Annotated in this window: 52 protein-coding genes and 1 pseudogene (2 of these 53 running past the window's edge); 39 read left to right on the forward strand and 14 right to left on the reverse strand. The window is 74.1% G+C overall.

The window, feature by feature from the left end; all coding sequences use genetic code 11:
- The 4 genes from selD to nrfD form a co-directional block, all read left to right on the forward strand.
- On the forward strand, window positions 1-924 hold the 3' portion of the coding sequence (gene selD, locus ACF0H8_RS05910) for a selenide, water dikinase SelD (protein ID WP_395288042.1). Its footprint begins 69 nt before the window's first position; only the last 924 of its 993 coding nucleotides appear in the window; the start codon falls outside the window, past its left edge; the stop codon is at window positions 922-924.
- A 153-nt stretch (window positions 925-1,077) separates the two neighbouring features.
- Entirely contained in the window at window positions 1,078-4,356 is a 3,279-nt protein-coding gene (gene fdh / locus ACF0H8_RS05915; RefSeq protein ID WP_395288043.1) for a formate dehydrogenase, read from the forward strand.
- Window positions 4,353-5,288 carry a 4Fe-4S dicluster domain-containing protein gene (locus ACF0H8_RS05920; RefSeq protein ID WP_395288044.1) on the forward strand — a complete coding sequence of 312 codons (936 nt, stop codon included), beginning with the start codon at window positions 4,353-4,355 and terminating at the stop codon, window positions 5,286-5,288. Before fdh ends, ACF0H8_RS05920 begins: the two co-directional genes overlap by 4 nt.
- Window positions 5,285-6,361, forward strand: coding sequence for an NrfD/PsrC family molybdoenzyme membrane anchor subunit (gene nrfD, locus ACF0H8_RS05925; protein ID WP_395288045.1), 1,077 nt, complete (start codon window positions 5,285-5,287; stop codon window positions 6,359-6,361). The genes ACF0H8_RS05920 and nrfD overlap by 4 nt, the downstream gene beginning before the upstream one ends.
- Window positions 6,362-6,557: 196 nt before the next feature.
- Here nrfD and fdhA read toward each other — a convergent pair whose 3' ends face one another.
- Window positions 6,558-7,778 (reverse strand): formaldehyde dehydrogenase, glutathione-independent, encoded by a 1,221-nt coding sequence (fdhA, locus tag ACF0H8_RS05930; RefSeq protein WP_395288046.1) that lies wholly within the window; start codon window positions 7,776-7,778, stop codon window positions 6,558-6,560.
- Between the two features lie 185 nt (window positions 7,779-7,963).
- Here fdhA and ACF0H8_RS05935 point away from each other — a divergent pair, with 185 nt between their 5' ends.
- Complete coding sequence (locus tag ACF0H8_RS05935; RefSeq protein WP_395288047.1) at window positions 7,964-8,857, forward strand: tRNA pseudouridine synthase A; 894 nt, start codon at window positions 7,964-7,966, stop codon at window positions 8,855-8,857.
- A 55-nt stretch (window positions 8,858-8,912) separates the two neighbouring features.
- On the opposite strand, the gene fdhD is transcribed toward ACF0H8_RS05935, so the two are convergent.
- Window positions 8,913-9,755: a formate dehydrogenase accessory sulfurtransferase FdhD gene (fdhD, locus tag ACF0H8_RS05940; RefSeq protein ID WP_395288048.1), complete on the reverse strand. Its 843-nt coding sequence runs from the start codon at window positions 9,753-9,755 to the stop codon at window positions 8,913-8,915.
- Between the two features lie 50 nt (window positions 9,756-9,805).
- On the reverse strand, window positions 9,806-10,414 hold the full coding sequence (locus tag ACF0H8_RS05945) for a DUF5709 domain-containing protein (RefSeq protein WP_395288049.1): 609 nt from the start codon (window positions 10,412-10,414) through the stop codon (window positions 9,806-9,808).
- 335 nt (window positions 10,415-10,749) lie between these two features.
- On the opposite strand from ACF0H8_RS05945, the gene rplM reads away from it, so the two are divergent.
- The 4 genes from rplM (at window position 10,750) to ACF0H8_RS05965 (ending at window position 14,200) form a co-directional block, all read left to right on the forward strand.
- A complete protein-coding gene (gene rplM, locus ACF0H8_RS05950; protein ID WP_395288050.1) occupies window positions 10,750-11,193 on the forward strand; it encodes a 50S ribosomal protein L13 in 444 nt (147 codons plus the stop codon).
- A gap of 42 nt (window positions 11,194-11,235) precedes the next feature.
- Window positions 11,236-11,727 (forward strand): 30S ribosomal protein S9, encoded by a 492-nt coding sequence (gene rpsI, locus ACF0H8_RS05955; RefSeq protein WP_395288051.1) that lies wholly within the window; start codon window positions 11,236-11,238, stop codon window positions 11,725-11,727.
- A 238-nt stretch (window positions 11,728-11,965) separates the two neighbouring features.
- Window positions 11,966-13,315 carry a phosphoglucosamine mutase gene (glmM, locus tag ACF0H8_RS05960; RefSeq protein ID WP_395288052.1) on the forward strand — a complete coding sequence of 450 codons (1,350 nt, stop codon included), beginning with the start codon at window positions 11,966-11,968 and terminating at the stop codon, window positions 13,313-13,315.
- 147 nt (window positions 13,316-13,462) lie between these two features.
- Window positions 13,463-14,200 (forward strand): DedA family protein, encoded by a 738-nt coding sequence (locus tag ACF0H8_RS05965; RefSeq protein WP_395288053.1) that lies wholly within the window; start codon window positions 13,463-13,465, stop codon window positions 14,198-14,200.
- Between the two features lie 36 nt (window positions 14,201-14,236).
- Here the strand turns inward: ACF0H8_RS05965 and coaA are convergent, their stop codons facing one another.
- Complete coding sequence (gene coaA, locus ACF0H8_RS05970; RefSeq protein ID WP_395290819.1) at window positions 14,237-15,178, reverse strand: type I pantothenate kinase; 942 nt, start codon at window positions 15,176-15,178, stop codon at window positions 14,237-14,239.
- Window positions 15,179-15,303: 125 nt separating this feature from the next.
- Here coaA and glmS point away from each other — a divergent pair, with 125 nt between their 5' ends.
- The 13 genes from glmS (at window position 15,304) to tsaD (ending at window position 28,883) form a co-directional block, all read left to right on the forward strand.
- Entirely contained in the window at window positions 15,304-17,160 is a 1,857-nt protein-coding gene (gene glmS, locus ACF0H8_RS05975) for a glutamine--fructose-6-phosphate transaminase (isomerizing) (RefSeq protein WP_395288054.1), read from the forward strand.
- A 16-nt stretch (window positions 17,161-17,176) separates the two neighbouring features.
- On the forward strand, window positions 17,177-17,527 hold the full coding sequence (locus tag ACF0H8_RS05980) for a holo-ACP synthase (RefSeq protein WP_395288055.1): 351 nt from the start codon (window positions 17,177-17,179) through the stop codon (window positions 17,525-17,527).
- Between the two features lie 145 nt (window positions 17,528-17,672).
- Entirely contained in the window at window positions 17,673-19,238 is a 1,566-nt protein-coding gene (locus ACF0H8_RS05985) for an NAD(P)H-hydrate epimerase (protein ID WP_395288056.1), read from the forward strand.
- A gap of 57 nt (window positions 19,239-19,295) precedes the next feature.
- On the forward strand, window positions 19,296-20,522 hold the full coding sequence (gene alr, locus ACF0H8_RS05990) for an alanine racemase (protein WP_395288057.1): 1,227 nt from the start codon (window positions 19,296-19,298) through the stop codon (window positions 20,520-20,522).
- Window positions 20,519-21,031: a tRNA (adenosine(37)-N6)-threonylcarbamoyltransferase complex ATPase subunit type 1 TsaE gene (gene tsaE / locus ACF0H8_RS05995; RefSeq protein ID WP_395288058.1), complete on the forward strand. Its 513-nt coding sequence runs from the start codon at window positions 20,519-20,521 to the stop codon at window positions 21,029-21,031. The genes alr and tsaE overlap by 4 nt, the downstream gene beginning before the upstream one ends.
- A complete protein-coding gene (locus ACF0H8_RS06000; RefSeq protein ID WP_395288059.1) occupies window positions 21,028-21,897 on the forward strand; it encodes a hypothetical protein in 870 nt (289 codons plus the stop codon). The genes tsaE and ACF0H8_RS06000 overlap by 4 nt, the downstream gene beginning before the upstream one ends.
- 36 nt (window positions 21,898-21,933) lie before the next feature.
- Window positions 21,934-22,614, forward strand: a complete 681-nt coding sequence (gene tsaB, locus ACF0H8_RS06005) for a tRNA (adenosine(37)-N6)-threonylcarbamoyltransferase complex dimerization subunit type 1 TsaB (protein WP_395288060.1) — start codon at window positions 21,934-21,936, stop codon at window positions 22,612-22,614.
- On the forward strand, window positions 22,614-23,117 hold the full coding sequence (gene rimI / locus ACF0H8_RS06010) for a ribosomal protein S18-alanine N-acetyltransferase (protein WP_395288061.1): 504 nt from the start codon (window positions 22,614-22,616) through the stop codon (window positions 23,115-23,117). The genes tsaB and rimI overlap by 1 nt, the downstream gene beginning before the upstream one ends.
- Window positions 23,114-23,968, forward strand: coding sequence for a sulfurtransferase (locus tag ACF0H8_RS06015; protein WP_395288062.1), 855 nt, complete (start codon window positions 23,114-23,116; stop codon window positions 23,966-23,968). The genes rimI and ACF0H8_RS06015 overlap by 4 nt, the downstream gene beginning before the upstream one ends.
- A gap of 362 nt (window positions 23,969-24,330) precedes the next feature.
- Entirely contained in the window at window positions 24,331-25,032 is a 702-nt protein-coding gene (locus tag ACF0H8_RS06020) for a succinate dehydrogenase cytochrome b subunit (RefSeq protein ID WP_395288063.1), read from the forward strand.
- A gap of 11 nt (window positions 25,033-25,043) precedes the next feature.
- Window positions 25,044-27,020, forward strand: a complete 1,977-nt coding sequence (locus ACF0H8_RS06025; RefSeq protein WP_395288064.1) for a fumarate reductase/succinate dehydrogenase flavoprotein subunit — start codon at window positions 25,044-25,046, stop codon at window positions 27,018-27,020.
- Entirely contained in the window at window positions 27,017-27,760 is a 744-nt protein-coding gene (locus tag ACF0H8_RS06030) for a succinate dehydrogenase/fumarate reductase iron-sulfur subunit (protein ID WP_395288065.1), read from the forward strand. Before ACF0H8_RS06025 ends, ACF0H8_RS06030 begins: the two co-directional genes overlap by 4 nt.
- A gap of 79 nt (window positions 27,761-27,839) precedes the next feature.
- Complete coding sequence (gene tsaD, locus ACF0H8_RS06035) at window positions 27,840-28,883, forward strand: tRNA (adenosine(37)-N6)-threonylcarbamoyltransferase complex transferase subunit TsaD (RefSeq protein ID WP_395288066.1); 1,044 nt, start codon at window positions 27,840-27,842, stop codon at window positions 28,881-28,883.
- A 154-nt stretch (window positions 28,884-29,037) separates the two neighbouring features.
- On the opposite strand, the gene ACF0H8_RS06040 is transcribed toward tsaD, so the two are convergent.
- Both ACF0H8_RS06040 and ACF0H8_RS06045 read right to left on the reverse strand, forming a co-directional pair.
- Window positions 29,038-30,162: a glutamate--cysteine ligase gene (locus ACF0H8_RS06040; RefSeq protein ID WP_395290820.1), complete on the reverse strand. Its 1,125-nt coding sequence runs from the start codon at window positions 30,160-30,162 to the stop codon at window positions 29,038-29,040.
- Window positions 30,163-30,259: 97 nt separating this feature from the next.
- A complete protein-coding gene (locus ACF0H8_RS06045) occupies window positions 30,260-31,471 on the reverse strand; it encodes a methyltransferase domain-containing protein (RefSeq protein WP_395288067.1) in 1,212 nt (403 codons plus the stop codon).
- A gap of 276 nt (window positions 31,472-31,747) precedes the next feature.
- Between ACF0H8_RS06045 and groES the strand changes: the two genes are divergently transcribed.
- Window positions 31,748-32,044, forward strand: coding sequence for a co-chaperone GroES (gene groES / locus ACF0H8_RS06050; protein ID WP_395288068.1), 297 nt, complete (start codon window positions 31,748-31,750; stop codon window positions 32,042-32,044).
- A 134-nt stretch (window positions 32,045-32,178) separates the two neighbouring features.
- Here the strand turns inward: groES and ACF0H8_RS06055 are convergent, their stop codons facing one another.
- A complete protein-coding gene (locus tag ACF0H8_RS06055; RefSeq protein ID WP_395288069.1) occupies window positions 32,179-32,469 on the reverse strand; it encodes a WhiB family transcriptional regulator in 291 nt (96 codons plus the stop codon).
- Between the two features lie 205 nt (window positions 32,470-32,674).
- Between ACF0H8_RS06055 and ACF0H8_RS06060 the strand changes: the two genes are divergently transcribed.
- Both ACF0H8_RS06060 and guaB read left to right on the forward strand, forming a co-directional pair.
- Window positions 32,675-33,688 carry a MerR family transcriptional regulator gene (locus ACF0H8_RS06060; RefSeq protein WP_395288070.1) on the forward strand — a complete coding sequence of 338 codons (1,014 nt, stop codon included), beginning with the start codon at window positions 32,675-32,677 and terminating at the stop codon, window positions 33,686-33,688.
- Between the two features lie 134 nt (window positions 33,689-33,822).
- Window positions 33,823-35,337 (forward strand): IMP dehydrogenase, encoded by a 1,515-nt coding sequence (guaB, locus tag ACF0H8_RS06065; RefSeq protein ID WP_395288071.1) that lies wholly within the window; start codon window positions 33,823-33,825, stop codon window positions 35,335-35,337.
- Window positions 35,338-35,509: 172 nt separating this feature from the next.
- Here the strand turns inward: guaB and ACF0H8_RS06070 are convergent, their stop codons facing one another.
- Window positions 35,510-36,301: an exonuclease domain-containing protein gene (locus ACF0H8_RS06070; RefSeq protein ID WP_395288072.1), complete on the reverse strand. Its 792-nt coding sequence runs from the start codon at window positions 36,299-36,301 to the stop codon at window positions 35,510-35,512.
- A 122-nt stretch (window positions 36,302-36,423) separates the two neighbouring features.
- Here ACF0H8_RS06070 and ACF0H8_RS06075 point away from each other — a divergent pair, with 122 nt between their 5' ends.
- The 5 genes from ACF0H8_RS06075 to ACF0H8_RS06095 all read left to right on the forward strand — a co-directional run bounded on the left by ACF0H8_RS06075 (window position 36,424) and on the right by ACF0H8_RS06095 (window position 41,170).
- On the forward strand, window positions 36,424-37,221 hold the full coding sequence (locus ACF0H8_RS06075) for an NUDIX hydrolase (protein ID WP_395288073.1): 798 nt from the start codon (window positions 36,424-36,426) through the stop codon (window positions 37,219-37,221).
- Window positions 37,222-37,302: 81 nt separating this feature from the next.
- The gene (locus ACF0H8_RS06080) at window positions 37,303-37,851 is read left to right on the forward strand and encodes a type 1 glutamine amidotransferase domain-containing protein (RefSeq protein ID WP_395288074.1); all 549 of its coding nucleotides are present in this window, start codon (window positions 37,303-37,305) and stop codon (window positions 37,849-37,851) included.
- A 77-nt stretch (window positions 37,852-37,928) separates the two neighbouring features.
- The gene (locus ACF0H8_RS06085) at window positions 37,929-39,053 is read left to right on the forward strand and encodes a GuaB3 family IMP dehydrogenase-related protein (RefSeq protein ID WP_395288075.1); all 1,125 of its coding nucleotides are present in this window, start codon (window positions 37,929-37,931) and stop codon (window positions 39,051-39,053) included.
- 324 nt (window positions 39,054-39,377) lie between these two features.
- Window positions 39,378-39,644, forward strand: coding sequence for an HPr family phosphocarrier protein (locus tag ACF0H8_RS06090; protein WP_395288076.1), 267 nt, complete (start codon window positions 39,378-39,380; stop codon window positions 39,642-39,644).
- A gap of 104 nt (window positions 39,645-39,748) precedes the next feature.
- Entirely contained in the window at window positions 39,749-41,170 is a 1,422-nt protein-coding gene (locus ACF0H8_RS06095; RefSeq protein WP_395288077.1) for a class II fumarate hydratase, read from the forward strand.
- Window positions 41,171-41,493: 323 nt separating this feature from the next.
- Here the strand turns inward: ACF0H8_RS06095 and ACF0H8_RS06100 are convergent, their stop codons facing one another.
- The 3 genes from ACF0H8_RS06100 to ACF0H8_RS06110 all read right to left on the reverse strand — a co-directional run bounded on the left by ACF0H8_RS06100 (window position 41,494) and on the right by ACF0H8_RS06110 (window position 47,438).
- Complete coding sequence (locus ACF0H8_RS06100) at window positions 41,494-42,675, reverse strand: acetate/propionate family kinase (protein WP_395288078.1); 1,182 nt, start codon at window positions 42,673-42,675, stop codon at window positions 41,494-41,496.
- On the reverse strand, window positions 42,672-44,783 hold the full coding sequence (pta, locus tag ACF0H8_RS06105) for a phosphate acetyltransferase (RefSeq protein WP_395288079.1): 2,112 nt from the start codon (window positions 44,781-44,783) through the stop codon (window positions 42,672-42,674). Before pta ends, ACF0H8_RS06100 begins: the two co-directional genes overlap by 4 nt.
- A 153-nt stretch (window positions 44,784-44,936) precedes the next feature.
- Entirely contained in the window at window positions 44,937-47,438 is a 2,502-nt protein-coding gene (locus ACF0H8_RS06110) for a phosphoketolase (RefSeq protein ID WP_395288080.1), read from the reverse strand.
- A 223-nt stretch (window positions 47,439-47,661) separates the two neighbouring features.
- Here ACF0H8_RS06110 and ACF0H8_RS06115 point away from each other — a divergent pair, with 223 nt between their 5' ends.
- Complete coding sequence (locus tag ACF0H8_RS06115) at window positions 47,662-48,705, forward strand: SURF1 family protein (protein ID WP_395288081.1); 1,044 nt, start codon at window positions 47,662-47,664, stop codon at window positions 48,703-48,705.
- On the opposite strand, the gene ACF0H8_RS06120 is transcribed toward ACF0H8_RS06115, so the two are convergent.
- Window positions 48,702-49,502: a LysR substrate-binding domain-containing protein gene (locus ACF0H8_RS06120; RefSeq protein ID WP_395288082.1), complete on the reverse strand. Its 801-nt coding sequence runs from the start codon at window positions 49,500-49,502 to the stop codon at window positions 48,702-48,704. The two genes, ACF0H8_RS06115 and ACF0H8_RS06120, sit on opposite strands and share 4 nt — an antisense overlap.
- 110 nt (window positions 49,503-49,612) lie before the next feature.
- On the opposite strand from ACF0H8_RS06120, the gene ACF0H8_RS06125 reads away from it, so the two are divergent.
- Window positions 49,613-50,881, forward strand: a complete 1,269-nt coding sequence (locus ACF0H8_RS06125; protein ID WP_395288083.1) for an IS1182 family transposase — start codon at window positions 49,613-49,615, stop codon at window positions 50,879-50,881.
- 202 nt (window positions 50,882-51,083) lie between these two features.
- On the opposite strand, the gene ACF0H8_RS06130 is transcribed toward ACF0H8_RS06125, so the two are convergent.
- The gene (locus ACF0H8_RS06130) at window positions 51,084-52,010 is read right to left on the reverse strand and encodes an IS3 family transposase (protein WP_395290821.1); all 927 of its coding nucleotides are present in this window, start codon (window positions 52,008-52,010) and stop codon (window positions 51,084-51,086) included.
- Window positions 51,983-52,276 carry a transposase gene (locus ACF0H8_RS06135; RefSeq protein ID WP_395288084.1) on the reverse strand — a complete coding sequence of 98 codons (294 nt, stop codon included), beginning with the start codon at window positions 52,274-52,276 and terminating at the stop codon, window positions 51,983-51,985. The genes ACF0H8_RS06130 and ACF0H8_RS06135 overlap by 28 nt, the downstream gene beginning before the upstream one ends.
- Between ACF0H8_RS06135 and ACF0H8_RS06140 the strand changes: the two are divergent.
- The 7 genes and pseudogenes from ACF0H8_RS06140 to ACF0H8_RS06170 form a co-directional block, all read left to right on the forward strand.
- Window positions 52,252-52,575 (forward strand): annotated as a pseudogene (locus ACF0H8_RS06140) (transposase); the annotation flags it as partial. The gene ACF0H8_RS06135 and the pseudogene ACF0H8_RS06140 overlap by 25 nt on opposite strands.
- 227 nt (window positions 52,576-52,802) lie before the next feature.
- A complete protein-coding gene (locus ACF0H8_RS06145) occupies window positions 52,803-53,216 on the forward strand; it encodes a DUF5997 family protein (RefSeq protein WP_395290822.1) in 414 nt (137 codons plus the stop codon).
- A gap of 210 nt (window positions 53,217-53,426) precedes the next feature.
- Complete coding sequence (locus ACF0H8_RS06150) at window positions 53,427-53,807, forward strand: DUF3817 domain-containing protein (RefSeq protein WP_395288085.1); 381 nt, start codon at window positions 53,427-53,429, stop codon at window positions 53,805-53,807.
- Window positions 53,808-54,214: 407 nt separating this feature from the next.
- The gene (locus ACF0H8_RS06155; protein ID WP_395288086.1) at window positions 54,215-55,273 is read left to right on the forward strand and encodes an OmpA family protein; all 1,059 of its coding nucleotides are present in this window, start codon (window positions 54,215-54,217) and stop codon (window positions 55,271-55,273) included.
- Window positions 55,270-55,875, forward strand: coding sequence for a hypothetical protein (locus ACF0H8_RS06160; protein WP_395288087.1), 606 nt, complete (start codon window positions 55,270-55,272; stop codon window positions 55,873-55,875). The genes ACF0H8_RS06155 and ACF0H8_RS06160 overlap by 4 nt, the downstream gene beginning before the upstream one ends.
- Window positions 55,876-55,881: 6 nt before the next feature.
- Complete coding sequence (locus ACF0H8_RS06165; RefSeq protein WP_395288088.1) at window positions 55,882-56,277, forward strand: hypothetical protein; 396 nt, start codon at window positions 55,882-55,884, stop codon at window positions 56,275-56,277.
- 74 nt (window positions 56,278-56,351) lie between these two features.
- Window positions 56,352-56,776: the 5' portion of a hypothetical protein gene (locus ACF0H8_RS06170; protein ID WP_395288089.1), read on the forward strand. The gene runs 133 nt beyond the window's last position; only the first 425 of its 558 coding nucleotides appear in the window; its start codon is at window positions 56,352-56,354; its stop codon lies beyond the right edge, outside the window.

Here is a 56,776-nt window from a genome sequence, read left to right on the forward strand (position 1 = left end):
CCACCCGGTGAGCTCGAGCGCGTGCTCGGCGGTCTGCCGCTGGCGCACGGCGAGGACCTGCTGGTGGGCCTCGAGCACGGCGACGACGCCGCCGCCGTGCGCATCGACGCCGACCGGGCCCTCATCCTCACCGCCGACTTCTTCACCCCCGTGGTCGACGACCCCTACGAGTGGGGCCGGATCGCGGCGACCAACGCGCTATCGGACGTCTACGCCATGGGCGGCACGCCCGTGGTGGCCGTCAACCTGCTGTCCTGGCCGCGGCAGAAGATCCCCTTCGACGTGGCCGCCGAGGTGCTGCGCGGCGGGGCCGACGTGTGCGCGGCCGCCGGGACGTTCCTGGCCGGCGGGCACAGCGTGGACGACCCCGAGCCCAAGTACGGCCAGGCGGTCACCGGCCTGGCCGACCCCGCGCGGCTGCTGCGCAACGACGCCGGCGAGGCCGGGCTGCCGCTGACGCTCACCAAGCCGCTCGGCCTCGGCGTGCTCAACAACCGCCACAAGGCCACGGGCGAGTGGTTCGAGCAGGCGGTCGCGCAGATGACCACCCTCAACCAGGACGCCGCCCGGGCGGCGCTCGCGGCCGGGGCGCGGTGCGCCACCGACGTCACCGGCTTCGGGCTGCTCGGCCACCTGTACAAGCTGGCCCGCGCGTCCGGCGTCAGCGCCGTCGTCGACACCGCCGCGGTGCCCTACCTCGACGGCGCCCGGGACGCCCTCGCCGCGGGCTTCGTGCCCGGCGGCAGCCGCCGCAACCTCGACTGGGTGCGCCCGCACCTGGACGCCTCCGTCGGGGAAGACGAGCTCGTCCTCCTCGCCGACGCGCAGACCTCCGGCGGGCTGCTCGTGGCGGGGGAGGTGCCCGGGTACCCGGTCGTCGGCGAGCTCGTGCCCGCCCGTGAGGCCACCGTCGTCGTGCGGTGACGTGGACCGGGAGCCCGCGGGAAAGCCGCGCGCCGGACCGGCCGCCAGCGACGGGGCGGCGGGCCGGGAAGGCCGGCGGCGTCGTCGTAACCGGGTGCGTGGCCGCGCCCGCCCGGGTAGGGTGCCGACCATTCCCGAGGAGGGGACAGCGCGATGGCTAAGACGTTCCTGTCCTGGCCGGTGGTGCGCCAGCTCACCGGCAGCGACCCGCTCGGCCGCGGGCCCGCGGTGCGCTCGCCGCGCACCGACGCCCTCACCGCCCGCACGGAGACCGCCGACCGGGTCGCGCGCAGCGTGTGCCCCTACTGCGCGGTCGGGTGCGGCCAGAAGGTCTACGTCAAGGACGAGAAGGTCATCCAGATCGAGGGCGACCCGGACAGCCCCGTCTCGCGGGGGCGCCTGTGCCCGAAGGGCTCCGCCAGCAAGAACCTGGTCACCTCCCCGCTGCGCCAGACGAAGGTGCGCTACCGGCGCCCGTACGGCTCCGAGTGGGAGGACCTCGAGCTCGACGTCGCCATGGACATGATCGCGGAGCGGGTCGTCAAGGCCCGGCAGGACGGCTGGCAGGACCTCGACGAGAACGGCCGGCGGGTCCGCCGCACCATGGGGATCGCCGGCCTGGGCGGCGCCACGCTGGACAACGAGGAGAACTACCTCATCAAGAAGCTCTTCACCGCCCTCGGCGCCATCCAGATCGAGAACCAGGCGCGCATATGACACTCCGCCACGGTCCCCGGTCTGGGGGCCAGCTTCGGGCGTGGCGGCGCCACCGGCTTCCAGCAGGACCTCGCCAACTCTGACTGCATCGTCATCCAGGGCTCGAACATGGCCGAGGCCCACCCGGTGGGCTTCCAGTGGGTGGTGGAGGCCAAGGCCCGCGGCGCGAAGGTCATCCACGTCGACCCGCGCTTCACGCGCACCAGCGCGCTCGCGGACACCTACGTGCCCATCCGGGTCGGCACCGACGTCGTCTTCCTCGGCGCGATCGTCAACCACGTGCTCAGCAACGAGCTCGACTTCCGCGAGTACGTGCTGGCGTACACCAACGCCGCGACCATCGTCAGCGAGGACTACCGGGACACCGAGGACCTCGACGGGCTCTTCTCCGGCTTCGACCCCGAGACGCGGACGTACGACACGTCCTCCTGGCAGTACGCCGGCCAGGAGGGCGGCGGCTTCGACGAGGACGAGCACGCCACCCAGCGCGCGACGGCGGCCGGCCTGCAGCACGAGGTCCACGGCACCCAGGTCGGGGGTCACCCGCCGCGGGACGAGACGCTGCAGCACCCCCGGTGCGTGTACCAGATCCTCAAGCGGCACTTCTCCCGCTACACCCCCGAGCTGGTGGAGGAGGCCTGCGGCATCTCCCGGGAGGCCTTCCTCGAGGTGGCCGAGGCGTGGACGCGGAACTCGGGCCGCGAGCGGACCACCGCGCTGGTCTACAGCGTCGGCTGGACCCAGCACAGCGTGGGCGTCCAGTACATCCGCACCGGGGCGATCCTGCAGCTGCTGCTGGGCAACATTGGCCGCCCGGGCGGCGGGATCATGGCGCTGCGCGGGCACGCAAGCATCCAGGGCTCGACCGACATCCCCACCCTGTTCAACCTGCTGCCCGGGTACCTGCCCATGCCCAACGCCGCCCAGCACCAGAGCCTGCAGGAATGGATCGACGGTTCCCGCAACCCCGGCTCGAAGGGGTTCTGGGCCAACGCCGGCGCGTACGGCGTCAACCTGCTCAAGGCCTACTGGGGCGACGCGGCGACCCCCGAGAACGACTTCTGCTTCGACTACCTGCCACGCCTGACCGGCGACCACGGCACCTACCGCACCGTGCTCGACATGATCGACGGGAAGGTCAAGGGCTACTTCCTGCTCGGGCAGAACCCGGCGGTGGGCTCCGCGCACGGCCGCGCGCAGCGCCTCGGCATGGCGAACCTCGACTGGCTCGTGGTGCGGGACCTGTTCGAGATCGAGAGCGCGACGTTCTGGAAGAACTCACCGGAGGTCGCGACCGGGGAGATCGTGGCGGCCGAGTGCCGCACCGAGGTCTTCCTGCTGCCGGCCGCCTCGCACGTGGAGAAGGAAGGCACCTTCACCCAGACCCAGCGCATGCTGCAGTGGCGGGAGAAGGCCCTGGACCCGCCGGGCGACTGCCGGTCCGAGCTGTGGTTCTTCTACCACCTGGGCCGCCTCGTCCGGGAGAGGCTGGCGGGCTCCTCCGACGAGCGCGACCGCCCCGTGCTGGACCTGGCGTGGGACTACCCGGTCCACGGCGAGCACGCCGAGCCCGACGCCGAGGCCGTCCTGAGGGAGATCAACGGCTACGAGATCGCGACCGGGCGGCCGCTGGCCTCCTTCACCGAGATGAAGGACGACGGCTCCACGCTCGGCGGGTGCTGGATCTACACCGGGGTGTTCAAGGACGGCGTGAACCAGGCCGCGCGCCGCAAGCCGCGCACCGAGCAGAGCTGGGTGGCGCCGGAGTGGGGCTGGGCGTGGCCCGCCGACCGGCGGATGCTGTACAACCGGGCCTCGGCCGACCCCGAGGGCCGTCCGTGGAGCGAGCGCAAGGCCTACGTCTGGTGGGACGAGGAGGCCGGGGAGTGGACCGGGCACGACGTGCCCGACTTCGAGAAGACCAAGCCGCCGTCCTACCGCCCGCCCGAGGGCGCCGACGGCGTGGCGGGCATCGCCGGCGACGACGCGTTCATCATGCAGGGCGACGGCAAGGGCTCGCTGTTCGTGCCGAAGGGCCTGATCGACGGGCCGCTGCCCACCCACTACGAGCCGGTGGAGTCCCCGGTGCGCAACCCGCTGTACGGGCAGCAGTCCAACCCGACCCGGGTGGAGTACCGGCACGCCGCCAACGTGCTCAACCCCAGCCCGCCCGAGGCGCACAGCGAGGTCTTCCCCTACGTCTTCACCACCAGCCGCCTCACCGAGCACCACACGGCCGGCGGCATGAGCCGGTACCTGCAGTACCTCGCCGAGCTGCAGCCGGAGATGTTCGTGGAGGTCTCCCCGGAGCTCGCGGCGGAGCGGGGCCTGGAGCACGGGGGGTGGTGCCACGTGGTCACCGCCCGCTCGGCGGTGGAGGGCCGCGTGCTCGTCACCGACCGGCTCACCCCGCTGCGGGTGGAGGGCCGCACCGTGCACCAGGTGTGGATGCCCTACCACTGGGGCAGCGGCGGCTTCGTCACGGGGGACTCCGCCAACGACCTGTTCGGCATCACGCTCGACCCCAACGTGCTCATCCAGGAGTCCAAGGTCGGCACGTGCGACGTGCGGGCCGGGCGCCGGCCCACCGGCCGGGCGCTGCTGGACTACGTCGAGGGCTACCGGCTCCGCGCCGGCGTCGGGCACGGGCACGTCAAGCCCATCGTCACCACTGCGGCGGCCGGCACGGCCGGAGAGCACGAGGAGCGGACATGACCGGCAAGCGCAGCGTGTTCCGCCCGAACAGCCTGTTCGGGCCGGTCGACCCAGCCGCGGAGGCGGGCTACGAGGACCCGCCGCCGCGGAAGGGCTTCTTCACCGACACCAGCGTGTGCATCGGGTGCAAGGCGTGCCAGGTGGCGTGCAAGGAGTGGAACGGCGTCCCCGACGACGGCTTCGACCTGCTCGGCATGTCCTACGACAACGCCGGCTCGCTCAACGCGAACCAGTGGCGGCACGTGGCCTTCATCGAGAAGACGGGGCCGCCGGCCCCCGCCCGCCCGGCCGTGGACCTGGGCATGCCGACGGTGGGGCCGCCGCCCGTCGAGGAGGCCGCCAAGCCGGACTTCCGCTGGCTGATGTCCTCCGACGTGTGCAAGCACTGCACCCACGCGGCGTGCCTGGACGTGTGCCCCACCGGTGCGCTGTTCCGCACCGAGTTCGGCACGGTCGTGGTCCAGGACGACGTCTGCAACGGCTGCGGCTACTGCGTGGCGGCCTGCCCCTACGGCGTCATCGACCGGCGCCACGGGCCCGAGGGCGCGAAGAACGTCGGCATCGCCCAGAAGTGCACGCTGTGCTACGACCGGCTGGGTGCCGGGCTCGAGCCAGCGTGCGCCAAGGCGTGCCCCACCGACTCCATCCAGTTCGGCGACCTCGACGAGCTGAGGGAGCGGGCCGCCGCCCGTGTGGAGCACCTGCACGAGGCCGGGGTGGCCGAGGCGCGGCTGTACGGCAACGACCCCGAGGACGGCGTCGGCGGCACCGGCGCGTTCTTCCTCCTGCTCGACGAGCCCGAGGTCTACGGCTTCCCGCCCGACCCGGTCGTCACGACCCGGGACCTGCCGAAGATGTTCCGCCGCGGCACCGCCGCCGCCGCCGCCATGCTGGCCGGGGCGGCGCTCGCGTTCCTGGGCGCGCGCCGATGAGCGGCACGGGCGCCGCCGGGCAGTCGGAGATCCCCGCGGGGCAGGGCCCGCAGGACGCGGCGGGGCAGGGCCGGGAGCCGGAGCGGCGCCGCAGGCGTCGCGGTGAGCGCCGCGGCGACGGCGAGCAGTCCATGGTCCCCGAGGCCACCTTCACGTCCTACTACGGCAGGCAGGTCGTCAAGCCGGCGCCGTGGGAGAACGACATCCCGGCGTACATGTTCGCGGGCGGCCTCGCCGCCGGGTCCTCGATCCTCGCCGCCGGCGGGGACCTGACCGGCCGGCCGGCGCTGCGCCGCGCCGGCCGGCTCACGGCCATGGGAGCGCTCGGGTTCTCCATGGTGGCGCTGGTGCACGACCTGGGCCGGCCCGAGCGCTTCCTCAACATGATGCGGACGGTGAAGCTCACCTCGCCCATGTCCGTGGGGACCTGGATCCTCGCCGCCTACTCCCCGCCCATGGGGCTGGCCGCCGCCTCCGAGCTCGTGGACGTCCTGCGCCCGGGCACCACCCGGGGGCCGCTGCGCCTGGCCCGTGCGGTGGGCCGGCCCGCCGGGGTGGCGGCGGCGGCCCTCGCCCCGCCGGTGGCCGCGTACACCGCCGTCCTGCTGGCCGACACCGCCACCCCGTCCTGGCACGAGGCCTACCGCGAGCTGCCGTTCGTGTTCTGCGCCTCGGCGCTCGCGGCGGCGAGCGGCGCGGCCATGGTCGCGGTGCCGGTGGCGCAGACGGGGCCGGCGCGGCGGGTGGCGCTCGGCGCCGCGCTGAGCGAGATCGCGGCCGAGTGGCAGATGGAACGGTCGATGGGCCTCGCCGCCGAGCCGCTGCACACGGGCAGCCCCGGGCGGCTCATGCGCGCGGCGCGCTACCTCACCGCCGCGGGAGCGGCCGGCAGCCTGCTCGCCGGCCGCAGCCGCGTCGCGGCGGCGCTGTCGGGCGCGGCGCTGCTCGCCGGCTCGGCCTGCACCCGCTTCGGGATCGTCAAGGCGGGCATCGCCTCGGCCAAGGACCCCAAGTACACGGTCGTCCCGCAGCGGGAGCGGGTCGACCGGGGAGAGCGCGTCCGTCACCGGTAGACGGGCCGCCCCTGGCCCGCGGGGAAGGAGCGACCACGGCTCAGCGCCCCTCTCCGCGGCGGGACAGGGGGCGCCCGGTGGGAACCGCTGGTTCGTCGTCGCCGGCGGGCCGGCGGGCGGCAGGGGCGGGCCGCCAGGGCACCGGACGCGCGGACGGGGCCCGGCGCCGCCGGCGCCGGACCCCGTCCAGCGGTCCTCAGGCGACCTTGATCATGTCGTTCGGGTTGAGGACGTACTTCTTGGCGGCGCCCTTGTCGAAATCGGCGTAGCCCTGCGGCGCCTCCTCGAGCGGGATCGCGGCGGCGTTGACGTTCTTCGCGATCTGCACCTTGTCGTGCAGGATCGCCATCATCAGCCCCCGGTGGTACTTCATCACCGGGCACTGGCCGGTGGTGAAGGCCAACGCCCTCGACCAGCCCAGGCCGAGCCGGATCACGAGGTCGCCGTGCTGCGCGGCCTCGTCCTGGGCGCCCGGGTCACCGGTGACGTACAGCCCGGGGATGCCCAGCGCCCCGCCCGCGGCGGTGAGGTCCATGAGGGAGTTGAGCACCGTCGCCGGCTGCTCCTTCTGCGCCTCCTTGCCGTGGCCGCGCGCCTCGAAGCCGACGGCGTCGACGCCGCAGTCGACCTCCGGCACGCCGAGGATCTGCTCGATCTGGTCCTTCGGTTCCCCCTTGGAGACGTCCACGGTCTCGCAGCCGAAGCTGCGGGCCTGGGCCAGCCGCTCCTCGTTGAGGTCACCCACGATGACGACGGCGGCGCCGAGCAGCTGCGCGGCCGTCGCGGCCGCCAGCCCGACCGGCCCCGCGCCGGCGATGTACACGGTGGAGCCGGTCGTCACGCCGGCGGTGATGGCGCCGTGGTACCCGGTGGGGAAGATGTCCGAGAGCATGGTCAGGTCCATGATCTTCTCCATGGCCTGGTCCCTGTCCGGGAACTTCAGCAGGTTCCAGTCGGCGTAGGGCACCAGCACGTACTGCGCCTGCCCGCCGACCCAGCCGCCCATGTCGACGTAGCCGAACGCCGAGCCGGGCCGGTCGGGGTTGACGTACAGGCAGATGTGCGTCTTGCGCTCCTTGCAGTTGCGACAGCGGCCGCAGGAGATGTTGAACGGGACCGAGACGAGGTCACCCTCCTTGATGTACTCCACGTCCCGGCCGACCTCGACCACCTCGCCGGTGATCTCATGGCCGAGCACCAGCCCCGCGGGGGCCGTGGTGCGGCCGCGGACCATGTGCTGGTCGGAGCCGCAGATGTTCGTGGCGACCGTCTTGAGGATCACCCCGTGGTCGACCTTGCGGCCGACGTTGGCCGGGTTCACGCCCGGGCCGTCCTGGAGCTCGAACGTGGGGTAGTCGGTGTCGACGACCTCGACCTTGCCCGGACCTGCGTAGCTGACTGCCTTGTTGCCGCCCACTGCGGGGCCTCCTTCGTGTCGGACGTCGTTGTACGGACTCGAAAGCGGCGGGGACCCGGTCCCCGGCCACCTCCACCCTGCCACGCCACCGCCGAAGCCGGAAGGGGCACCCACCGGACGGTTCCCGCCGCCGGCCGGGCTGCGCGGGCGCCGGCGCGGGCGCCGCCGCGCGTTAGCCTGCCCCGGTGAGCACCGGACCTGATCCCGCGGCCGTGCGGGTGCGGCTGGACCTCTCCTACGACGGGTCCGCGTTCGCCGGGTGGGCGACCCAGCCGGGCCTGCGCACCGTGCAGGGCGTGCTCGAGGACGCCCTGGCGACCGTGCTGCGCGCGCCCGCCCGCCTGACGGTGGCCGGCCGGACCGACGCCGGCGTGCACGCGCGCGGGCAGGTGGCCCACGTGGACGTCCCCCGGGAGGCGTGGGCGGCGCTGCCCGGGCGCGCCGACCGCACCCCTGGGGACGCCCTCGTGGTGCGGCTGGGCGGCGTCCTCGGCCGCGGGGGGTCGCCGCGGGGCACGGCCGACGTCGTGGTGCGCCGCGCCGCCGAGGCGCCGGGCGGCTTCGACGCCCGCTTCTCCGCGGTCTGGCGCCGGTACGCCTACCGCATCGCCGACCACCGGGACCGCTGGGACCCGCTCCGCCGGCACGACGTGCTCTGGCACGGCCGCCCCCTGGACGTGGCGGCCATGGACGACGCCGCGGCGCGGCTGGTCGGCGAGCACGACTTCGCGGCCTACTGCAGGCCCCGGGAGGGCGCGACCACGATCCGCACGCTGCTGCACCTGGGCTGGCGCCGCGTGCCGGCGGGTGAGCCCGACGCCGGCCTCGTGGTGGCGACCGTGCGGGCGGACGCCTTCTGCCACTTCATGGTGCGCGCCCTGGTCGGGGCGTCGCTGGCAGTGGGGGAGGGCCGCCGGGACGCGGGCTGGCCCGGCGCGGTCCTCGCCGCGGGCGTGCGCGACGCCGCGGTGGGCGTCGCGCCCGCCCACGCCCTGACGCTCGAGGAGGTGGCCTACCCGGCCGACCACGAGCTCGCCGCCCGGGCGCAGCAGGCCCGGGCCCGCCGCAGCCTGGACTGACCGTGGCACGGCCCGCGGCCCGCCGCCGCGGCGGCCCGGCGCGTGGGGTGCCGGATCACGCCAGGACGCGCTCCGCCCCGGCGTACACGTTCACGCGGTCGCCCCGGCTGAACCCCACCAGCGTCATGCCGGCGCTCGCGGCCAGCTCCACGGCGAGCGTGGACGGGGCGCTGACCGCCGACAGGGCCGGGACGCCGGCCATCCAGGCCTTCTGCACGAGCTCGAACGAGGCCCGCCCGGAGACCTGCAGGACCGTGCGCCGCAGCGGCAGGCGGCCCTCGCGCAGCGCCCAGCCGACGACCTTGTCGACGGCGTTGTGCCGGCCGACGTCCTCCCGCAGGCACACCAGCTCGGCGCTGCCGTCCTCCGCGACGGCGAAGAGACCGGCGGCGTGGACTCCGCCGGTGGAGTCGAAGATGCGCTGGCCGTCCCGCAGCCGGCCGGGCAGGGCGAGCAGCTCGGCGAGGGGGAGCTCGAGATCGTCGTCCGCGACGGCGAACCGCGACGCCCGGCTCACGGCCTCGATGGACGCCGTGCCGCAGATGCCGCACGAGCTCGAGGTGTACACGTGGCGCGCGAGGGAGGGGTCCGGGCCCGGCCGGCCGGGCGCCAGGCGCACCTCGACGACGTTGTAGCTGGGGGAGCCGTCCGGGTTCACGCCGGCGCCGTAGGCGAGCGAGGCGATCTGGGCCGGCTCCCACACCACCCCCTCCGAGACGAGGAACCCGGCGACGAGGTCGAAGTCGCCGCCGGGCGTGCGCATCGTGACGCTGTACGGGGCTCCCGCCACCCGGATCTCCAGCGGCTCCTCGCCGGCGAGCGTGTCGGCCCGGTCACGGCTGGAGCCGTCGGCGCGCAGCTGCACCACCGGCCGCAGCTTCGTCGCTCGCACAGGCACCTCCCTCGTGGGTGCGAGCAGTCTAGGGGCCGACGCCCGCCGGCCGGTGGCTACTGCAGGTCCTCCTCGGCCGCCTCCTCCGTGGCACCCTCCTCCGTGGCGTCCCAGTCCGCCTGCTCCGGCGTCTCCTCCGGCGCGGCGGGATCGATCGTGCTGCCCTCGTCGACGGCGAGGTCGTCGCCCTCGGTGACGTGCATCGCCGACTCCTCGGGCAGGAAGCGGGCGGCGTCGCGGCCGACGTCCTCCGCCAGCACGTCCTGCTCCTCGCCGACCTGGTCGGTGGCGTCGTCGTCGTCCGGCGCGGCCACGAGGCGGCCGACGCCGGCCTCCGCGACGTTGTCCGGGGCGGGCTCGCCGGACGGACCCGGGCCGGCGTGGGGCGAGGCCTCCGCGTCCGGCTGCTCCTCCCACGCCTCGGGCAGCTCGCGGGCCACCCGCTCGTCGAGGGTGTCGCCCTGCTGCATCTCGGCGTGGGTCAGGTGCTCGCCCACGAGCGGGTCCTCGTCGGGGGCGGTGAGGCCCTCGTCGAGCACGTCGTCGGTGGGGTTGTCGAGGAGCATGTCCTCCTCGCCGGGCTGCCAGGACTCGTCGGCAAGGAACTGGTCGCCGGCGGGGGAACCCTCGGTGCTGGGGATCTCGGTGTTGCCTTCGGTGCTCATGCCGCCAGCGTGCCACCGGCCCGGCCGGCCCGCACCGGGAGCCCCGGCCCGCCGCAGGCGGCGCGGACCCGCGGCGAGGGCTCGGGAGGACGACGGCGTGGGCGGCGGCTGACGCCACGGACGTGGCAGGTCTCACGCGAGGTCGTGCGCCGGATCTTTTGACCGTGCCGCTCCGGAGGCAGTAGCCTGGGCTGTCGTTGTGCATCCCCATGCGCTCCCGGTGCCTCCCACTCGCCGGCTGGCCGCGCGGATGCGCGCAGCGAGTACCACACCGACCAATTGGGTCCAGCGCCGCCATAGCTGCACCCGACGCTGAAGAAACGAAGGCTACGCCCGTGCGCACGTACACACCGAAGCCCGGCGACGTCACGAAGAACTGGTACGTCATCGACGCTACCGACGTCGTCCTCGGCCGACTGGCGACCCAGGTCGCCGCCCTGCTCCGTGGGAAGCACAAGCCGACCTTCGCCCCGCACGTGGACAACGGCGACTTCGTCATCGTCATCAACGCTGACAAGGTCGCCTTGACCGGGAGCAAGCGCGAGCAGAAGCTCGCGTACCGCCACTCCGGCTACCCGGGCGGGCTGAAGGCCACCACCTACGCCGAGCTCCTGGCCAAGCGGCCGGAGCGGGCCGTGGAGAAGGCCGTCCGCGGCATGCTCCCCAAGAACTCCCTGGGCCGCGCCCAGCTCAGCAAGCTGAAGGTCTACGCCGGTGCGGACCACCCGCACAGCGCGCAGAAGCCGCAGACCTTCGAGATCACCCAGGTCGCCCAGTAGCCCCGGCGCTGCAGGCACCCGCACAAGGACTGAAGGAGAACTGTGGCTGACACCACTTCGGACATCGAGCTGGACGACGAGAACGTCCCCAGCAGCTACACCACCGAGAGCGCCGCTCCCGCCGGCGGGCTGGGCGAGTCCCTGACCGCTCCCGGCAACGCCCTGGGCCGCCGCAAGGAGGCCGTCGCCCGCGTGCGCCTCGTGCCGGGCACCGGCGAGTGGAAGATCAACGGGCGCACGCTCGAGGACTACTTCCCGAACAAGCTGCACCAGCAGCTCGTCCGCTCCCCGTTCACGCTCCTCGACATCGAGGGCCGCTTCGACGTCGTCGCCCGCATCCACGGCGGCGGCATCTCCGGGCAGGCGGGCGCGCTGCGCCTCGGCATCGCCCGCGCGCTGAACGAGATCGACCGCGACTCGAACCGTCCGGCCCTGAAGAAGGCCGGGTTCCTCACCCGCGACGCCCGCGCCATCGAGCGCAAGAAGGCCGGCCTCAAGAAGGCCCGCAAGGCGCCGCAGTACTCCAAGCGCTGACCGGCGCCCCCGCGGCCCCGCCACGCAGCAGCGTGCGCGGGGCCGTGGTGCGTCCGGGGCCGGCCGTCCGCGCCAGGGCCGGGCGCCGGAGGTGGCACCATGGACCCCGGTCAGTGCCCGCGAGGCGGGCAGCTCACGGCGCCCCTGCACCGGCGCAGGCGGCCAAAGGGCCCCGCGCTGCGGGGCCCAGGCGCGGGACGGCCACGGGCCGCGCGCCGGACGAAATCGGAGGTAGGACATGGCACGACTCTTCGGGACCGACGGTGTGCGCGGGCTCGCGAACCGCGACGTGACGGCCGAGCTGGCGCTGGAGCTGGGCGCCGCGGCGGCGCGCGTGCTCGCCGCCAAGGGTGACTTCGCGGGCCGGCGGCCGCGGGCCGTGATCGGCCGCGACACCCGCATCTCCGGGGAGTTCCTCTCCTCCGCCGTCGCGGCCGGTCTCGCCAGCGCCGGGGTGGACGTGACCCAGGTCGGCGTGCTGCCCACGCCCGGCGTCGCGCACCTCACCGCGAGCACCGACGTGGACCTCGGCGTCGTCATCTCCGCCTCGCACAACCCGATGGCGGACAACGGCATCAAGTTCTTCGCCCGCGGCGGGTTCAAGCTCGACGACGCCGTCGAGGACGAGATCGAGGCGCACCTGTCCGGCGAGTGGGAGCGCCCGGTCGGCGCCGACGTCGGCCGCATCGAGACCGGGTCGGCCCTGGCCGACCGCAACTACATCGACCACCTCGTCGCCGCGGCCGGCGGCCACCTGCGGGGCATCCGCATCGCGGTGGACTGCGCCAACGGCGCCGCCAGCGACATCGCCCCGCTGGCGCTGCGGGAGGCCGGCGCGGACGTCGTCGTCCTGAACGCCTCCCCGGACGGGCGCAACATCAACAAGGACTGCGGCTCCACCCACCCCGAGCAGCTCCAGGCGGTCACCGTCGCCTCCCAGGCGGCGTTCGGCGTGGCCTACGACGGCGACGCCGACCGGTGCCTGGCGGTGGACCACACCGGCGCGCTCGTCGACGGCGACCAGATCATGGGCCTGCTGGCCACCGCCATGAAGGAGGCCGGCACCCTCGCCCAGGACACCCTCGTGGTCACGGTCATGAGCAACCTCGGGCTGCTGCTGGCCATGAAGGAGGCCGGCATCGCGACGGTCCAGACCGGCGTGGGGGACCGCTACGTCCTGGAGGCCATGCGCGCGGGCGGGTTCACCCTGGGCGGGGAGCAGTCCGGGCACATCATCAACTCCCACCACGCCACCACCGGCGACGGGATCCTCACCTCCCTGCTGCTGGCGGCGCGGGTCGTCGCCACCGGCCGCACCCTCGCGGACCTGGCCTCCGTCGTCACCCGGCTGCCGCAGGTGCTGGTCAACGTCAAGGGCGTGGACAAGGCCCGTGCCGGCACCGACGAGGCCCTGGCCGAGGCCGTGGCCGCCGTCGAGGCGGAGCTGGGGGAGACCGGCCGGGTGCTGCTGCGCCCCTCGGGCACGGAGCCCCTGGTCCGGGTCATGGTCGAGGCCGGCACGCAGGAGGAGGCCACCTCGGCGGCCAACCGCCTCGCCGTCGTCGTGCAGGAGCGCCTCGGCGCCTGACGCACCCCCGGGGCGCCGCCCGGGGTGGCCCGGGGGTATCTCAGGGGAAGACCCGATGCCGTCCGGCCGGGGGCCGTGACGTACCGTTGGGGGCACGCGCCACGAGGCGCTCGCGCCGCCGGCGCCGGCCCCAGGGAGTGACAGCCAGTGGACTTGCACGCCGTCGAGGAGCTCGTCCTGGGTCTCGCGGGCTCGCCGTGGATCCTCCTCGCGGTGGTCCTGCTGGCCACGATCGACGGCTTCTTCCCGCCGGTGCCGAGCGAGTCGGTGGTCATCGCCATCGCCGTCCTCACGGTCGCGGGGGACGGGCCCAGCCTCTGGCTGCTGGTCCTGGCGGCCGCGGTGGGCGCGTTCTGCGGTGACCTCATCGCGTACACCATCGGCACGAAGGTGCCGATCGACAGCCTGCGGGTGTTCTCCTCGCCCCGTGGGCGCTCCTCGCTGGCGCGGGCCAAGCGGGCGCTCGCCCGGCGCGGCACCGTGTTCATCCTCTCGGCGCGGTTCGTGCCCATCGGCCGGGTCGCGGTGAACATGGCCGCCGGGGCGGTCGGCTTCCCGAGGCGGCGCTTCGTGATCATCGCGGCCATCGCGGCCGTCGTGTGGGGCGGGTACTCCACGGCGATGGGGCTGAGCGCCGGGGTGTTCCTGCACGAGCACCCGCTCGTCGGGATCGTCGTGGGGGTGGCCGGCGGCGTCGGGCTCGGCATGGTCGTCGACCGGGCCCTCGGCGTGGTCCAGCGCCGCTGGTTCCCCTCCCTGCCCGACCCTGAGGAGATGCTCGAGGACTCCGGCGCCCCGGGCGCGACGCCGGAGGCGGCCCCGGCACGTCCGGAGGAGAGCTGGAAGCTGCGTGACGAGGGCGGGGAGGCGGCCCGCGGCGCCTGATCCCTCCGACGCCGGACGGGCCGCGGCCCGGCCGGGTCAGAGCTTGCGCAGCCGCATCCGGTGCATGCTGTGGTCCGCCGACTTCGTCAGCACCAGCGTGGCGCGCCCGCGCGTCGGCAGGATGTTCTGCACGAGGTTCGGGGCGTTGATCGCGTCCCAGATCGACTCCGCGCGGGCCACGGCGGCGTCGTCGTCGAGCCCGGCGTACTTGTGGAAGTACGAGCTCGGGTCCGAGAACGCCGTGCGCCGCAGCCTGAGGAACCGGTCGACGTACCAGCGCTTGACGTCCGAGGTCCGCGCGTCGACGTAGATCGAGAAGTCGAAGAAGTCGCTCACCGCGAGCGAGGAGGTGCCGTTCGCCGTCGCCCGCGCGGGCTGCAGCACGTTGAGCCCCTCGACGATGAGCACGTCGGGATGGTGCACCACCTGGTGGGCGCCGGGGACGATGTCGTAGGTGACGTGGTCGTACAGCGGCGCCGCGACCTCCGCGGCCCCCGCCTTGACCTCCGCGACGAAGCGGAGCAGCGCCCGCCGGTCGTAGGACTCCGGGAAGCCCTTGCGCTCGAGCAGGCCCCGGCGCCGCAGCTCGGCGTTGGGGTAGAGGAACCCGTCGGTCGTGATGAGCTCCACCTTCGGCGTCTGCGGCCAGCGGCGCAGCAGCTCGCGCAGCAGGCGGGCCGTGGAGGACTTGCCGACCGCCACGGAGCCGGCGACCCCGATGACGTACGGCGTCCGGGTGGCGCGCTCGCCCAGGAACGTCGAGGTCGCCTGGTGCAGCGCCCGGGTGGCGGCGGCGTAGAGCTGGAGCAGGCCGGACAGCGGCCGGTAGACGACGTCCACCTCTGCCAGGTCCAGCGGGTCGCCCAGCCCGCGGAGGTTCACCACGTCCGCGTCCGTCAGCGGCAGGGGGGTCGAGGCGGCCAGCCGGCTCCAGGACTCGCGGTCGAACTCCACGAACGGGGAGGCTGCGGCTGTCATGGCACGCGGGACGGCTGGCACGGCACCAGTGTGTCGCACGTGCGCGCCGGGCCGCGACGACGCCCCGCCGCGGCCCGGCCACCGCCCCCGGCCAGGGGACGCGGCGGGCGGTTATCCTGGCCCGCATGTGTGGAATCGTCGGGTACGTAGGCCCCGCAGCGCCGAGCAACCGCCCCCTGGACGTCGCCATGGAGGGGCTCGCCCGCCTGGAGTACCGCGGGTACGACTCCGCCGGCGTCGCCGTCGTCACCCCGGACGGCCTCGCCAGCGCCAAGCGGGCCGGCAAGCTCGGCAACCTCCGGGAGCAGCTCGAGGCCCACCCGCTGCCGGCCGGCTCCGCCGCCATCGGCCACACCCGCTGGGCCACCCACGGCGCCCCGACCGACGTCAACGCCCACCCGCACCTGAGCGAGGACGGCAGGCTCGCCGTCATCCACAACGGCATCATCGAGAACTTCTCCGCGCTCAGGGCCGAGCTCAGGGAGGCCGGGGTCGCCTTCGCCTCGGAGACCGACACCGAGGTCGTCGCCCACCTCCTCGCCCGCCAGATGGACGGCAGCACCGACCTGACGGGCGCCATGCTCGCGGTCACCCGCCGTCTCCAGGGCGCGTTCACCCTGCTCGCCGTGCACGCCGACGCCCCCGGCACGGTCGTCGGCGCCCGCCGCAACTCCCCGCTGGTCGTGGGCCTCGGCGAGGGGGAGAACTTCCTCGGCTCCGACGTCGCCGCCTTCATCTCGCACACCCGCGAGGCGCTGGAGATGGGGCAGGACCAGGTGGTCAGCATCACCGCCGACGACGTGCGCGTGGTCGACGCGGACGGCAGCCCCGCCGAGGGGCGCCGCTTCACCGTGGACTGGGACGCCAACGCCGCGGTCAAGGGCGGGTTCCCGACCTTCATGGACAAGGAGATCCACGACCAGCCCAAGGCCGTCGCGGACACGCTCCTGGGCCGCACCGACGCAGCGGGCCACCTCGTGCTCGACGAGCTGCGCATCGACGAGGCGGTGCTCCGCAGCGTCGACAAGATCATCGTCGTCGCCTGCGGCACCGCCGCCTACGCCGGCCACGTGGCCAAGTACGCCATCGAGCACTGGTGCCGCATCCCGGTGGAGGTGGAGCTCGCCCACGAGTTCCGCTACCGCGACCCGGTCGTGAGCGAGAAGACCCTGGTCGTGGCCATCTCGCAGTCCGGCGAGACGATGGACACCATCATGGCGATCCGCCACGCCCGCGAGCAGGGCGCCAAGGTGCTCGCCGTCGTCAACACCCACGGCTCGACGATCGCCCGCGAGTCCGACGCGGTGCTCTACACCCACGCCGGGCCCGAGGTGGCCGTGGCCTCGACCAAGGCGTTCCTCGCGCAGATCACCGCGACGTACCTGCTGGGCCTGTACCTCTCGGAGCTGCGGGGCAACAAGTACGTCGACGAGGTCGCCGGCTACCTGGAGGAGCTCGGCAAGCTGCCCGCGAAGATCCAGGAGATCCTCGACCGCCAGCAGGAGGTGCGCGACGTCGCCCGGGCGATGAAGGACGTCAGCTCGGTGCTGTTCCTGGGCCGGCACGTCGGCTACCCGGTGGCGCTGGAGGGCGCCCTGAAGCTCAAGGAGCTGGCGTACATCCACGCGGAGGGCTTCGCCGCCGGCGAGCTCAAGCACGGCCCGATCGCGCTGATCGAGGAGGGCCAGCCGGTCTTCATCGTGGTGCCGACCCCGCGCCGGCCCACCCTGCACGCCAAGGTCGTCTCCAACATCCAGGAGGTGCGCGCCCGCGGCGCCCGCACGCTGGTCATCGCGGAGGAGGGGGACGACGCGGTGAACGAGTTCGCCGACGTCGTCTTCCGGGTGCCCCGGACGCCGACCCTGATGATGCCGCTCGTGACCGTGGTCCCGCTGCAGATCTTCGCCTGCGAGCTGGCCACCGCCAAGGGGCTCGACGTGGACCAGCCGCGGAACCTGGCCAAGTCCGTCACCGTCGAGTGAGCGCGCGGGCCCAGCGGTGATCGTCGCGGTCGGGATCGACGTGTGCGACGTCGCCCGGTTCGTCGCCGAGCTCGACCGCGTGCCGCGCCTGCGGGAGAGGATCTTCACCCCCGAGGAGCGGCACCTGCCCGACGCCTCCCTGGCGGCGCGGTTCGCGGCCAAGGAGGCGATCGCCAAGGCGCTGGGCGCCCCGGCGGGCATGCGCTGGCACGACTGCACCGTCCACCGCGTCTCCGGCGCGGCGCCGCTGGTGGAGATCCGCGGGACCGTCGCGGCCCGTGCCGCCGAGCTGGGCATCACCCGCTGGCACCTGTCCATCTCGCACGATGCCGGGATCGCCTCGGCGATGGTGGTCGCGGAGGGCTGAGCGAGGCCGCCGGTGCGGGAGACGCGCGGTCGCCGGCTTCGGTCGACAATGCGCTGAGTCCCCGTTTCGCCGGCATCCGGGGCCCAAGCGGATTCTTGGGCGGAGCCCTGTCCCGCCCCGGGGCGTCGCGCGGCAGGATGGGCCCATGATCCGCGCCCACACCGCCGCCGCCGTCCGGGAGGCCGAGGAGCCGCTGCTCGCCGCCGGGGAGCCGCTCATGGACCGCGCCGCCTTCGCGCTCGCCACCCGCGTGACCGCCGAGCTGCGCGGCCGCGGCAACCGGGTCCCCGGCTCGACCGTGCTGCTGCTCGTGGGCGGCGGCAACAACGGCGGCGACGCCCTGCTCGCCGGGGCCCGGCTGGCGCGGCGCGGCTGCCAGGTGCACGCGGCCCTGCTCGGCGCCGCCCCGCACCCGGCGGGCCTGGCGGCGGCGCGGGCGGCCGGCGTGCGCCTGCACGAGGTGCTCGACCACCCCGACGTCGCCGCCGCCGTGGTCGCCCTCGCGCGCCGCGCGGGGGTGTGGGTCGACGCCCTGACCGGCATCGGCGCCCGCGGCCCGCTGCGCGCGCCGCTGGACGGCGTGGCGGCCGCCCTGGCCACCGAGCGGGCGGCGTCGCCCGACGAGCCGGTGGTGGTCGCCGTCGACGTGCCCAGCGGGATCGGCGTCGACGACGGCGCGGTGCCGGGGCCGGTGCTGCCCGCCGACGTGACGGTCACCATGGGCACCGCCAAGCCGGGCCTGCTGCTGCCGCCGGCGTCGGCCCTGGCCGGACGGGTCGAGGTGGTCGACCTGGGCCTGGACGGCCCCCTGGCGGCGGGGGCCGCGCCCGCGGTGTGCCGCCTGCAGGGCACCGACGTCGCGGACGTGTGGCCGGTGCCCGCCGTCGGGGAGCACAAGTACACCCGCGGGGTGCTCGGCGTCGTGGCGGGCTCGCAGGTCTACCCCGGTGCGGCCGTGCTCGCCGTCGCCGGCGCGCTGCGCACCGGCCTGGGCATGGTGCGCTACCACGGCCCCGAGGTGCCGACCGCGCTGGTGCACGCCCGGCACCCGGAGGCCGTCACAGCCCCCGGCCGGGTGCAGGCCCGCGTGATCGGCCCGGGCATCGACCCGGGGGACGTCGCCCGGGCCCGGGAGATGGAGGACCACCTGGCGGCCGGGCTGCGCGCCGGCACGCCCACGGTGCTCGACGCCGGCGCCCTGACCCTGCTGCACGACGACACCTACCCCGACCTGCCCGCCACCGTCGTCCTGACCCCGCACGCGGGCGAGCTGGCGGCGCTGCTGAGCGCCCGCGGCGAGGAGACGACCCGCGCCGCGGTGGAGGCGGCGCCGGCGCGGCACGTCCGGCTGGCTGCCGAGATCACCGGCGCCACCGTGCTGCTCAAGGGCGCCACCACCGTGGTCGCGGCCCCCGACGGGCCGCTCTACGCCCAGGCGGACGCCACACCCTGGCTGGCGACCGCCGGGGCGGGCGACGTCCTCGCCGGCGTCCTCGGCGCGCTGCTGGCCGGCTACGGCGACGCGCTGGCCGCGGACGAGATCGGCGAGTGGGCGGGGCTGCCCGCGTGCCTGGCCGCCGCGGCCGCGCTCGTCCACGGCCGCGCCGCCCGTCTCGCGGCGGGCCAGCCCGGCGCGGGGGAGCCCGGCGCGCCCATCACCGCGCTCGACGTCGCGGAGGCGCTGCCCGCGGCGGTGCGCTCGGTCCTCTGACGCGGCCCCCGGCGGCGCTGCCCGGCCCGGCGGCCCGCTGGTGCGACACTGTGGGGCGTGAGCCTGCCCGTCCCCGCCCGGTCCGCCGCGCCCTCGCCCGGCTGGTCCGCCGCGCACCCCGCGCGCGCCGTCGTGGACCTCGGCGCCATCGGCCACAACGTGGGGGTGCTGCGCGCCGCCGCACCCGGCGCCGAGCTCATGGCCGTGGTGAAGGCCGACGCGTACGGCCACGGCCTGCTGCCGGTGGCCCGCGCCGCGCTGGCCGCCGGCGCGACGTGGCTCGGCGCCGCCCAGCTGGCCGAGGCGCTGGAGCTGCGGGCCGGGCTGGACGCGGGCGCGCCCGCGGGGGCGGCCCGGCCGCGGATCCTCACCTGGATCTTCGCCCCGGGGGCGCCGCTGGAGCGCGCCCTGGCGGCGGACCTCGACCTGTCCGCCTCGGCGCCGTGGGCGGTGGCGGAGATCGCCGCGGCCGCCCGCGCCACCGGCCGCACGGCCCGCGTGCACCTGAAGGTCGACACCGGCATGGGGCGCGGCGGCGCCCGCCCCGAGGCCTTCGGGGACCTGGTGGACGCCGCGCTCGCCGCGCAGGCCGAGGGCGCGGTGCGGGTGGTGGGCGTCTGGTCGCACCTGGCGTGCGCCGACGAGCCCGAGAATCCCGCGACGGCCCGGCAGGTCGAGGTCTTCACCGCCGCCGTCGCCCAGGCCGAGCGGGCCGGCGCGCGACCGGAGGTGCGGCACCTGGCGGCGTCCTCGGGGACGCTGCTGCACCCGGCGACCCACTTCGACCTGGTCCGCCCCGGCATCGCCGTCTACGGCCTGACCCCCGCGCCGGCCGTGGCGTCCTCCCGGACCCTGGGCCTGCGGCCGGCCATGCGCCTGGAGGCCCGGCTGACGGTCGTGAAGCCCGCGCCGGCGGGCACGCCGCTGTCCTACGGGCACACCGCCGTCACCACCGCCGACACCCACCTGGGCGTGGTGCCGCTGGGCTACGGCGACGGCATCCCGCGCGCGGCCTCCGACGCCGGCCCCGTGATGGTGGCCGGCCGCCGCTACCACGTGGCCGGCCGGGTGTGCATGGACCAGGTGGTCGTGGACCTCGGTCCCGAGGGCGCCGACGTGGCGGTGGGTGACACCGCCGTGCTCTTCGGGGACGGCGCCGGCGGCGGCCCCACCGCGGACGACTGGGCCGGCGTCGTGGGCACCATCAACTACGAGATCGTCACCCGGCTGGGCTGCCGGGTGCCCCGGGTCTACGCCGGGGGGACGGGGAGCGAGGACGCATGACGAACGTGACCGTGCAGGCGGCGGACGCGGAGGCAACGCGCGAGCTCGGCGCCCGGCTGGCGGGCGTGCTCCGGGCCGGCGACCTCGTGCTGCTCAGCGGGGCGCTCGGCGCCGGCAAGACCACCCTCACGCAGGGCATCGGCTCCGGGCTGGGCGTGCGGGGCCACGTGGCGTCCCCGACCTTCATCATCGCCCGCGTGCACCCGGCGCTCGGTGCGGGGCCGGACCTGGTGCACGTGGACGCCTACCGCCTCGGGTCCCTCGAGGAGGTCGACGCCCTCGACCTGGACACCTCCCTGGAGGACTCCGTGACGGTCGTGGAGTGGGGCGAGGGCAAGGTCGAGGCGCTGGCCGAGGACCGGCTCGAGGTGGAGGTGCGACGCCCGCGCGGCGGCGACGACGCCGCGGGCGCCGAGGAGCTCGCCGAGGAGAGCCCCCGCGAGATCGTGGTGCGCCCCGTCGGCCCGCGCTGGGACGGCGTCGACCTGGCCGCCGCCCTGCGCCCGTGACGGCCCGCCCGGCGGCGGCCCTGGCGGGGCTGGCCGTGCTGGCCGGGGCCCTGCTCGGGCCCGCCCTGCCCGCGGGGGCCACGCCGACCTCGCGCGCCGCGACGTCGGGGCGGACGGCCGAGGACGCGGCGCCGGCCGGGCCGGTGCAGACCGGCCCCGGGGTCCCGGCGGACGTCGCGGAGTGGTTCACGAGCCAGGCGGGCGACGCCGTCGCCGCCCGCGGCGTGGGGGAGCTGGACGTCACCGTGGCCGAGCGCGGGGAGCTGCGCCCCGGCGTCGTCCGCACGGTGATGACCTGGTCCGAGGGGCTCGTCCAGGGCACCGACGTGACCCCGCCCACCCGGGAGACGGACCACTGGATCGCGCCGCTGCTGCTCGACGGCTCCGCCGTGGGCGCCCTGGTCGCCGCGCGGGAGGACGGCGCCGTCGACGTCGCGGACGTCAGCGGCGACACCGACCTCGCGGAGGAGCTGCAGTCGCTCCCCCTCGCCACGCACGTCGTCCACGACGTGCCGCTGGACGCCTGGTTCACCGTGGAGGAGGGCGAGGTCAGCCCGCTCGACGCCGCCGCCCGGGACTCCCTCGCCGGGGCCGTGCCGGTGGAGGTGTACCAGCGCTTCGTCGAGGAGCGCCACGCCACGGGCGACGCCGACGAGCCGGGCTCGGCGGCGCCCCAGCCGCAGGACGCGGGAGACGCGGCCAGGGCCGTGGCCTGGGTCGCCGCCGGGGCCGCGGCGCTGCTCGTGTGGGCCGGCATCCAGGTGTGGCTGCGCCGCCCGGAGGAGCCGGGCCGGGAGCGGGCGCGCCGGTCGGGCGCCGGCGGGCGGCGGTCGCCCCGCCGGCCCTCCCCCGACGACAGGCACTGACCCCGGCGCCCGGCCGGCGCGCACTACCCTGGGCTGGTGCGGATCTTGTGCATCGACACCTCCGGCGGTACCGCCGTCGCCCTCGTGGACGTCCCGGGCCCCGGGCCCACCGCGGTCCTCGGCGCGGCGCGCAGCGACGACCCGAGGCGCCACGCGGAGGTGCTGACCCCCCTGATGCGGGAGGTCCTCGGCGCGGACGGCATGGCGGGCGTCGACGCCGTCGCCGTAGGCACCGGCCCGGCGCCCTTCACCGGCCTGCGGGTGGGCCTGGTCACCGCCCGGGCCCTCGGCCGCGCCGCCGGCGTGGACGTGCTCGGGGCGTGCTCCCTCGACGTGCTGGCCCGCCAGGCGCTCGACGCCGGCGCGGAGGAGGTGCTGGTCGCCACGGACGCCCGCCGCAAGGAGGTCTACTGGGCCCGCTACCGGGCCCGCGGCCGCGACGACGTCGAGCGGCTCGACGGCCCGCAGGTCGGCCGCGCGGCCGACGTGGCGCGGCCGGAGGCGGCGGTCGTCGGCTCCGGCGCGGCCCTGTACCCCGCGGAGCTGCCGCCGACGCCCGGGCTGCCGGACCGGCTGGACCCGGCCGTGCTCGCCCGGGTCGTGCGCGACCGGCTGGCCCGGCGCGCCGCGGGGGAGGACGTCGAGCTCGGCACCGAGCCGCGGTACCTGCGCCGCCCCGACGTCCACCTCGCCGCGGCGCCCAAGCGCGCCTCCTGATGGACGGCGCCGTCGGGGTGCGGCTGCGGCCCCTGGCCCGCGAGGACCTCGGCCGGGTGCTAGAGCTCGAGCCGCAGCTGTTCGGCGCGGGCGCGTGGAGCCGCGGCGTGTACCTGGAGGAGCTGGCGACGCCGGGCCGCACCTACCTCGCGGCCGTCCTCGACGCCCCGGACGGCGGCGAGCTGCTGGTGGGGTACGCCGGCCTCGCCGCGGGCGAGGAGGCCCAGGTGATGACCGTGGGCGTCGACGCCCGGTACCGCCGGCGGGGCATCGCCACCGCCATGCTCGAGGCGCTCGTGGAGACCGCCCGCGCCGGGGGCGCGCGCAGCGTGCTGCTGGAGGTGCGCGCCGGCGACGACGGCGCCCAGCGCCTGTACGCCCGCGCCGGCTTCCGGCCGATCGGCCGACGTCGGAACTACTACGCCGCCGAGCGCGAGGACGCGATCGTCATGCGCAAGGTGCTCCGCGGCGCCGGGCCGGTCGGCAGCGAGGCCGCGCCGTGAGCCCCCGCGGGGACGTGCTGGTGGAGCCGCCGGAGCTCGCCCGCGAGCTCGCGGGCGAGCTGCCGCCCCTGGTGCTCGACGTGCGCTGGTCGCTCGCGGCGCCGGACGGGCGCCCGGCCTACCGCGCCGGGCACCTGCCGGGCGCGGTGTTCGTCGACCTCGAGCGGGAGCTGGCGGCGGCCCCCTCGCCGGCGGCCGGCCGGCACCCGCTGCCCCAGCCGGGCCGGCTGCAGGCCGCCGCCCGGCGGTGGGGCCTGCGGGACGGGCGCGCCGTCGTCGCCTACGACGACGTGGGCGGCACCTCCGCGGCCCGCGCGTGGTGGCTGCTGCGCTGGGCGGGCCTGAACGTGCGCCTGCTCGACGGCGGGCTGGCGGCCTGGCGCGAGGCCGGCCTGCCCGTGGAGACCGGGGAGGTCCGCCCGGAGCCGGGCGACGTCGTGCTGCCGCTGGCGGCCGGACGGGCCGGGCCCGGCATGCCGACGACCGACGCCGACGGCGCCGCCGCGTGGCCGCGGCACGGGGTGCTGCTGGACGCGCGCGCCGGCGAGCGGTACCGCGGCGACGTCGAGCCGGTCGACCCGCGCGCGGGGCACGTCCCCGGCGCCCGCAGCGCTCCCACGACAGAAAACCTCACCCCGGCGGGGCGGTTCCTGCCCGCGGCCGAGCTGCGCGCACGGTTCGCCGCGCTGGGCGCCGACGGCGACGCGCCCGTGGCCGTGTACTGCGGGTCCGGCGTCACGGCCGCCCACGAGGTGGCGGCGCTGGCCAGCCTCGGCGTGGCCGCGGCCCTCTATCCCGGGTCGTGGTCGCAGTGGTCGGCCGACCCGGCCCGCCCGGTGGCCACCGGCTGACCCGCCCTGCCGGCGCCTCCTCGTCCCCCGCCGCGCCCGCTGCGCGAACGCGACCGCGGGCGAGTGGTGCGGAGGCGGTGCCGCCGCCGGTTCGGACGGTCCCTCAGCGAACGCCTGACGCCACGGCGAACGCCGGAAGCCCGTGGGCGTACGCGCCCCCGGCGGCGCGCCACGCCGCGATGCCCTCGACCGGGCGACGCCGTGGTGTGGCGCTCGTCACAGGCCGTGCGGGTCAAGACGGTCCAGGTCCGCAAACCGCACACCGTCGTCGCGGGCGAGGCTGGCCACTATGCGAACATCGTTACGAAGACCGAACGGACGGTGGCGGTGCTGTGACGCGGAACTCGCTACGATGCAGGACCATGGCCACGACCACTGCGCCGACGAAGCCGCGCCGCGCACGCAACACCACCGTCGCCCTCAAGGTCGCGATGGCGGTGTCCGGGGTGCTCTTCGTCCTCTTCGTCCTCCTGCACATGTACGGCAACCTCAAGGCCTTCTCCGGCCAGGAGGCCTTCGACGGTTACGCCCACAGCCTGCGCGACCTGCTGTACCCCTACCTGCCGCACTCCGGCTTCCTGTGGATCCAGCGCGTGGTGCTGCTGGCCGCGCTGGTGGTGCACGTCTACGCCGCGGTGGCGCTGTGGTGGCGCGCGCGCAACGCCCGCCCGGACCGCTACGTGATGCACAAGCGCCAGGTGCAGTCCTACTCCTCGCGCACCGTGCGCTGGGGCGGGCTGATCCTGCTGGCGTTCATCGTCTTCCACCTGCTGCAGTTCACGACCCTGACGATCAACGTCGGCGGCACGTTCGACAGCCCCTACCAGCGCCTCGTCGCGGCGTTCCAGCCCGAGTACTGGTACGTCTACCTGGTCTACCTCGTCGCCGTCGTGATGCTGACCATGCACGTGCGCCACGGCGTGTGGAGCGCCCTGCAGACCTTCGGCGTGAGCGACCGGCGCCGCCAGCGCGGCATCAACCTCGTCGCGTACGTGGTGGCGGCCGCGCTCCTCGTGGGGTTCATGGCCCCGCCCACGGCCATCCTGCTCGGCTTCCTGAACTGAGGATCTGAACCATGACGTCGACTGTCGAGACCCTGCCCGGCGAGCTGATCAACGGCCTGTACCGCGAGGGCAGCCCCATCGCCGACACCAAGGCGCCGAAGGTGCCGCTGCGGGACCGGTGGGAGGAGCGCAAGTTCAACGCCCGTCTGGTCAACCCGGCGAACCGGCGCAAGATGCACGTGATCGTCGTCGGCACCGGCCTGGCCGGCTCCTCCGCCGCCGCGACGCTGGGGGAGGCGGGGTACAACGTCTCGGCGTTCTTCTACCAGGACTCCCCGCGCCGGGCCCACTCGATCGCGGCGCAGGGCGGCATCAACGCGGCGAAGAACTACAAGAACGACAACGACTCGGTCTTCCGGCTCTTCTACGACACCGTCAAGGGCGGCGACTACCGCGCCCGCGAGTCGAACGTGTACCGCCTGGCCGAGGTCAGCGCGAACATCATCGACCAGGCCGTGGCCCAGGGCGTGCCGTTCGCCCGCGAGTACGGCGGCCTGCTGGACAACCGCTCCTTCGGCGGCGTGCAGGTGTCCCGCACGTTCTACGCCCGCGGCCAGACGGGCCAGCAGCTCCTGATCGGTGCCTACCAGGCGCTCGAGCGGCAGGTCGCGGCTGGGACGGTGCAGACCTTCCGGCGCCACGAGATGCTCGAGCTGATCGTCGTGGACGGGCGGGCCCGCGGCATCGTGGTCCGGGACATGGTCACCGGTCAGGTCGAGACCCACCTGGCCGACGTCGTCGTGCTCGCCACCGGCGGGTACGGCAACGTCTTCTACCTCTCCACCAACGCCATGGGCTCGAACGTCACGGCCACGTGGCGGGCGCACCGCAAGGGCGCCTTCTTCGGCAACCCCTGCTACACGCAGATCCACCCCACCTGCATCCCGGTCTCCGGCGACTACCAGTCCAAGCTCACCCTGATGAGCGAGTCGCTGCGCAACGACGGGCGCATCTGGGTGCCGAAGAAGAAGGGCGACGACCGCGACCCGCGGCAGATCCCCGAGGACGAGCGCGACTACTACCTCGAGCGGCGCTACCCGGCCTTCGGCAACCTGGTGCCGCGCGACATCGCCTCCCGCGCCGCGAAGCAGGTCTGCGACGAGGGCTACGGCGTGGGCCCGAGCGGACGTGGCGTGTACCTCGACTTCGCCGAGGCCATCGGGCGCATGGGCCGCGCGGCCGTCGCCGCCAAGTACGGCAACCTGTTCGACATGTACCAGCGCATCACCGGCGAGGACCCCTACCAGGTCCCGATGCGCATCTACCCGGCCGTGCACTACACGATGGGCGGGCTGTGGGTCGACTACGACCTGCAGTCGTCCATCCCGGGCCTGTTCGTGACCGGCGAGGCGAACTTCTCCGACCACGGCGCCAACCGGCTCGGCGCCTCGGCGCTCATGCAGGGCCTGTCCGACGGGTACTTCGTGCTGCCGAACACCATCAACGACTACCTCGCGGACGCCCCCTTCGAGAAGGTGCCCGCCGACCACCCGGCGGTCGTGGACGCCGTGGAGTCGGTGCGCGCCCGCATCAACCACTTCCTCACGAACAACGGCACGCGCTCGGTGGACTCCTTCCACAAGGAGCTCGGCCAGATCATGTGGGAGTACTGCGGCATGGAGCGCACCGAGGAGGGCCTCAAGCACGCCATCGGCCGCATCCGCGAGCTTCGTGAGGAGTTCTGGCGAGACGTGAAGGTGCTGGGCACCAACGAGGAGCTCAACCAGGCCCTCGAGCGTGCCGGGCGCGTGGCGGACTTCCTGGAGCTCGGCGAGCTCATGTGCGTCGACGCCCTGCACCGCCGCGAGTCCTGCGGCGGGCACTTCCGCGCGGAGTCCCAGACCGAGGACGGCGAGGCGCTGCGTCACGACGACCAGTTCGCCTACGTCGCGGCCTGGGAGTGGACCGGCCTCGGCGAGCCGCCGGTGCTGCACAAGGAAGACCTGGTCTACGAGAACGTCGAGATGAAGCAGCGGAGCTACAAGTGAAGATCAACCTCAGGGTCATGCGCCAGGCCGGCCCGAACGCCGAGCCCCGCCTGGTCAACTACGAGCTGGTCGGCATCTCCGAGGACATGTCGTTCCTGGAGATGCTCGACGTGCTCAACGAGAACCTCACCGAGCGCGGCGAGGACCCGGTGGCCTTCGACTCAGACTGTCGCGAGGGCATCTGCGGCATGTGCGGCATCGTGATCAACGGCGTCGCGCACGGGCCGGAGCGCACCACCACCTGCCAGCTGCACATGCGCTCGTTCAAGGACGGCGACACCATCACCCTCGAGCCGTGGCGCTCCAGCGCGTTCCCGGTGATCAAGGACCTCGTGGTGGACCGCTCCGCGTTCGACCGCATCATCGACGCCGGCGGCTACATCTCCGTCAACACGGGCGCGGCCCCGGACGCCCACGCCGTCCCGGTGCCCAAGGCGAACGCCGACCGCGCGTTCGAGGCGGCCGCCTGCATCGCGTGCGGCGCCTGCGTGGCGGCGTGCCCGAACGCCTCGGCCATGCTGTTCACGGCCGCGAAGGTCACCCACCTGGGGCTGCTGCCGCAGGGCCAGCCGGAGCGTGAGGCGCGCGTGGTCAACATGCTCGCCCAGCACGACGCCGAGGGCTTCGGCGGGTGCACCAACATCGGCGAGTGCGCCGCGGTGTGCCCCAAGGAGATCCCGCTGGACGTCATCAGCACCCTCAACCACGACCTCAACCTGGCCCTGGCGCACAACCGCTGACGGCTCCGCGACGGCGCCGCTCCCTCAGCGGCGCCGTCGCGCGTCCGGGCCCCCGTCGTCGCGCGACTACCCTGGAGCGGTGAGCGAACCCCTCATCCTCGGCATCGAGTCCTCCTGCGACGAGACCGGCGCCGCCCTCGTGCGCGGCCGCGAGCTGCTCGCCGACGTGACCGCCTCGTCGATGGACGAGCACGCCAGGTACGGCGGCATCGTCCCCGAGGTCGCCTCCCGCGCCCACCTCGAGGCGTTCGTCCCCACGGTGGACGCCGCCCTGGAGAAGGCGGACGTGGACCTGGCCCAGGTCGACGCGATCGCCGTCACCGCCGGGCCGGGCCTGGTCGGCTCCCTCACCGTCGGCGCCGCGGGCGCCAAGGCGCTCGCCCTGGCGACCGGCAAGCCGCTGTACGGGGTCAACCACGTGATCGGCCACGCCGCGGTGGACGAGCTGGTCCACGGCGCCTTCCCCGAGCGGTTCGTGGCCCTGGTGGTCTCCGGCGGTCACACGTCGCTGCTGCTGGTGGACAACATCGCGACCGGCGTCACCGAGCTCGGTCAGACGCTCGACGACGCGGCAGGGGAGGCGTTTGACAAGGTCGGCCGCCTGCTCGGCCTGCCCTACCCGGGCGGGCCGCACGTCGACCGGCTGTCCCAGACCGGGGACCGGGACGCGATCCGCTTCCCGCGCGGTCTCACGAGCGGCAAGGACAAGGCCCGCCACCCCTACGACTTCTCCTTCTCGGGCCTGAAGACGGCCGTGGCCCGCTACGTCGAGGGCTGCGAGGACCGCGGCGAGGAGGTGCCGGCGGCCGACGTCGCGGCCGGCTTCTCGGAGTCCGTGGCCGACGTGCTCACGGCCAAGGCGCTGCGGGCGTGCCAGGTCAACGGCTGCGACACGCTGGTCGTCGGCGGCGGCTTCTCCGCCAACTCGCGCCTGCGGGCGCTGGCGGCGGAGCGGGCCGGGCAGTACGGCGTGACCGTGCGCATCCCGCCCATCCGGTACTGCACGGACAACGGCGCGATGATCGCGGCCCTGGGCTCGGCGCTGGTGCGCGAGGGCGCGGCGCCGTCGTCCCTGGACCTGCCGCTGGACTCCGGCATGCCGCTCGAGACCGTCCGCGTCTGACCGCCTCGCGCCCACCCGCACGCGCACCCACCCACTCCGCCGAGATGTCATCCTCTCCCGCGTGGCGCCTACCACCTCCCCGTGCGGTCTGACATCTCGGTGAGGAGATGACATCTCGCGCCTGTGCCTGTTCCGAGGGGCTGGGCCGATGGGCTCACAGCGGGTGACCGGCGCGCATCTCGCCGACGAGGGAGGCCACGACGTCCTCGAGGTCGCCGTCCGCGGCCACCCGCAGCTGGCGCTGGTAGGAGGCGCCGCCGTCGAGGATCTGCCGCACGTCGGCGAGCTCCTCGGTGCACCCCAGCCGCTCGGCCACGGGCGCCAGCTCCTGGAGCATGCGGGCGACCGTCTCGGTGACGAGCTCCTCCTCCCCGGCGTCGTCGAGGATGAGGATGGCGTCCATGCCGTAGCGGGCGGAGCGCCACTTGTTCTCGGCGACGAACCAGGGCGGGACCGTGGGCAGCGTCTCGCCGGCGTCCAGCCGGGCGGAGAAGTCCTCCACCAGGCAGTGGGTCAGTGCCGAGATCGCCAGGACCTCCTGGAGGTTGGTGGCGGCGTCGCACACACGCACCTCGATGGTGCCGAGGCGGGGGGAGGGGCGGATGTCCCACCGGATCTCGTCGAAGGTGTCGATCACGCCGGTGCGGGTCATGTCCCCGACGTAGCCCTCGAGGTCCGCCCACCGCCGGAACTGGTACGGCACGCCCGCGGTGGGGAGCTGCTGGAACATCAGCGCCCGGTTGGAGGCGTAGCCGGTCGCCTCGCCGGCCCAGAACGGCGACGACGCCCCCAGCGACTGCAGGTGCGCGAACCGGGTCATCAGCGCCCCGAGGATCGGCAGCACCTTGGCGCGGTCCTCGATGCCCACGTGCACGTGGACGCCGTAGAGCAGCATCTGGCGGCCCCACCACTGGGTGCGGTCGATGAGGGTGGCGTAGCGGTCCTTGTCGGTGACCTTCTGGTACGCCGGGCGGGCGAAGGGGTGGGTGCCGGCGCTGGCGAGCTCGATGCGCAGCGGGTCGGTCACCGGGCGCAGGTCGTCGATGGCTCGCTGCAGGTCCGCGCCAGCCTCGCCGACCGTGCGGCACACCCCCGAGACGACCTCGACGGTGTTGAGCAGCAGCTCGGGGTGGATGCCGGGGTGGGGGGCGCCGCCGGGGCCGGCCACCCGGTCCAGGACCGTCGCGGCCGCCTGCCGCAGGTCCGAGGAGTCGGCGTCGATGAGCTGGAGCTCCCACTCGATGCCGACGGAGGAGCGCGCGGAGGCCGCGAAGGGCATGGTCACCGCGCCAGTCTGCCGCCTCCGCGCGGGGCCGCGCACGCAGGCGCCGGCGCAGCTCCTGCTCGGCGGCCGTGAAGGCCTCCAGGCCGGCGGGTCAGACGGGCTCGACGACCAGCACGCTGTGTCGGCCGGCGACGCGGGAGAGCACGATCGTGGCCGGCCTGCTGCCCTTGAGCGCGAGCTGGCGGCGCAGCTGCTCCGGCTCGACGGCGGTGCCCCGCTTCTTGATCGTCACCGCACCGACGTCCCGGGCGCGCAGGTACGCCCGCAGCGGCTTGAGCGCGAAGGGGAACTGGTCGAGGACGCGGTAGGCGGTGGCGAACGGGGTGGGCACGAGGCTGTCGCCGGTGAGGTAGGCGATGTCCGGGCTGAGCAGACCGGCGCCGAGCAGCTCGGCCACCCGGGCCACCAGGCCCGCGCGGATCACCGCGCCGTCCGGCTCGTAGAGCACCTGGCCGGGCGGGCGCACCGCCCCGGCCCGGGCGGGCGCGCCGGGCTCGTGCGCTCCCTCGGCGTCGCCCCGCTCGGTGAGGACGGCGGCGCGCTCGCCGGCCAGGACGAGCGCGGACCGGCCCGGGCCCTCGGGCGCCAGGCCACCGAACCAGAGCCCCGCCTCGACGACGTCGCCCGCAACGCTGACCCACTGGGCGTGGGCGTCGGCGGGCAGGGCGGAGTAGGGGATGCCGGGCGCGACCTTCACGCCGAGGTCGGGCACCTGACGCCGGAGCGCCAGCACCGCGTCCAACGGCGGGGCGTAGGCGGTCGGGTCGAAGATCCGCCGTCCCCCGCTGCGCCGCGCGGGGTCGGCGAAGACGGCGTCGACGCCCTCGGCCGGCAGGTCGAGCGCGAGCGCGTCACCGTGCCGGACGACGGCGCTGGGGAAGGGGCGGAGGTTCTCCGCGGCGAGGGCCGCGGTCGTCGCGTCCGCCTCGACCGCCAGCACGGGGACGCCCAGCTCGGACAGCGCGAGGGCGTCACCGCCCAGGCCGCAGCCGAGGTCGGCGACCAGGCGGCTGCCCGCGGCGGCGTACCGGCGGGCGTGCACCTGCGCCACGCCGAGCCGGGTGGCCTGCTCCAGCCCGGCCGGCGTGAACAGCATGCCCGCCGCGCGGGTGCCGAGCTTCGCCGCGCCTCGCGCCCGCAGCCGCGACTGAGTGAGGGCGGCGGCGAGCAGGTCGGGGTCCACGCCTCGCGCGTGCAGCGCCGTGGACAGGGCCAGCGCGCCGGCCGCCGAGTACGGCGGCAGCTCGGCGAGCAGGGCACGGCCCTCGGGCGAGAGCAGCTTGGCGAGGGTCGCGGGATCCACCGCTCGATCCTGCCACCGCCGATCGTCGCGGCGCGGGCCCCGGCCCAGGTCCGGGGCCCGGTACCAGGCGGGGCGCACGTCGCCGGCTCCGCGCCACGCGTTGGCACTCGCCTTGACCGAGTGCTAACGCCGCCCCTAGATTTGGACCAGGCGCGGCTCTTCGGGGCCGCGGCTGCACACCGGTTCCTCCACGGCCGACCCCCGCGACGGCGGACGTGAAGAGAAGGTGCGCAAACCCTGAACCGTTATCCCACTCATGCGAAGGGGAGGTCCGTAGTGTCGGTCTCCATCAAGCCGCTCGAGGACCGGATCGTCGTGCAGACGCTCGAGGCAGAGCAGACCACGGCTTCCGGTCTGGTCATCCCGGACACCGCGAAGGAGAAGCCCCAGGAGGGCACCGTCATCGCCGTGGGCCCGGGCCGTATCGACGACAACGGCAACCGCGTGCCGCTCGACGTGGCCGTCGGCGACGTCGTCATCTACAGCAAGTACGGCGGCACGGAGGTGAAGTACTCCGGTGAGGAGTACCTGATCCTCTCCGCGCGCGACATCCTCGCGGTCGTCGAGAAGTGACGAGCTTCTAGCTGACAGGGCGGAGCCCCGGGCCCGACGGGTCCGGGGCTTCGTCGTGCCTGCCGGCGCACCCAGCCGCTGCGACACGAAGCCCCGGACCACGCGGTCCGGGGCTTCGTGCGGAATGGGGGCCGTCAGGAGGCGCGACGCTCCGGACGGGACAGGATGAGCTGGCGGTCGTCCTCACTGAGACCGCCCCAGACGCCGTAAGGCTCGCGGACCTTGAGGGCGTGCTCGCGGCACTGCTTGATCACGGGGCAGGTGGCGCAGATGGCCTTGGCGGCCTCGTCGCGCCGGCGGCGGGTGCCGCCGCGCTCGCCCTCCGGGTGGAAGAAGAGGTTCGGGTCAGCCTCTCGGCACGCGCCCTGGTACTGCCACTCCCACAGGTCCATCACGGGTCCGGGAAGCCTCGAGAGTTCTGCCATGTCACCTGTCCTTCCGTCGGTGCCGCTGGTCCGCGGCTTGTTCGCCGCGCTGCTGCACAACGTAGCAACCGATGCACAACTTGTTCAAGACCCCCGCGAAAGTTGGTCAACCGGGGAGAGTCCGTCCGCTTGCGGCGCGCCCGAGTGGCACCGGTGTCGTTAACGCGTCAGGATCGATTCATGGAACGCAGAAAGGTGCCCGGTGATGGCCGCGTCCTCGATGCGTGACCTCCACGGCGAGGGCGGCGGGACGGAGTCGTCCACCCGCCGCCGGTCGTCGGGACGCGGCGACGGGGGCGCCCCGCTGACCGTCGCGGCCGTGGCCGCGCGCCTCGGCGTGGCGGCGTCGACCCTGCGCACCTGGGACCGCCGCTACGGCCTGGGTCCCTCGTCGCACGAGGCCGGCAGCCACCGCCGGTACACGCCTGCGGACGTGGCGCGCCTCGAGCGCATGCGCCACCTGACGCTGCAGGGCGTCGCCCCCGCGGACGCCGCCCGGGCCGCCAAGACCGAGGGCGCCGATCGCGTGCGGACGTGGCCGCGGGAGGCGCCGCGGGAGGAGACCCCGCACGAGCGGCTGCTCGTCGACCCGCTCTCCCTCGCGGCCGCGGCCGTGGAGCCGGACGAGCCACGGGTGCACCGCATGCTCGAGCAGGAGGTGCGCGACGTCGGCATCGTCCGCGCGTGGACGGCCCTGGTCAGCCCGGCGCTGGCGATGCTCGCCCAGCGTGAGCGCTCCGACCGGCCGGGCGTGGACCCCGAGGAGATCCTCACCTCCGCGGTGCTCGCGGCGGTGCGCGAGACGATGGTCGCCGCCGAGCGGTCCCGCGAGGGCGCGATGCACCAGAACTGGTCGCAGGAGGGCCGTGAGCCCCGCTCGGTGCTGCTGTGCGCCGGCGCGGAGCGCCGGCTGCGCGCGCACGTCATCGGCGGTGGCCTGGCCGAGCGCGGCGTGCGCGCCCGGGTGCTGCGCGCGGAGGGCGCCGGCGACGCCCAGCAGATGGTGGGCACGCTCGCCGCCCGGGGCGCCGCCGTGCTGGCGGTCCTGGGCAACCCGCCGGGCGCGGAGGGCTTGGTCCGCGCGGCCTCCGAGCGCGGCGACGTGGAGATCTTCCTGCTCGGCTCCGACCCGCCCGACGTCTGGTTGCCCCGGGTGCGCCGCGTGCGCACGGCCACCGCCGCCGTCGAGGAGATCGCCGGGTACCTGGACGAGGGCTGACCCGTCGCCGCCCGCGCGCCGGGCGGCCCGGCCGGGCCCCCGGCGGGAGCCGTGCGCCCGCGGACGGCGGACGGTGCCCGCCGGCGTGATGGACGTCGCTGCGGCCGCCGTCGGTGCGCACGTACTATCGCGGTGTGACCGAGACGCACGCCAATGACCCGTTCGGCCTGGTCGGCCTCACCTACGACGACGTCCTGCTCCTGCCCGGCGCGACGGACGTGATCCCCTCGGAGGTGGAGACGACCTCGCGGCTCACCCGCGGGATCAGCCTCAGGGTGCCGCTGGTGTCCGCCGCGATGGACACCGTCACCGAGGCGCGCATGGCGATCGCCATGGCACGGCAGGGCGGTATCGGCATCCTGCACCGCAACCTCTCCATCGCGGACCAGGCGCAGCAGGTCACGGTCGTCAAGCGCTCGGAGTCCGGCATGGTCACCGACCCGGTCACGGTGAGCCCCGACGCCACCCTGGCCGAGCTCGACGCCCTCTGCGGCCGCTACCGCGTCTCCGGCCTGCCCGTGGTGGACGGCGACGGCGTGCTGCTCGGCATCATCACCAACCGCGACCTGCGGTTCGTACCGCCTGCCGAGTTCGACCTCCGGACCGTGCGCGACTCGATGACGCCCATGCCGCTGGTCACCGGCCCGGTGGGCATCAGCTCCGACGACGCCGCAGCGCTGCTGGCGAAGCACAAGGTCGAGAAGCTGCCGCTGGTGGACGACGCCGGCAAGCTGCGCGGCCTCATCACCGTCAAGGACTTCGTGAAGTCCGAGCAGTACCCCAACGCCACGAAGGACGCCGAGGGCCGGCTCATGGTCGGCGCGGCCATCGGCTACTGGGGCGACGCGTGGGAGCGCGCCACGGCGCTCGCCGAGGCCGGCGCCGACGTGCTCGTGGCGGACACCGCCAACGGCGAGGCCCGGCTGCTGCTCGACATGATCGCGCGGATGAAGCGCGACAAGGCGTTCTCGCACGTGCAGATCATCGGCGGGAACGTCGCCACCCGCTCCGGCGCGCAGGCGCTCGTCGACGCGGGCGTCGACGCCGTCAAGGTCGGCGTCGGCCCGGGCTCCATCTGCACCACGCGCATCGTCGCCGGCGTCGGGGTCCCCCAGGTCACCGCCGTCCACCTCGCCGCCCAGGCCTGCAAGCCGGCCGGGGTCCCGGTCATCGCCGACGGCGGCCTCCAGTACTCCGGCGACATCGCCAAGGCGCTGGTCGCCGGCGCGGACACGGTCATGCTCGGCTCGCTGCTGGCGGGCTGCGAGGAGTCCCCGGGCGACCTGGTGTTCGTCAACGGCAAGCAGTTCAAGCACTACCGCGGCATGGGCTCCCTCGGCGCCATGGCTTCCCGTGGCCGGGTCTCCTACTCCAAGGACCGCTACTTCCAGGCCGACGTCGACACCGACGACAAGATCGTCCCCGAGGGCGTAGAGGGCCAGGTGCCCTACCGCGGTCCGCTGTCGAACGTGGCCTACCAGCTGATCGGCGGCCTGCACCAGTCGATGTTCTACGTCGGGGCGCGGACCATCCCGGAGCTGCAGGAGCGCGGGAAGTTCGTCCGCATCACGCCCGCCGGCCTGAAGGAGTCGCACCCGCACGACATCCAGATGACGGTGGAGGCGCCCAACTACGCCGGGCTCCGCTGAGCCTCGGCCCGCCACGCGGGCGGGCCCCGACCGACGCCGCGGGAGCGCGGCGGAACGGGCGCGAGGACACGAGCGCGACGCGAAGAGCGCGGCGGACCGACGGCCCGCCGCGCTCTTCGCGTCATGGCGTCCGCCGCGATCTCCGCGTCGCGACATCCGCCGGATGTGCGCCTCACGGCACAGCCTGGGCCGCCGGGTCGGGCCGCGGAGGCAGGGGCGCCGCCGCCGGAGCCGCCAGCCCCGCCTGGGACGCCGCCGGCGCGGGCAGCGGCATCGGCCAGCCCGGGCCGGCGCCGGGGCCGGTGAGGCCGTTGCGGAGGCGCCAGGCGTTGAGGTCCTCCGCCCACTCGCGGTGCTTGTCCACCTGCCAGGCGTGGACCTCCTCCAGCGGCGCGGCGGCCATCTCGGGATAGCGGGCGGCCATCTGCGCCAGCACGTCCAACGTCGCGACGACGTCCACCTCGGCGGTGTGCAGGTGCTCCTGCTCCGGGACGGCGTAGTGCAGGCAGAGGTCGCCCAGCTTGCGCTTGCCGGTGCGGTCGCGGTCGAGGCCGCGGTCGAGCACCAGGGGGTCCAGCACCGGCAGGCAGTCCCGCCCCAGGCGGTCCGCGAGCCGGGGGAGCCCGTGCCGTGCCAGCTCGTTCTCCAGGATCGCCAGGTCGAAGGACGCGTTGAACGCGACCAGCGGCACGCCCTCCAGCTGCGCCTCGGTGATGAGGGCGGCGATCTCCCCCAGCGCCTGCGCCGGCGGCACGCCCTCCGCCCGGGCACGCCCGGTGGTGATGCCGTGGATCGCCGTCGCCACGGCCGGGATCTCCACACCGGGGTCGATGAGCCAGGTCCGCACGCGGCTGCCGCGTGCGTCCCGGTGCACGAGCGCGGCGGTGACGATGCGGTCCTCCGTCACCTCCACGCCGGTGGTCTCGGTGTCGAACCCGAGGAACGGCCCTGCAGCCCAGCCCATGGTGGCCTCCTTCGTCTGGGACGCACTGTGCCAGCGACCGCCCACATCGCCGCGGACCTCGCCGGGCGTGGCACGCCCGCGCCGGCACGCACCCGGCCGGCACCTCTCCTACGCTGGGGCCCGTGAACTCCGTCGTAAGTGGTCCAGGCCCGGTGGCCGGGGACGCGCGGGGCACGTCGGCCGGTCCCGCGCCGGACGGCGGCGTGCACCTCGCACCGAAGGTGGGCGCCGCCAGGGCGGCGCTCGCCCGGCTCGGTGCGCGGGCGCGCCAGGGTGACGTGGGCCTGCTCGGCGGGGTGCACGCGTACGACCCGGACGTCGCCGCGACGTACCGGGCCGCCGCGGTGCTGGTGCTGCTGTCCCCGCCGGCGGACGACGGCGCCGGGGACGGGCCCGCGACCGGCGCCGGGCCGGACCTGTTCCTGGTCCAGCGCTCACCGCACCTGCGTCACCACCCCGGTCAGATCGCGCTGCCGGGCGGGCGGGCCGAGCCCGGCGACGGGGACCTCGCCAACACGGCGCTGCGCGAGGCGCACGAGGAGATCGGCCTGCTCCCGGACCACGTGGAGGTGCTCGGAGAGCTGCCGCCGGTGCTGGTGCCGATCTCCCGCTACGTCGTCACGCCCGTGCTCGGCTGGACCACCCGGGCCGACCTGGCCACCCGCGTCGACCCGGGGGAGGTGCTGCACACCATCCGGGTGGGCGTCGGCCGGCTGCTCGACCCCTCCGCGCGCGCCGCGGTCACCGTGCGCGGCCACCGCAGCGCCGGGTTCCGCGTGCCGAGCGGCTGGGTGTGGGGCTTCACGGGCAACCTGCTCGACCACCTCTTCACCGAGCTCGGCTGGACCCGCCCGTGGGACACCTCCCGCGAGGTGGCGATGGCCTACGACGCGGTCCAGGGGCTGATCGTGCCGGAGTAGACGCCCGCTGCGGGATGCACCGCCGGGACGCCGGTGCGAGGCTCGAAGGGCCAGCCGGACCACGAGCAGAGGGAGTCATCCATGGCTGACCTGAGCGGCAAGAAGGTCGCGTTCATCACCTCGCAGAAGGGCGTCGAGGACGCCGAGCTGACCGGCCCGTGGCAGGCCCTGCGCGACGCGGGGGCCTCGACGATGCTGCTGGCGCCGGAGCAGGGCGAGGTCGCCACGGTCAACAACGACGACGAGCCCGCCGACAGCTATCCCGTCGACCAGGCCATCGGCGACGCGGACGCGGACGAGTTCGACGCCGTCGTCATCCCGGGCGGCACGATCAACGCGGACACCCTGCGCCAGGACCACGACGCCGTCGCGTTCGTCACCGAGATCGCCGGCGCCGGCAAGCCCGTCGCAGCCATCTGCCACGGCCCCTGGCTGCTCGTCGAGGCCGGCCTGGCCAAGGGCCGGCGCACCTCCTACCCGTCGCTGAGCACGGACCTGACGAACGCGGGCGCCGAGTGGGTGGACGAGGAGGTCGTCGTGGACCACACGGGCGAGACGACCGTGATCACCTCCCGCAACCCGCAGGACGTGCCCGCCTTCAGCGAGGCGGTCATCGACGCGCTCAGCTGAGCGCCCTTCGGCGCGGGCCGCGGACCGGCAGGCGACCGGTCGGCGGCCCGCCGCCGCGCAGACGGTAGCCTCGTCGGGTGACAAACGAGATCGAGATCGGCCGCGGCAAGCGCGCCCGCCGCGCGTACAGCTTCGACGACGTCGCCGTCGTCCCGTCCCGCCGCACGCGGGACCCCGAGGACGTCTCCGTCAGCTGGCAGATCGACGCCTTCCACGTGGACATGCCCGTCCTGGCCGCACCCATGGACTCCGTCATGAGCCCCGCGACGGCCATCGAGCTGGGCCAGCTCGGCGGCATCGGGGTGCTCGACCTCGAGGGCCTGTGGACCCGCTACGAGGACCCGGCCCCGCTGTTCGAGGAGATCGTCGCCCTTCCCGCGGACCGCACGACCGCGCGCATGCAGGAGATCTACTCCGAGCCGGTCAAGCCCGAGCTCGTGACGCGGCGCCTCGGCGAGGTCCGCGCGGCCGGCGTCACCGTCGCCGGCAGCCTGTCCCCGCAGCGCACCCAGGAGCACTGGCGCACCGTGGTGGAGGCCGGCGTCGACCTGTTCGTCATCCGCGGCACCACGGTCTCCGCCGAGCACGTCTCCTCGCGCGCGGAGCCGCTGAACCTCAAGCGCTTCATCTACGAGCTCGACGTGCCGGTGATCGTCGGCGGCGCGGCCACCTACACCGCGGCGCTGCACCTGATGCGCACCGGGGCCGCGGGCGTGCTGGTCGGTTTCGGCGGCGGGGCCGCGCACACCACGCGCCGCTCGCTCGGCATCCACGCCCCGATGGCCACGGCCGTCGCCGACGTCGCCGCGGCCCGCCGGGACTACATGGACGAGTCCGGCGGGCGCTACGTGCACGTGATCGCCGACGGCGGCGTCGGCCGCTCCGGCGACCTGGTGAAGGCGATCGGCTGCGGCGCCGACGCCGTCATGCTCGGCGCCGCCCTGGCGCGCGCCGAGGAGGCGCCCGGCCGCGGCTGGCACTGGGGCTCCGAGGCGCACCACCCGGAGCTGCCGCGCGGCGAGCGGGTGCACGTCGGGACCGTCGGCACGATGGCGGAGATCCTGCACGGCCCGAGCCGGACGGCGGACGGCACGCTGAACCTGATCGGCGCCCTGCGCCGCACCATGGCGACCACCGGCTACTCCGACGTGAAGGAGTTCCAGCGCGTGGAGGTCGTCGTCTCCCCGTACACGCCGTACTGACGGCCGTCGCGCCCGCCGCGCCGATCGGGCGGGGCGGGGCGGGCGACGGGGACGCGGTCGTCGAGCCGTGGCGGGCTGCGGCCCGACCCGGCCCTGGAACGACCCGCTGGCGGGCCTGGCGCGGGCCCGCTCGGGCGCGACGTCGACCGTGGCGCGCCGGGACGGGCGGGTTGTGGGGACCGGCGGCCCGGGGACTTCCGCCGCGCGCTCGGTCACGCCGAGCAGGAGTGCGTGTGTCCGCCGGTGGCTGCAGCCGGCGGGCTGTGCGTCGCTATCCTCGGTTGTGAGCCGGAAGTCGTCCGGAACATCGCAGGAAGGAACGCCATGGCCCAGCGCAGTGCCGTCGTCGCCTCCAGGGTGGGGCTCCACGCCCGCCCCGCCGCCCTCTTCGCCAGGGCGGCCGCGGAGGCCGGGATCCCGGTGACCATCGCCAAGGACGGCTCCGGCGCCGTCGACGCCGCCAGCGTCCTCGCGGTGATGACCCTCGGCGCCCAGCACGGCGACGAGGTCACCCTCACCGCCGAGGGGGAGGACGCGGAGCGGGTCCTCGAAGAGCTCGTCACCCTGCTGACGACCGACCTCGACGCCTGACCCTGCCCGCGGGAGGGGCGCCGTCGTGACATCGCTCACCACGGTGCGAGGATGGAAGCACCACGACCGAGGCGGGCTCGCGCCGTCTCAGAGAAGGAGCAGCAGTGACGCAGCAGCAGACCGGTGAGACCGCGCAGGAGTACCGCATCGAGCACGACACGATGGGGGAGGTGCGGGTGCCCAAGGAGGCCCTCTACTCCGCCCAGACGCAGCGCGCGGTGGAGAACTTCCCGATCTCGGGCCGGGGCCTGTCCTCGCACCACATCGCCGCCCTCGGCCAGGTCAAGCGCGCCGCGGCGCTGGCCAACGCCGAGCTGGGGGTCCTGCCCGACGACGTCGCGCAGGCCATCGCGGCGGCGGCGGAGGAGGTCATCGCCGGCGGGCACGACGACCACTTCCCGATCGACGTCTTCCAGACCGGCTCGGGCACGTCGTCGAACATGAACACCAACGAGGTCGTCGCCACGCTGGCCAGCCGCCGGCTCGGCCGCCCCGTGCACCCGAACGACCACGTAAACGCGTCCCAGTCGTCCAACGACGTGTTCCCCTCCTCGATCCACATCGCCGCCACGCAGGCCGTGGTGGACGAGCTGCTGCCGGCCCTCGACGTCCTCGCCACCTCCCTGGAGGCGAAGGCGGAGGAGTTCAAGGACGTGGTGAAGTCCGGGCGCACGCACCTGATGGACGCCACGCCCATCACGCTGGGCCAGGAGTTCTCCGGCTACGCCACCCAGATCCGGTACGGCATCGACCGGGTCAACGCCGCGCTGCCCCGCCTGGCCGAGCTGCCGCTGGGCGGCACCGCCGTCGGCACCGGCATCAACACCCCGCCCGGGTTCTCCCGGCGCGTGATCGAGCTGATCGCCGAGCACACCGGGCTGCCCCTGGTGGAGGCGAGGAACCACTTCGAGGCCCAGGCCGCGCAGGACTCCCTCGTGGAAACCTCCGGCGCGCTGCGCACCATCGCGGTGTCCCTGACGAAGATCGCCAACGACCTGCGCTGGATGGGGTCCGGGCCCCGCACCGGCCTCGGGGAGCTGTTCCTGCCGGACCTGCAGCCGGGCTCGTCGATCATGCCGGGCAAGGTCAACCCGGTCGTCCCGGAGGCGACCGTTCAGGTGGCCGCCCAGGTGATCGGCAACGACGCCGCGATCGCGTTCGCGGGCGCGCAGGGCAACTTCGACCTGCTGGTCATGCTGCCGGTGATGGCCCGGAACCTGCTGGAGTCCATCACCCTGGTGGGCAACGTCTCGCGGGTGCTCGCGGCCAAGACCGTCGACGGCCTGGTGGCGAACGTGGAGCGGTGCCTGGAGCTGGCCGAGTCCTCACCGTCCATCGTCACCCCGCTGAACCGGATCATCGGCTACGAGGCGGCCGCGAAGATCGCCAAGCACTCGGTGAAGCAGGGCATCACCGTGCGCGCCGCGGTGGAGGACCTCGGCTACGTCGAGCGCGGGGAGATCACCCCCGAGCAGCTCGATGCCGCCCTCGACGTGCGCAGCATGACGGGCCCGGAGCAGGTCTGAGCGTTCCGCGCTCCGCGCGGGCCGGGGCTCGCCCCCCCGCGCGAGATGTCATCTTCTCCTCGAGATGTCATCCCGGCGCACCAGCGACGACGGCGCCCTCTCCCCGACGGGAGGGGGCGCCGTCGTGCAGGCGGCGGCGTCAGTCCAGCCGCTCGACCCAGCCCCACTTTCGCCCCTGACGGGCCGCCCGCCAGGGGCGATCGTGACTCGCGGATGACAAACGTCTCGGGGAGAGCTTGACGGCTCGGGGAAGACTTGACCTCCCGGGGAAAACTTGACGTCTCGGGGAGAGGTTGACGTCTCGCCGGGGGGAGGGGCGGGGGTCAGAGCAGAGACATCGCCTGACGGGCGATGGCGAGCTCCTCGTTGGTGGGGATGACCATGACGGTCACCCGGGCCCCGTCGGGGGAGATGACCCGCGGCTCCTTCGAGCGCACCTGGTTCTTCTCGAGGTCGATCTCGACGCCGAGGAACTCGAGCCCCTTGACGGCGCCGGCCCGAACGACGTCGTCGTTCTCGCCGACGCCGGCGGTGAAGGACAGCACGTCCAGCCCGCCCATCACGGCGGCGTAGGAGCCGATGTACTTGCGCAGCCGGTGCGTGTAGACCCCGAGGCCCACGCGGGCGTTCTCGTCGCCGGCGTCGATGAGCCGGTGCACCTCCCGCAGGTCGTTCTCGCCGGTCAGGCCCTTCAGGCCCGAGCGCTTGTTGAAGAGGTTGTCGATCTCGTCGACGCTCATACCGCCGTTGCGGGCCAGGTGGAAGACCACCGCGGCGTCGATGTCGCCCGTCCGGGTGCCCATGACGAGGCCCTCGAGCGGGGTGAGCCCCATGGAGGTGTCGACCGCCCGGCCGCCCACGACCGCCGAGGCGGAGGCGCCGTTGCCGAGGTGGAGCACGATCTGCTTGAGGTCGTCCCGGCCGAGCATCTCGGCGGCCTTGGCGGAGACGTACTGGTGGGAGGTGCCGTGCGCGCCGTAGCGGCGCACCGAGAACTTCTCCGCGACCTCCCGGTCCAGCGCGTAGGTCGCCGCGTCGTCGGGCAGGTTGCGGAAGAAGGCGGTGTCGAAGACGGCGACGTGCGGGACGTCGGGCAGCAGCATCCGGCCGACCTGGATGCCGGTGAGGTTGGCTGGGTTGTGCAGCGGAGCGAGCGGCGAGAGCTCCTCGATGACGCCCAGCACGTCGTCGTCGATGCGCACCGGCCCGTCGTAGGCGCTGCCGCCCATGACCACGCGGTGGCCGACGGCGACGATGCCCGCCTCCGCGAGGTCCGGCCCGACCTCCTCGAAGAGCGCGAGCACCTGGCGCAGCCCCTCGCCGTGGTCGCTGACCCGCTCATAGCGCTCGGTGACCTGCCCGCCGGCCTTGTGCTCGATGTGCCCCTCGGCCTCGCCGATGCGCTCGACCAGCCCCGAGGCGAGCGCCTGCCCGCCCTCGGGGTCGACCAGCTGGTACTTGATCGAGGACGAGCCCGAGTTGATGACGAGGACGGTGGCGGTCATGCGGTGATCTCCTTGTTGGTCGGGGCGCCGACGCCGGCAGCGGCGGCCTTGTCGGCCTGGGCCTGCACCGCCGTGATGGCGACGGTGTTGACGATGTCCTGCACCAGCGCGCCGCGTGACAGGTCGTTGACCGGCTTGTTCAGGCCCTGCAGCACGGGGCCGACGGCGACCGCGCCGGCGGAGCGCTGCACCGCCTTGTAGGTGTTGTTGCCGGTGTTGAGGTCCGGGAAGACGAAGACGGTCGCGCGGCCGGCGACCTCGGAGTCGGGGAGCTTGGTGCGCGCGACGGAGGCGTCAACCGCGGCGTCGTACTGGATGGGGCCCTCGACGGACAGGTCAGGGCGGCGCTCCCGGACGATCCCGGTGGCGGTGCGGACCTTGTCCACGTCCGCGCCCGAGCCGGACTGCCCGGTGGAGTAGGACAGCATCGCCACGCGCGGGTCCACGCCGAACTGGGCGGCGGTGGCGGCCGAGGAGATCGCGATGTCGGCGAGCTGCTCGGCGGTGGGGTCGGGGTTGACGGCGCAGTCGCCGTAGACGAGCACCCGGTCGGCCAAACACATGAGGAAGACCGAGGACACGATCGAGGTGTCCGGCTTGGTCTTGATGATCTCGAAGGACGGCTTGATGGTGTGCGCCGTCGTGTGCGCGGCGCCGGAGACCATCCCGTCGGCCAGGCCGAGGTGGACCATCATGGTGCCGAAGTAGGACACGTCGCGGACGATCTCCCGGGCCCGCTCGATGGTCATGCCCTTGTGGGCGCGCAGCTCGGCGTACACCTCGGCGAAGCGCTCGAGGAGCTCGGAGCTCGCCGGGTCGACGACCCGCGCGCCGTCGAGGTTCAGCCCCAGCTCCGCCGCGCGGGCGCGCACCTGCGCCTCGTTGCCGAGCAGCGTCAGGTCCGCCACCTGGCGGGAGAGCAGGGTGGACGCGGCGCGCAGGATGCGGTCGTCGCCGCCCTCCGGCAGCACGATGTGCCGGCGGTCCGCGCGGGCGCGCTCGAGCAGCGTGGACTCGAACATCAGCGGCGTGACGACGTCGCTGCGCGGCACGTCGAGGATCCGCATGAGGGAGGCGGCGTCGACGTGCTGCTCGAAGGTGCCCAGCGCGACGTCCTTCTTGCGCTGGGTGCCGCGGGAGACGACGCCGCGGGTGGAGGCGACGACCTTGGCGGCGTCGTAGGTGTCCAGCGCGGTGGAGATCACGGGCAGCCGCTGCCCGAGGCCCTCTACCATCCGGGTCACCTGGGGGGAGGGGCGGTAGCCGCCGTTGAGCACGATGCCGGCGAGGGACGGGAAGGTCTCGGAGGCGTGCGCCGTGACGAGGGTGATGAGCACCTCGGGGCGGTCGCCCGCGGCGATGGCCAGCTGCCCCTCCTTGAGCCGCTCGAGGATGTGCTCGGTGTTCATGCCGGAGACGAGCATGTGCTCGGCCTCACGGTCCAGCAGGGCCTCGTCGCCCAGGATGAGCTCGCCGTCCAGGGCCCGCATGACGTCGCGCACGACCGGCGCGGAGAGCAGCGGCACCTCCGGCAGCGCCCAGGCGGGCAGCCCGAGGCGGCCGAGGGCGTCGCGGACGGCGTCGAGCTGGTGCGGGGCGCAGCGGTTGGCCAGCACCCCGACGGTGGTGGCGTGGCCCTGGGCGATCTCCCCGACCGCCAGCTCCGCGACGGCGGCGACGTCCTCGGGGGTGCGGTCCAGGGCGCTGACGACGAGAAGCACCGGAGCGCCCAGGTTGGCGGCGACGCTGGCGTTGAAGGCCAGCTCGGCCGGGCTGGCGACGTCGGTGTAGTCCGACCCGACGATGACGACCGCGTCGTTGTCCCGCTCGACGGTGCGGTACCTGTCGACGATGCGGCTCAGCGCGGCGTCGGCGTCCGTGTGGACCTCCTCGTAGGTCACGCCCAGGCCGTCCTCGTAGCTGACGTTCACGCCGCCGTGCCCGCGCAGCAGGTCCACCACTGTGTCCCGCTCGCCGCGGCCGCGGGTCACCGGCCGGAAGACCCCGACCTGACCCACGCTTCGGGTGAGGAGGTCCACCAGCCCCAGCGCGACGGTCGACTTGCCGGTGTGCCCCTCGGGGGAGGCGATGTAGATGCTGCGCGCCACGGCGGTGCTCCCTGTCTCCTCGGGCCCGCCGCCTCCGGCGGGCCGGGCCCCGCTGAGGGGCCCTGTCGTATCCAAGGCGGCGGGCGAGAACGGCCGGTGGGCCCAAGGACCCACCGGCCGCCTCACGCCGCCGCCGCGGCGGTGTGACGAGTGCTACTCGTTGTCGCCGCCGGTCATCTGCGTGGCGTTCGGACCGCCGCGCTCGGTGCCGGTCTCGCCGACGTCCGGCCACACCCAGCTCGCCACGACCGGGATGTCCTCGCCGTGCTCGCGGGCGTACATGCGGGCCTCGAGGCGGGCGTCCATCATCTTCTGGCGCAGGCCGGCGTGGCGCTTGGCCAGGCCGGGCACGCGGTCGATGACGTCCATGACCAGGTGGTACCGGTCGAGGTCGTTGAGCATGACCATGTCGAACGGCGTGGTGGTGGTGCCCTCCTCCTTGAAGCCGCGCACGTGGATGTTGCTGTGCCCGTGCCGGCGGTAGGTGAGGCGGTGGATGAGCCACGGGTACCCGTGGTAGGCGAACACGACCGGCTTGTCGGTGGTGAAGTAGGTGTCGAACGCGCGGTCGCTCAGGCCGTGCGGGTGCTCCTTCTCGTCCTGCAGGCGCATGAGGTCGACGACGTTGACCACGCGCACCTTCAGGTCCGGGACGTGCTGGCGCAGCAGGTCCGCCGCGGCCAGCGTCTCCAGGGTGGGGACGTCACCGGCGCAGCCGAGGACGACGTCGGGCTCCTCGCCCTCCACCTCGGTGCCGGCCCAGTCCCAGATGCCCAGGCCGCGGGTGCAGTGCTTGACGGCCTCGTCCACGCTGAGGAAGTTCGGCGCGGGCTGCTTGCCGGCCACGACCACGTTGACGTACTGCTTCGAGCGCAGGACGTGGTCGTAGGTGGCGAGCAGGCTGTTCGTGTCCGGCGGCAGGTACACCCGGATGATGTCGGCCTTCTTGTTGACCACGTGATCGATGAAGCCCGGGTCCTGGTGCGAGAAGCCGTTGTGGTCCTGGCGCCACACGTGCGAGGACAGCAGGTAGTTCAGCGACGCGACGGGCCGGCGCCACGGGATGTGGTTGGTGACCTTCAGCCACTTGGCGTGCTGGTTGAACATCGAGTCGACGATGTGGATGAACGCCTCGTAGGAGCTCATCAGGCCGTGGCGGCCGGTGAGGAGGTAGCCCTCGAGCCAGCCCTGGCACTGGTGCTCGGAGAGCATCTCCATGACGCGGCCGGCGCGGGCCATGTGGTCGTCGGAGTCGGTCGGCAGGTACCCGGCGTTCCACTGCTTCGCGGTGACGTCGTAGACGTCCTGCAGGCGGTTGGACGCCGTCTCGTCCGGGCCGAAGATCCGGAAGTTGTCCGGGTTGAGGCGGACGACCTCGGTGAGGAACTTGCCGAGCACGCGGGTGGCCTCGGCCATCGGGGCGCCGGGGGTCTCGACGTCCAGGGCGAACTCGCGCCAGTCGGGCATGCGCAGGTCCTTCAGGACCAGGCCGCCGTTGGTCACCGGGTTCGCGCTCATGCGCAGGTAGCCGGTGGGGGCGATCGAGGCGATCTCCGGCTTGAGCCTGCCCGCCTCGTCGAAGAGCTCGTCGGCGCGGTAGCTCTTGAGCCAGGACTCGAGGTCCTGGAGGTGCTCGTCGGTGTCGCGGGCGCTGGACAGCGGCACCTGGTGGGAGCGCCACGAGTCCTCGGTGCGCTTGCCGTCGATCTCCTTCGGGCCGGTCCAGCCCTTGGGGGTGCGGAAGACGATCATGGGCCACAGCGGGCGCTCCAGCTCGTCCTCGGGCGTGGCCGCGGCCTTGGCCTTGATGTCGGCGATCTCGTCCAGCACGACGTCGAGGAGCTCGGCGAAGCGGCGGTGGAACGCCGCCGGGTCCTCGCCCTCGAAGCCACCGGTGAAGAAGTGCGGCTTGTGGCCGTAGCCGCGCATGAGGTCGGCCAGCTCCTCCTCCGGGATGCGGGCCAGCACCGTGGGGTTGGCGATCTTGTAGCCGTTGAGGTGCAGGACGGGCAGCACGACGCCGTCCTTGGCGGGGTTGACGAACTTGTTCGAGTGCCAGGAGGTGGCCAGCGGGCCGGTCTCGGCCTCGCCGTCGCCGACCACGGCGAAGACCAGCAGGTCCGGGTTGTCGAAGGCGGCGCCGTAGGCGTGCGAGAGGGCGTAGCCCAGCTCGCCGCCCTCGTGGATGGAGCCGGGAGTCTCGGGCGCGACGTGCGAGGGGATGCCGCCCGGGAAGGAGAACTGCTTGAAGAGGCGGCGCATCCCCTCCTCGTCCTGCGTGATGTCGGGGTAGGTCTCGGTGTACGTGCCCTCGAGGTACGTGTTGGCCACCAGGCCGGGACCGCCGTGGCCGGGGCCGGTGACGTACATCGCCGAGACCTCGCGCTCGGAGATCGCCCGGTTCATGTGGGCGTAGAGGAAGTTCAGGCCGGGGGTGGTGCCCCAGTGGCCCAGGAGGCGCGGCTTGACGTCGTCGCGGCTGAGCGGCGTGCGCAGCAGCGGGTTGTTGAGCAGGTAGATCTGGCCCACCGACAGGTAGTTCGCGGCCCTCCACCACGCATCGACGCGCTCGAGCGTCTCGTCGTCAAGCGGGGCGCTCGTGCTGTCGGCCCGGTGCCGCCACGCGGTGGCGGCAGCGGTGGTCGTGGTACTCATCCGGATCTCCTCGATCTTGTGTCTTCCAGACGCGGCCCCTGGCGCACCACAGCCGGCTTCGGGGGAGCCGCCGACCGGTCGAGGCCTGGTTCCGACCCCGTCAGTGTCCTCCATGTGAGGCGTCGCCGCCCCTCCCGGGAGGCCGCGATCCCTTAGTTCTAAAGGCCTTTGTGGGCGATGACACAGGCGGAGGGGCACACCGCGCGCCACGTAGGCTGGGCCCGTGGACCCACGCCCCGAACCCGTGCGCGCCGGCGCGGACGACGCCGCCCGTGCGCGGTCCGGGGCGGCTGGGACTGCCGCGTCCGACGACGGCGCCGCGCACCCGGGCGGCATCGCCACGGCAGCAGGGGGACCTCCCGCCGGCGACCCGCACGCCGCACCAGATGCGGCGGACTCAGGCGCTGCCGCGGGCCCCGGGCCGCGCGTGACCGGCACCCGCTCGGACTACCTGCGGGCCGCCGTGACGCCGCGCCTGCTCGGGCTGTTCGTGCTGCTGCTCGCCGCCGCGGTGGTCTGCGTCCGGCTCGGCGCCTGGCAGCTGGACCGCGCGGCCATCCGGGGCGCGGAGAGGGCGGAGACGGCGCACGCCCAGCGACTGGCCGCCGACCCGGTGCCGCTGGAGGAGGTGCACCGGGCCCAGACGTCCTTCACCGCCGAGGAGCTCGGCCGCGCGGTCGAGGTGACGGGGGAGTACGACCCCGCCCAGCAGGTGCTGGTCCCGGGCCGGTCGGTCGACGGTCAGGCCGCCACGCTCGTGGTCACCGCGCTGCGGGTGACCCAGGGGCCGGACGCCGGCGCCATGCTCCCCGTCCTCCGCGGCTGGGTGCCGGCCGACGCCGTCCGTGTGCAGGACGGCGCGGCGACCCCCGCCGACGCCGCCACGGCCGCCCTGCTCGAGGTGCCGGCGGGGGAGCGGCGGGTGACCGGGCACCTCGGCGGCTCCGAGGCCGCGGTGACGGAGGACCACCCCGACGGGATGGTCGGGGCGATCAGCACCGCCGAGCTCACCAACCTCTGGGGCGGGCCGACCTTCGGGGGCTACCTCGTGGAGTTCACCGAGACCGGCGAGGGCCGGGCGGCGACGGCGCCCACCGGCCTGCCGCACGCGCCCCCGCCGTCGATGGCCCAGGAGACGGGCCTGAACATCCAGAACCTCGCCTACGCCGTCGAGTGGGTGATCTTCGGCGGCTTCGCGCTGTTCATCTGGTGGCGCATGGTCCGCGACGAGGTCACCTACCGCCGCGAGGAGGCCGGGCTCGCCTAGCGGCGGGGCCGCCTCCTCCGGGCCGCGGCCCGGCCGCCCTTCCCGGCGCCCGCGCCCTTCCCGGCGCCCGCGCCCTTTCCGGCGCCCGCCCTTTTCCCGGCTGGTCCGCTGCCGCCGCCGCGGCCCTTGGCACCCTCCCCGCCGCCGGTCCGCTCGGCGCCCTCAGCGGTGCCGTCGGTGGCGGCCGCGCTCCCGCGGGTGCTGCGCTCGGTCCGGCCGCGCACGATGCCGATGAAGGTCTCCAGGCGCGGGTCCTCGTCGCCCGCCCGCCACGCCAGGCCGACCTGGGACTGCGCCACGCCGGTCACCGGCCTGCTCACCACGTCCTTGCGGTGGTGCAGCCGGGCGACCGACATGGGCAGCACCACGACGCCCGCGCCGGCCGCCACCACCTCGACGGCCTGCCGGGTGGTCATGGCCGGCACCTCCGCGCGGGTCCCGTCGCGGACCTCCGTCGCGACGTCGCGCCACCCCGGCACCTCGCCGGGGTCCTGCAGCAGGTGCTCGTCCGCGAGGTCGGTGACGTCGACCTCCTCGAACGCGGCGACCGGGTGGTCCTTCGGCACGACGACGACGGGCACCTCCCGGTACAGCGGGATGACGTGCAGGCCCTCGCGGTCCACGGGCAGCCGGACGAAGCACATGTCCGCCTCGCCGGTGCGGAGCACGTCGAGCTGGGCGCCGACGTCGACGGGCGCCGCCTCCAGCGGGTTGCCGGGCATGCGGGCGGCCCAGGTCTTGAGCCACTTGTCCGGCGTCACCCCGGGCACGAACCGGATGCGGAACGGCTCCGTCATCTCGCGGTCCTCCTCGTGGTGGGGCGGTCCACACGAGGCTAGGAGCGTGGGTCAGTAACACGCCAGGCCTGGTCCGCTATTGACGGAGCTGCGGGCGGGAGAATCGGGGTGTGACGGGTGAGGACTACGGGGCGTTGTTCGAGGCGGAGCCGTTCCGGGTGGAGCGGGTCAAGGACGAGCGCGACGGCGGCGGAGCGGGGGTGGACAAGACATTCCGGGAGTTCGACCCGCACCAGGTGCTGTTGCTGCCGCCCTCGCTCGATGACTGGCTGCCGGCGGACCATCTGGCCCGGTTCGTCGCGGACCTGGTCGATGAGCACCTGGACTTGTCCCGGATCTACGCCGCCTACCGGGAGGGGCGCGGGGCCCCGCCGTACGACCCGCGGCTGATGGTGCGGCTGCTGGTCTACGGCTACACCACCGGGGTGCGCTCCTCCCGGGCGATCGAGCGGGCCTGCACCGACATCGTCGCCTTCCGGTGGCTCGCGGCCGGGTCGGCCCCCGACTACCGGGCCATCGCCCGGTTCCGCCGCCGGCACCTGGCCGCCCTGGCCAACCTGTTCCTCCAGGCGCTGGCGCTGTGCCAGGCCGCGGGGATGGTCAAGCTCGGCCGGGTCGCCCTGGACGGGACGAAGCTGCGGGCCAATGCCTCCAAGCGCAAGGCCATGTCCTACGCGCGGCTGACGGAGAAGGAGAAGATCCTCGCCCAGGAGGTCAGCGAGCTGCTGGCCGCCGCGGAGGAGACCGACAGGGCCGAGGACGCCAAGTACGGCAAGGACCGGCGCGGGGACGAACTCCCCGACGCGCTCGCCCGCAGGGAGTCGCGCCTGGCCAAGCTGCGCGAGGCCAGGCAGGCCCTGGAAGACCAGGCCAGGGCCGAGGCCGGCGCGAAGGCCGCGGAGAAGGCGCGCGAGCGTGGCGAGGACGAGGACACCGTCGCCGAGCGGGCCGCCCAGGCCGCCGAGCGCGCCACGCCGAAGCCGAAGGCGCAGCGCAACTTCACCGACCCGGAGTCGAAGATCATGCTCACCGGGGACGGGTCCTTCCAGCAGTGCTACAACGCCCAAGCCGTGGTCGACGCTGAGCATCAGGTCATCGTGGCCACCGACCTGAATGATTGCGCCGCCGACGTCGCCAACCTCATCCCGCTGACCGAGCAGGCGGTCGCGAACACCGGGCAGGTGCCCAAGGCCGTGCTCGCCGATGCCGGATACTGCTCGGCCGCCAACCTCGCCACCGCCGCCGAACTCACACAGCGGCAGGGCACCGAGTTCTACATCGCTACCGGGCGGCGCCGCCACGGCGAGCCCGCCTCGATCGCCCCGCGCGGGCCAATCCCGAAGAACGCCTGGCAATCCCCTGGAACCGTGGAGACCTGATTAGTGGGCGTCCTGTCCGCGTCCTGGCTCGCGGGCGGGGTCGCAGAGGCTCCGGGGTCAAGGGCGGCCGGAGGCCGTCGCGCAGCGATCGCGCAGCGACCCTTGAGGCCGGAGGGGCGGCACCGCCACCCTGGGCCGCGCGGGCGGTGCGCCGGATGAGATCGGGCGGCGCAGCCGCCTCCGCCTGCTTGTGCGGCGCAGTTCATGCCGCGAGCTTGTCCCGGTGGCCCTGGCCGGTGGCGAGGGAGCGTTCGTACTCGACGGGGCTGAGCATGGCGTCGGTGGAGTGCCGGCGGGTGGTGTTGTACTCATCGATCCATCCGGCGGTCACGCGGCGCGCCTGCTCGCGGGTGGCGAAGTGGTGCCGGCGCAGCAGCTCGAACTCGACGGTGCTGTTGAAGCTCTCGCTGACCGCGTTGTCCAGCGCGGAGCCGGTGCGGCCCATCGACTGGGTCACGCCGGCGCTGCGGCAGGCCCGGGCGAAGATCTCCCCGGTGTACTCCCCGCCCTGGTCGGAGTGGAAGACCACGCCGGCCACGGACCCGCCGCGGCTCGCGATCGCCACGCACAGGGCCGCCCGGGCCAGCGGGGCGTCGTGGTGGGCGTCCATCGCGAAGCCGACGCAGCGGCGCGAGTGCAGGTCCAGCACCGCGGCGAGGTAGAACCTGCCCTCGTCGGTGGGCAGCTCGGTCAGGTCCCCGCACCAGCGCTGATCGGGTATCGGCGGCGGGGCGAAGTCGCGGCCCAGGGCGTCGGGGGCCTTGCGGGCGCGCCGGTCGGCCCGCGTGGTGCCGCGGCGTCGGCGCTTGGGCCGGGCGGCCAGGTGCTGCTCGGCCATCAGCGCCGCGACGGTGTTCACCGAGACCCGCCAGCCGGCCGCACGCAGGTCCGCGGTGATCCGCGGGGAGCCGTAGGTGCCGTGGTGCCGGGCGAAGAGATAGGCGACCTGGGCGGCCAGCGCCGCCCGGCGCTTACGCCGCACCGAGACCTCCCCGCCGACCCACTTGTAGAACCAGGCCGGGGAGACCCCCAGGGCGCGGCAGGACACCGCGTACGGGACGTGGTGCACTGCCCTCTGGGCGGCGATGAAGGCAGCCAGGCTCAGTGCCCCATCGCTTCCTTGACCCAGAGGGCGACCGAGCGCTTGAGCACATCACGCTCCATCGCCAGCTCGGCGTTCTCCTTGCGCAGCCGGCGCAGCTCGGCGCGCTCGCTCTCCTCCAGCGTGCCGTCCCCGCCCTCGCGCGCCCGCCGGTCGAGCTCGACCCAGTTCCCCAGCGTGCCGTCGTTGATGCCCAGCTCCCGTGCGACCTGCGCGATCGGCTTGCCGGTCTCCCGGACGATCCGCACCGCGCCCTCCTTGAACTCCCGGTCGAACCTCCGCCGCGTCTCCATCGCCGTTCCTCCTTGGGGGCGATGCCTCCACGATAAGAGGGGAAGCCCACGCCACGGCCAAGCAGCGCATGGCCCGCAAGCTGACCACGAAGACCGGCCAGGCGGCCTACGCCCGCCGCAAGGCCATCGTCGAACCCGTCTTCGGGCAGATGAGCATCCTCCAGGACGCCAAACGCCTGCTGCTACGCGGCCTCTACGGCGCCAAGGGTGAATGGTTCCTGCTCGCCGCCTGCCACAACCTGCGCAAGCTCCACCGCCACCTCGGCTCCGCCGGGCTCGCCGGCCTCCGCACCGCCTGACCGGGCCGGCCCACGGCCGGCCCAGGCGCCCGACAGCGCCCCGCGGCCACGCACCGGCCCCGAACCGAGCGATGATCTCTGGCAACCGGACCCGCCACCGACGATCAGGCACACGCCGCCCTACGCGATCGCCCGCGCGCCATCGCACCGATACCGACCCGCGCTCCTAGTGCAGGTCGGCTGCGCCGCCGCGCCCTACGCTGTCAGGCGTGAGACAGCCGCAGACCATGAAGCCGCAGACCGCCGCCCGCAAGCTGGGCGTGCTGCTGTCCGCGACACCCCCGGAGTTCCAGGAGGGGGAGGTGAGCCGCACGGAGCTCGACGACCTCCAGGCCGACCCGCCGCAGTGGCTGGTGGAGCTGCGGCGCAACGGCCCGCACCCGCGCCAGAAGGTCGCGCGCCGGCTGGGGGTGTCGGCGTCGGGCCTGGCCCGGGCGGGCGTCACCGAGCCGCTGACGACGGAGCAGATCAAGGCCCTGCTCGAGGAGATGCCGCAGTGGCTCGCCACCGAGCGGGCCACCCAGGCGCGCGTGCGCGAGGAGAGCGCCCGGCTCAAGGCCCGCGCCGCCGAGCAGGCGCAGGCCGGCCGGAAGGACGGGGCGGCCCGGAAGGGCAGCGCCGGCCGCGAGAACGGCTCGTGACCCTCCCGGCGTGAGGCCCCTGCCCGTGAGACGCCACTTGTGCCGCGGGAAGTCACCTGACCTCTGGTGGCGCAGGTGACCTGTCTGCGGGGAGGTGGCCTGCTGTGTCTCGGGACGCCTCTACCGGGGCCGTCGGGGCGTCAGCCCTGGCGTTTCGGCGCCCGGCTCTACGGGTGAGAGACTGTGGCCAGCCGACCGAGAGGACGTGACGTGACCACCCCCGAGAACGCACCCACCGAGCAGGAGCGCAAGGCGCGCGGGGCCTTCGGCTGGTACCGCACCATGGCGTTCGTGACCGGCGCGATGCTGCTCGTGCTGTGCCTCGAGATGGTCATGAAGTACGGCTTCAACGGCGGCGAGCCCGTGCTGGGCACCTGGGTGGCGATCGTCCACGGCTGGATCTACGTCGTCTACCTGGCCACCGTGTTCAACCTCTGGTCCACCATGCGCTGGGGTTTCGGCCGCATGGTCGCGCTCGTGGCCGGCGGCGTGGTGCCCGTGCTCTCCTTCGTCATGGAGGGCCGGGCGCGCGGCTGGTTCGAGGCCGACCTGCCGGCCATGCTCGCGCGCGCCGCCGCCCGGGCCCGCTGAGGCGCTGGTCCCGGCCGACCCCGGCGCCCGGTCGGGCGCTGCTGGGGGACTTCACCGCGCTGGCGGGTCGCCGTCGTGCTGCTGGGGATCATGAGCCTCACCGCCCTGATGGGCGGCCGCGCGCTAGGGCTCCTCGCGTGCCACCCGCTGCTGCGTCGCCGACCCGATGCTGGTGTTCGCGGCATTGGCAGTCGTGGGGACGCCGACGCCGGAGCCCACGTCGCTGTTCTCCTTCTCGTGCGGCGGCTACTCCCGGGCCGACGTGGAGAGCTGGGCGGACCTGCTCTGGGCCCTGCACGCCGTTCTGAACCCGTGCCATCGAGCCGCGGCTGGTGGATTGATATCGTGCGCCGACCGGATATTTTGCCAGCGGAGACGCCCGGGCGGGCGCCGAGGAAGGACCCGAGATGATGCACCGACCGAGGGCAGGTGCGGTGGCGGCGGCGACCGCGTGCGCGCTCGTGCTGGTCGCGCCCATCGCCGCGGCGAGGACGCCGGAGGTCGGGTCCGAGCAGCTGCCCGTCGAGGGCACCTTCCGCTACCCCGAGTTCTTCCTCAGCTCCGGCGTGGAGGTGGTCGGCGCCGTCCACGCCGTTCGCCGCGTCGAGGGCGGCACGGCTCTGTACTTCTCGGTCGGCGTGCCCGAGGGTGAGGCCGACTCCTTCCACGGCGGCATCGCCTTCGAGCCGGCGGTCTTCGAGGACTACGACCTCGTCCAGGTCGCGAACGTCAACCTCGTGGACGCGGCCGCCCTGACGGCGTACCGGCCGCTGCTCGGGGACGCGCAGCTGACCTCCACCACCGTGGGGATGGAGGCCGAGGCCGGTCAGCTCCTCACCGTCTTCGCCATGTTCCCGGAGCTGCCCGAGGGCACCAAGACCGTGGACGTGCGTCTGGAGTGGGGCGTCACGGTCACCGGCGTCCCGGTCGGCGACGGTGCGCTCGAACCGGCTGTGGACGAGCCGTTCACCATCTTCGGCGAGGGCTGGCCGGCGCTCCCCACCGCCTCCGAGCTGGCTACCGCCGACCCCGCCGCGGTGACCTTCGACCTGGTCTCCCGGACGGAGGACCTCGCCGGCGCGGCAGCCGTGGCCGAGACCCCCGAGCTCGTGGAGGTCACGTTCGACGCGAACGTGCTCTTCGCCGTCGAGTCCGCCGAGGTCTCCCCGGACGCCCGGGCCCGCGTGGAGGAGATCGCGCAGGACATCGCCGCCCGCGGGACCGGCGAGGTGGCAGTCACCGGCCACACCGACTCCGCCCAGGGCACGGTGGACAACCAGCTTCTCTCCGAGCAGCGAGCGCAGGCCGTGGCTGATCTCCTCCAGCCCGCCCTGGACGGCACGGGGGTAAACCTCACCGTGGCCGGCAAGGGGCCGAGCGAGCCGGTCGGTGACAACGCGACGGAGGAGGGGCGTGCCGCGAACCGGCGCGTCACGGTCCTCTACCAGGTGGGAGGCGAGCGATGAGGGCGCTGCGGGGGGTCGTCGCCGCGGCGGCGGCCGTGCTGGTGCTGGCCGGGTGCTCGCAGAGCGACCCCGAGCCGGCGGGGGAGACCACGGGAAGCCCCGCCGCCGAGGAGACGGGCAAGGCCGCCGAGGAGGTCACGGCGGAGGTGTTTGGCTCGGAGGCCGACGCGGAGCCCCTTGCCGAGGGAGACGGCGTGGTCACGGACGGTCCGCGCCAGACCCCGGTGCGGGTGGAGGTGCAGGCCGTGGAGGCGACGCCGGAGAGCACCGTGGTGACCTTCACCCTCTACGGCACGACCGAGGAGGAGCAGTCCCTGCCGCTGGACGCCTTCAACTCCACCCGCATGCTCATGATGGACATCCGCGACGTGTCCATCGTCGACGAGGGCGATGAGACCCGCTACGCCCCCTACCTGGGTTATGAGTCGGGCGGCACGGTCGCCGAGGCGCAGTTCTGCATGTGCTCCCACGCGCCCAAGACGGTGAGCGCGGAAGGGGTCCTGCTCTACGCCACCTATCCGCCGCTCGCCGAGGGGTCGGAGACCGTCACGCTGGAGATTCCTGGCTTCGAGCCCATCGAGGGCCTGCCGGTCACCCGCTGAGCGTCCGTGCACGGCGGCCGGTCGCCGCCACCGGGCCTGGGCCCGGCTCGGGCCGGTCGGGCCCACGTTGGGCCAACGTCCTGGATCGACGCCACCAATGTTGCCGCCGCGTCCGGGCAACCCGCCCTCATCCCGCCGAACGCCTTCAACCCGAGCACCCCGGCGCCGGACGACGGCTTCTCGAACCTCTTGTACGAGGAGGCCCGGACCAGCCACCTCCTCTACGACAACGTGTCGGACGGCTGGTCGTTCGGTGCCGAGTTCGCGCTGGGCTTGAAGGTAGGGGCGAACCTCGGCAGCGAAGAGAAGACCGCCACCGTGCAGGACGCGAACTTCCTCGGCGCGCCGGGGCAGGACGGAACACGCCCAATGGTCGGCTTCGAGACCTGTGTGATGGAGTGAGCGCCGGCTGATGAGTCAGGTACCCGTGCTCCACGCACGAGACATGTGATGTACGCGCAACAGGAAAGTGGTCGATGATGCTGACAGGCACCTGGGGACGACGCGCGCGATCGGTGATCGCGGCGCTGGCGGGCTCCACCTTGCTGGTTGCGTGCTCCGGGACGTCCACGCCCGAGGGGTGGGCGCGGGTGGAACAGGGATGGCTCGCGGTCGACGTCCCCGAGGACTGGGTGGAGGTGCCCGAGCAGGCGGCCGGGCACCTGGACCTGGTGCTCCAAGACTCCGAGGAGGACCCGACGGTCCAGCTCGTGGCCTCGACCGAGTACGGCGACGTCCCTGCCGGCACGACCCTGGTGGCCGTCAGGACGGACCGCCCCTTCGGCGAGCTGGACGATCCCGGTGTCTTCTCCGACGTCGAGCGGGATGACGAGCAGGCGACGAAGCGCTGGGACTTCACCTATGAGGACGGGGAGTACCGCGGCGTGGCATGGGCCACCCA

This window comes from Georgenia sp. AZ-5 (genome assembly GCF_043952095.1).
GTDB lineage: Bacteria > Actinomycetota > Actinomycetes > Actinomycetales > Actinomycetaceae > Georgenia.

Coding starts and splice junctions, on each gene's coding strand:
- ACF0H8_RS06110 (WP_395288080.1), bottom strand. CDS start 47,438: ATGAGTACCACGACCACCGCTGCCGCCACCGCGTGGCGGCACCGGGCC.
- glmM (WP_395288052.1), top strand. CDS start 11,966: ATGGCACGACTCTTCGGGACCGACGGTGTGCGCGGGCTCGCGAACCGC.
- nrfD (WP_395288045.1), top strand. CDS start 5,285: ATGAGCGGCACGGGCGCCGCCGGGCAGTCGGAGATCCCCGCGGGGCAG.
- ACF0H8_RS06055 (WP_395288069.1), bottom strand. CDS start 32,469: ATGGCAGAACTCTCGAGGCTTCCCGGACCCGTGATGGACCTGTGGGAG.
- ACF0H8_RS06090 (WP_395288076.1), top strand. CDS start 39,378: ATGGCCCAGCGCAGTGCCGTCGTCGCCTCCAGGGTGGGGCTCCACGCC.
- ACF0H8_RS06060 (WP_395288070.1), top strand. CDS start 32,675: ATGGCCGCGTCCTCGATGCGTGACCTCCACGGCGAGGGCGGCGGGACG.
- tsaE (WP_395288058.1), top strand. CDS start 20,519: ATGACGAACGTGACCGTGCAGGCGGCGGACGCGGAGGCAACGCGCGAG.
- ACF0H8_RS06145 (WP_395290822.1), top strand. CDS start 52,803: ATGAAGCCGCAGACCGCCGCCCGCAAGCTGGGCGTGCTGCTGTCCGCG.
- ACF0H8_RS05920 (WP_395288044.1), top strand. CDS start 4,353: ATGACCGGCAAGCGCAGCGTGTTCCGCCCGAACAGCCTGTTCGGGCCG.
- rimI (WP_395288061.1), top strand. CDS start 22,614: ATGGACGGCGCCGTCGGGGTGCGGCTGCGGCCCCTGGCCCGCGAGGAC.
- ACF0H8_RS05945 (WP_395288049.1), bottom strand. CDS start 10,414: ATGAGCACCGAAGGCAACACCGAGATCCCCAGCACCGAGGGTTCCCCC.
- ACF0H8_RS06100 (WP_395288078.1), bottom strand. CDS start 42,675: ATGACCGCCACCGTCCTCGTCATCAACTCGGGCTCGTCCTCGATCAAG.
- ACF0H8_RS06120 (WP_395288082.1), bottom strand. CDS start 49,502: ATGACGGAGCCGTTCCGCATCCGGTTCGTGCCCGGGGTGACGCCGGAC.
- ACF0H8_RS06160 (WP_395288087.1), top strand. CDS start 55,270: ATGAGGGCGCTGCGGGGGGTCGTCGCCGCGGCGGCGGCCGTGCTGGTG.
- ACF0H8_RS06020 (WP_395288063.1), top strand. CDS start 24,331: ATGGCCACGACCACTGCGCCGACGAAGCCGCGCCGCGCACGCAACACC.
- ACF0H8_RS05985 (WP_395288056.1), top strand. CDS start 17,673: ATGATCCGCGCCCACACCGCCGCCGCCGTCCGGGAGGCCGAGGAGCCG.
- ACF0H8_RS06025 (WP_395288064.1), top strand. CDS start 25,044: ATGACGTCGACTGTCGAGACCCTGCCCGGCGAGCTGATCAACGGCCTG.
- glmS (WP_395288054.1), top strand. CDS start 15,304: ATGTGTGGAATCGTCGGGTACGTAGGCCCCGCAGCGCCGAGCAACCGC.
- ACF0H8_RS06070 (WP_395288072.1), bottom strand. CDS start 36,301: ATGGGCTGGGCTGCAGGGCCGTTCCTCGGGTTCGACACCGAGACCACC.
- ACF0H8_RS06135 (WP_395288084.1), bottom strand. CDS start 52,276: ATGGAGACGCGGCGGAGGTTCGACCGGGAGTTCAAGGAGGGCGCGGTG.
- ACF0H8_RS06040 (WP_395290820.1), bottom strand. CDS start 30,162: ATGCCCTTCGCGGCCTCCGCGCGCTCCTCCGTCGGCATCGAGTGGGAG.
- ACF0H8_RS06155 (WP_395288086.1), top strand. CDS start 54,215: ATGATGCACCGACCGAGGGCAGGTGCGGTGGCGGCGGCGACCGCGTGC.
- coaA (WP_395290819.1), bottom strand. CDS start 15,178: ATGACAGCCGCAGCCTCCCCGTTCGTGGAGTTCGACCGCGAGTCCTGG.
- ACF0H8_RS06080 (WP_395288074.1), top strand. CDS start 37,303: ATGGCTGACCTGAGCGGCAAGAAGGTCGCGTTCATCACCTCGCAGAAG.